This is a genomic window from Pseudoalteromonas rubra, from assembly GCF_000967655.1.
Lineage (GTDB): Bacteria > Pseudomonadota > Gammaproteobacteria > Enterobacterales > Alteromonadaceae > Pseudoalteromonas > Pseudoalteromonas rubra_A.
Genome location: NZ_JXYA01000004.1, coordinates 115,344 through 173,014, shown reverse-complemented (window position 1 = coordinate 173,014; position 57,671 = coordinate 115,344). Strand labels below are relative to the sequence as shown.

Annotated in this window: 42 protein-coding genes (2 of these 42 cut by a window edge); 11 read left to right on the top strand and 31 right to left on the bottom strand. The window is 48.6% G+C overall.

What is annotated here, in order from left to right:
- The 3 genes from TW77_RS02745 to TW77_RS02735 form a co-directional block, all read right to left on the bottom strand.
- A protein-coding gene (locus TW77_RS02745; RefSeq protein WP_052713006.1) for a substrate-binding periplasmic protein crosses the window boundary here: on the bottom strand, positions 1 to 658 show its 5' portion. The gene continues 41 nt to the left of window position 1, outside the view; the window shows 658 of its 699 coding nt (coding positions 1-658); the start codon lies at positions 656 to 658; its stop codon lies off the left edge, out of view.
- Between the two features lie 156 nt (positions 659 to 814).
- On the bottom strand, positions 815 to 1,927 hold the full coding sequence (locus TW77_RS02740; protein ID WP_046003440.1) for an arginase family protein: 1,113 nt from the start codon (positions 1,925 to 1,927) through the stop codon (positions 815 to 817).
- 283 nt (positions 1,928 to 2,210) lie between these two features.
- The gene (locus tag TW77_RS02735; RefSeq protein ID WP_046003439.1) at positions 2,211 to 2,990 is read right to left on the bottom strand and encodes a DUF2189 domain-containing protein; all 780 of its coding nucleotides are present in this window, start codon (positions 2,988 to 2,990) and stop codon (positions 2,211 to 2,213) included.
- 318 nt (positions 2,991 to 3,308) lie between these two features.
- Here TW77_RS02735 and udp point away from each other — a divergent pair, with 318 nt between their 5' ends.
- A complete protein-coding gene (udp, locus tag TW77_RS02730; protein WP_046003438.1) occupies positions 3,309 to 4,079 on the top strand; it encodes a uridine phosphorylase in 771 nt (256 codons plus the stop codon).
- On the opposite strand, the gene cdd is transcribed toward udp, so the two are convergent.
- From cdd to ppc, 3 genes are all read right to left on the bottom strand, one after another.
- On the bottom strand, positions 4,076 to 4,945 hold the full coding sequence (cdd, locus tag TW77_RS02725; RefSeq protein ID WP_046003437.1) for a cytidine deaminase: 870 nt from the start codon (positions 4,943 to 4,945) through the stop codon (positions 4,076 to 4,078). The two genes, udp and cdd, sit on opposite strands and share 4 nt — an antisense overlap.
- 81 nt (positions 4,946 to 5,026) lie before the next feature.
- Complete coding sequence (locus tag TW77_RS02720) at positions 5,027 to 5,395, bottom strand: hypothetical protein (RefSeq protein ID WP_046003436.1); 369 nt, start codon at positions 5,393 to 5,395, stop codon at positions 5,027 to 5,029.
- A gap of 182 nt (positions 5,396 to 5,577) precedes the next feature.
- The gene (gene ppc / locus TW77_RS02715) at positions 5,578 to 8,211 is read right to left on the bottom strand and encodes a phosphoenolpyruvate carboxylase (RefSeq protein WP_046003435.1); all 2,634 of its coding nucleotides are present in this window, start codon (positions 8,209 to 8,211) and stop codon (positions 5,578 to 5,580) included.
- Between the two features lie 463 nt (positions 8,212 to 8,674).
- On the opposite strand from ppc, the gene TW77_RS02710 reads away from it, so the two are divergent.
- Positions 8,675 to 9,406 (top strand): tetratricopeptide repeat protein, encoded by a 732-nt coding sequence (locus TW77_RS02710; RefSeq protein ID WP_046003434.1) that lies wholly within the window; start codon positions 8,675 to 8,677, stop codon positions 9,404 to 9,406.
- A gap of 343 nt (positions 9,407 to 9,749) precedes the next feature.
- On the top strand, positions 9,750 to 11,834 hold the full coding sequence (locus TW77_RS02705) for a hypothetical protein (protein WP_046003433.1): 2,085 nt from the start codon (positions 9,750 to 9,752) through the stop codon (positions 11,832 to 11,834).
- A gap of 60 nt (positions 11,835 to 11,894) precedes the next feature.
- Here TW77_RS02705 and TW77_RS02700 read toward each other — a convergent pair whose 3' ends face one another.
- The 11 genes from TW77_RS02700 to TW77_RS02650 form a co-directional block, all read right to left on the bottom strand.
- Positions 11,895 to 13,346 (bottom strand): SLC13 family permease, encoded by a 1,452-nt coding sequence (locus tag TW77_RS02700; protein ID WP_046003432.1) that lies wholly within the window; start codon positions 13,344 to 13,346, stop codon positions 11,895 to 11,897.
- Between the two features lie 76 nt (positions 13,347 to 13,422).
- On the bottom strand, positions 13,423 to 15,294 hold the full coding sequence (locus tag TW77_RS02695; protein ID WP_082078799.1) for a M28 family metallopeptidase: 1,872 nt from the start codon (positions 15,292 to 15,294) through the stop codon (positions 13,423 to 13,425).
- Between the two features lie 65 nt (positions 15,295 to 15,359).
- Positions 15,360 to 17,549, bottom strand: a complete 2,190-nt coding sequence (locus TW77_RS02690) for a M4 family metallopeptidase (RefSeq protein ID WP_046003431.1) — start codon at positions 17,547 to 17,549, stop codon at positions 15,360 to 15,362.
- Positions 17,550 to 17,961: 412 nt separating this feature from the next.
- The gene (locus tag TW77_RS02685) at positions 17,962 to 18,459 is read right to left on the bottom strand and encodes a hypothetical protein (RefSeq protein WP_046003430.1); all 498 of its coding nucleotides are present in this window, start codon (positions 18,457 to 18,459) and stop codon (positions 17,962 to 17,964) included.
- A 236-nt stretch (positions 18,460 to 18,695) separates the two neighbouring features.
- Positions 18,696 to 20,687, bottom strand: a complete 1,992-nt coding sequence (locus TW77_RS02680; RefSeq protein ID WP_046003429.1) for a TonB-dependent receptor plug domain-containing protein — start codon at positions 20,685 to 20,687, stop codon at positions 18,696 to 18,698.
- Positions 20,688 to 20,955: 268 nt separating this feature from the next.
- A complete protein-coding gene (locus TW77_RS02675; RefSeq protein ID WP_046003454.1) occupies positions 20,956 to 21,216 on the bottom strand; it encodes a CBU_0592 family membrane protein in 261 nt (86 codons plus the stop codon).
- A 202-nt stretch (positions 21,217 to 21,418) separates the two neighbouring features.
- The gene (locus TW77_RS02670) at positions 21,419 to 21,823 is read right to left on the bottom strand and encodes a DUF1761 domain-containing protein (RefSeq protein WP_046003428.1); all 405 of its coding nucleotides are present in this window, start codon (positions 21,821 to 21,823) and stop codon (positions 21,419 to 21,421) included.
- A 76-nt stretch (positions 21,824 to 21,899) separates the two neighbouring features.
- A complete protein-coding gene (locus tag TW77_RS02665) occupies positions 21,900 to 22,421 on the bottom strand; it encodes a response regulator transcription factor (protein ID WP_046003427.1) in 522 nt (173 codons plus the stop codon).
- A 3-nt stretch (positions 22,422 to 22,424) separates the two neighbouring features.
- Complete coding sequence (locus tag TW77_RS02660; RefSeq protein ID WP_046003426.1) at positions 22,425 to 23,666, bottom strand: sensor histidine kinase; 1,242 nt, start codon at positions 23,664 to 23,666, stop codon at positions 22,425 to 22,427.
- A gap of 63 nt (positions 23,667 to 23,729) precedes the next feature.
- Positions 23,730 to 24,608: a mechanosensitive ion channel domain-containing protein gene (locus TW77_RS02655; RefSeq protein ID WP_082078797.1), complete on the bottom strand. Its 879-nt coding sequence runs from the start codon at positions 24,606 to 24,608 to the stop codon at positions 23,730 to 23,732.
- 75 nt (positions 24,609 to 24,683) lie between these two features.
- Positions 24,684 to 25,079, bottom strand: coding sequence for a DUF4440 domain-containing protein (locus tag TW77_RS02650; RefSeq protein ID WP_046003452.1), 396 nt, complete (start codon positions 25,077 to 25,079; stop codon positions 24,684 to 24,686).
- 142 nt (positions 25,080 to 25,221) lie between these two features.
- Here TW77_RS02650 and TW77_RS02645 point away from each other — a divergent pair, with 142 nt between their 5' ends.
- Together TW77_RS02645 and TW77_RS02640 are read left to right on the top strand one after the other, a co-directional pair.
- Complete coding sequence (locus tag TW77_RS02645) at positions 25,222 to 26,289, top strand: ketoacyl-ACP synthase III (RefSeq protein WP_046003425.1); 1,068 nt, start codon at positions 25,222 to 25,224, stop codon at positions 26,287 to 26,289.
- A 173-nt stretch (positions 26,290 to 26,462) separates the two neighbouring features.
- Positions 26,463 to 27,935, top strand: coding sequence for an aminoacyl-histidine dipeptidase (locus TW77_RS02640; protein ID WP_046003424.1), 1,473 nt, complete (start codon positions 26,463 to 26,465; stop codon positions 27,933 to 27,935).
- Positions 27,936 to 28,002: 67 nt separating this feature from the next.
- Here TW77_RS02640 and TW77_RS02635 read toward each other — a convergent pair whose 3' ends face one another.
- The 8 genes from TW77_RS02635 to TW77_RS02600 all read right to left on the bottom strand — a co-directional run bounded on the left by TW77_RS02635 (position 28,003) and on the right by TW77_RS02600 (position 41,951).
- Positions 28,003 to 30,528, bottom strand: a complete 2,526-nt coding sequence (locus TW77_RS02635) for a glycoside hydrolase family 3 protein (protein ID WP_156158587.1) — start codon at positions 30,526 to 30,528, stop codon at positions 28,003 to 28,005.
- A 22-nt stretch (positions 30,529 to 30,550) separates the two neighbouring features.
- Complete coding sequence (locus TW77_RS02630; protein WP_046003422.1) at positions 30,551 to 31,798, bottom strand: sugar MFS transporter; 1,248 nt, start codon at positions 31,796 to 31,798, stop codon at positions 30,551 to 30,553.
- 74 nt (positions 31,799 to 31,872) lie between these two features.
- On the bottom strand, positions 31,873 to 34,830 hold the full coding sequence (locus tag TW77_RS02625) for a TonB-dependent receptor (protein ID WP_046003421.1): 2,958 nt from the start codon (positions 34,828 to 34,830) through the stop codon (positions 31,873 to 31,875).
- A gap of 62 nt (positions 34,831 to 34,892) precedes the next feature.
- Positions 34,893 to 37,553: a glycoside hydrolase family 16 protein gene (locus TW77_RS02620; protein ID WP_046003420.1), complete on the bottom strand. Its 2,661-nt coding sequence runs from the start codon at positions 37,551 to 37,553 to the stop codon at positions 34,893 to 34,895.
- A 442-nt stretch (positions 37,554 to 37,995) separates the two neighbouring features.
- Entirely contained in the window at positions 37,996 to 38,829 is an 834-nt protein-coding gene (locus TW77_RS02615) for a LytR/AlgR family response regulator transcription factor (RefSeq protein ID WP_046003419.1), read from the bottom strand.
- 2 nt (positions 38,830 to 38,831) lie between these two features.
- Positions 38,832 to 39,953, bottom strand: coding sequence for a sensor histidine kinase (locus TW77_RS02610; RefSeq protein WP_082078796.1), 1,122 nt, complete (start codon positions 39,951 to 39,953; stop codon positions 38,832 to 38,834).
- 135 nt (positions 39,954 to 40,088) lie between these two features.
- A complete protein-coding gene (locus TW77_RS02605) occupies positions 40,089 to 41,456 on the bottom strand; it encodes a leucyl aminopeptidase family protein (RefSeq protein WP_046003418.1) in 1,368 nt (455 codons plus the stop codon).
- Between the two features lie 114 nt (positions 41,457 to 41,570).
- On the bottom strand, positions 41,571 to 41,951 hold the full coding sequence (locus tag TW77_RS02600; RefSeq protein WP_046003417.1) for a hypothetical protein: 381 nt from the start codon (positions 41,949 to 41,951) through the stop codon (positions 41,571 to 41,573).
- A 445-nt stretch (positions 41,952 to 42,396) separates the two neighbouring features.
- On the opposite strand from TW77_RS02600, the gene TW77_RS02595 reads away from it, so the two are divergent.
- Together TW77_RS02595 and TW77_RS02590 are read left to right on the top strand one after the other, a co-directional pair.
- On the top strand, positions 42,397 to 45,057 hold the full coding sequence (locus TW77_RS02595; RefSeq protein WP_046003416.1) for a TonB-dependent receptor plug domain-containing protein: 2,661 nt from the start codon (positions 42,397 to 42,399) through the stop codon (positions 45,055 to 45,057).
- Between the two features lie 92 nt (positions 45,058 to 45,149).
- Positions 45,150 to 46,595 (top strand): tetratricopeptide repeat-containing sulfotransferase family protein, encoded by a 1,446-nt coding sequence (locus TW77_RS02590; RefSeq protein WP_046003415.1) that lies wholly within the window; start codon positions 45,150 to 45,152, stop codon positions 46,593 to 46,595.
- On the opposite strand, the gene TW77_RS02585 is transcribed toward TW77_RS02590, so the two are convergent.
- A complete protein-coding gene (locus TW77_RS02585; RefSeq protein ID WP_046003450.1) occupies positions 46,587 to 47,501 on the bottom strand; it encodes an alpha/beta fold hydrolase in 915 nt (304 codons plus the stop codon). The genes TW77_RS02590 and TW77_RS02585 overlap by 9 nt on opposite strands.
- 152 nt (positions 47,502 to 47,653) lie before the next feature.
- Between TW77_RS02585 and rlmF the strand changes: the two genes are divergently transcribed.
- Entirely contained in the window at positions 47,654 to 48,520 is an 867-nt protein-coding gene (gene rlmF, locus TW77_RS02580; protein WP_046003414.1) for a 23S rRNA (adenine(1618)-N(6))-methyltransferase RlmF, read from the top strand.
- Positions 48,521 to 48,549: 29 nt separating this feature from the next.
- Here the strand turns inward: rlmF and TW77_RS02575 are convergent, their stop codons facing one another.
- From TW77_RS02575 to TW77_RS02560, 4 genes are all read right to left on the bottom strand, one after another.
- Positions 48,550 to 49,131 (bottom strand): thymidine kinase, encoded by a 582-nt coding sequence (locus TW77_RS02575; protein WP_046003413.1) that lies wholly within the window; start codon positions 49,129 to 49,131, stop codon positions 48,550 to 48,552.
- A 62-nt stretch (positions 49,132 to 49,193) separates the two neighbouring features.
- Positions 49,194 to 50,024 carry a hypothetical protein gene (locus tag TW77_RS02570; RefSeq protein ID WP_156158586.1) on the bottom strand — a complete coding sequence of 277 codons (831 nt, stop codon included), beginning with the start codon at positions 50,022 to 50,024 and terminating at the stop codon, positions 49,194 to 49,196.
- 72 nt (positions 50,025 to 50,096) lie between these two features.
- Complete coding sequence (locus tag TW77_RS02565) at positions 50,097 to 50,561, bottom strand: methylated-DNA--[protein]-cysteine S-methyltransferase (protein ID WP_046003412.1); 465 nt, start codon at positions 50,559 to 50,561, stop codon at positions 50,097 to 50,099.
- A gap of 27 nt (positions 50,562 to 50,588) precedes the next feature.
- Positions 50,589 to 51,947 carry a DNA-3-methyladenine glycosylase 2 family protein gene (locus TW77_RS02560; protein ID WP_046003411.1) on the bottom strand — a complete coding sequence of 453 codons (1,359 nt, stop codon included), beginning with the start codon at positions 51,945 to 51,947 and terminating at the stop codon, positions 50,589 to 50,591.
- 339 nt (positions 51,948 to 52,286) lie between these two features.
- Here TW77_RS02560 and bfr (TW77_RS02555) point away from each other — a divergent pair, with 339 nt between their 5' ends.
- Positions 52,287 to 52,757, top strand: a complete 471-nt coding sequence (bfr, locus tag TW77_RS02555) for a bacterioferritin (protein WP_046003410.1) — start codon at positions 52,287 to 52,289, stop codon at positions 52,755 to 52,757.
- A gap of 9 nt (positions 52,758 to 52,766) precedes the next feature.
- On the top strand, positions 52,767 to 53,231 hold the full coding sequence (gene bfr / locus TW77_RS02550) for a bacterioferritin (protein ID WP_046003409.1): 465 nt from the start codon (positions 52,767 to 52,769) through the stop codon (positions 53,229 to 53,231).
- 60 nt (positions 53,232 to 53,291) lie between these two features.
- Here the strand turns inward: bfr (TW77_RS02550) and TW77_RS02545 are convergent, their stop codons facing one another.
- The gene (locus TW77_RS02545; RefSeq protein ID WP_010380974.1) at positions 53,292 to 53,486 is read right to left on the bottom strand and encodes a (2Fe-2S)-binding protein; all 195 of its coding nucleotides are present in this window, start codon (positions 53,484 to 53,486) and stop codon (positions 53,292 to 53,294) included.
- Between the two features lie 330 nt (positions 53,487 to 53,816).
- Here TW77_RS02545 and TW77_RS02540 point away from each other — a divergent pair, with 330 nt between their 5' ends.
- A protein-coding gene (locus TW77_RS02540) for an EAL domain-containing protein (protein WP_046003408.1) crosses the window boundary here: on the top strand, positions 53,817 to 57,671 show its 5' portion. Its footprint extends 642 nt past the window's final position; the window shows 3,855 of its 4,497 coding nt (coding positions 1-3,855); the start codon lies at positions 53,817 to 53,819; its stop codon lies off the right edge, out of view.

Here is a 57,671-nt window from a genome sequence, read left to right as displayed (position 1 = left end):
TCCGCGCAGGCACTTTTTTGTTGCAGGCAAAATAGAGCTGAGTACTCATAGTTTCAATCCTCATCACCGGCTCAAGCTCGTGGCTCAAGGGTTCACTTTTGCTCTTATGCTCGAACTGAGCATCGCTTAATATCACCAAGTCAACGATATTTCTGCGTGTAGCCAGTAGCTGAAATACCTTATCAAAAGACTGGATCAAAAGCAGTTGCTGACCTTCTACGAACCCCTGGCTCTTCAGGTATTGGTGGCTAAAGTTGTCACGGATCACTGCAATCTTATACTGCCTGGCTTGCTCAAGAGAGTCGATGCGAATGTTTGCCGTCTTGAGCGCATAAAATGAGGTTGTAAAAGCGCCGATGGGAAACACCCATGAGAATAACCCATTCCGTTGCTCGCTCTTAGCGATAGAAAATATACACGTATTTGGGTCTCGCTTAGCGCTGTTATAAGACGTGCTCCAATTATCAATACTCAACCGATAATCAACCTGTGCTTCTTTGAGCACAGCTGTCACCTTCTCTGCAGCATGACCGACCAGCTCCCCCTCTCCGTTCACATACTGAAAATGTGCGAAATTCTCGGTAACCAGGGTGAGTGTATAGGCATATGCACCTGCGTTACCCAGCATAAGCCACGCGTAAACAAACCAGCGTACCAAGCATCGCTCCTTATGAATTATTCAGACTGCAATTTTTAATATAGGAAAATATTCCAATACTGTGAATACAAAGGGTAGTTAAATTTTCGAGGAGTTAGGAAAAACAGATGACATAAAACAAGAAAGAAGGCCAACGCCTTCTTTCTGGTGATTGTTTTAGCCTTTGTTCATGGCATCAATCAGGAAGGCTGATAGTTTAGCCCCTTCACGCAGGGTTGTTTCAGAGCTAGACTGACCTGCCAAAGAGCTATCCGTGAATGGCGCAATCTCCATCATATCAGCACCGGTGATAGGGAACTCTTTACTTAGCGCAGTCAGAATTGTCATTGCCTCATCCGGTGTCATACCACCAGACTCAGGTGTGCCAGTTGCAGCTGCAAACTCTTCATCCAGCGCATCAATGTCGAAGCTCACATAAAGTTCATCAACTTTATCTTCTTTAAGCTGTTTGATTACCTGCTCAACGATGACGTCGGCACCTTGTTCACGAATTTCATTCGCCCAGTGTTGCTTAACACCAAACGTTGACTCCCAATGTTGCTTACTCTTGCCGCTTGAACGGATCCCGAACTGAATCAGGTGGTGGGGTGCTGGCAGAAACTCCAGAATATGCGTACACCAGGAACCAAAACACAGATCAATACCCAAGCGCTCAACCAGCAGATCGGTATGTGCATCGAAATGAATGATAGCCGTGCGCTTACCTTGTTCACGTTTAGCCTTCAGATAGGCTTTAGTAAGCGGGTAGCTGATTGAATGGTCGCCACCGATACCAAAGATACCTTTTTCAGGATAATGAGCATAAAAACCGTCACATACATCTTCAGTGATAGACAGTGGAGAAACGTGATACTCACTGTTTTCATCCTGGTAAAGTGCCTTCTGACAGTTGCTGATCGTTCCCTCGTTTAAATACTTATCGTGAAGTAAGTGAGGAATAACGCGCACATCACCTAAGTCAAACGCACTGACTTGTGGTTGCTCAGTCAACAAAGTCGAGCGAAGAAATAATGGCCCCCAGTTAGCACCTCTTAGGATCCCGCCACCACAATCAGAGCTGATCCCTAAAATAGCCGCCTTGTGTTCACTGTCACCTAATGTGTTTAATGATGCTTTCCAAAGAGGTTCAACGTTTTCTGTCTGTCCATACAGCTTTTCACGTAGCGCCGCTTTTCTTTCCTTTGCTGTGTTGACGGTAAATACACCATCGCCCGGCGGACACAGACAGTTTTCTATTTTCTGATGAAATTTTGCTTTGCTATCACTCATTGAGACCTCCTCAGTCAACTGCATAAACATGCCACACCGCTACTTATAGATTTATTGCCAGATCTGCGCTGCTATTTGGGTAAGCTAACCTCAAGCTTTGAGTACAACTCGCGAACAAATCAAACTAACCCTTTAATTTCAATTAGTTAAGAAGATAGTGTGGACTTTAAAATATTAAAATATACTTTTCTGAAGCTGGTATATCATGGCTGGGAGATAAGTCAACCGCCCTGCTACTGCCAAGCGCAGCAAGGGCGGTTGAATATGCAGGCTAAGTGTTTGCTTATTCGTATTTTCTCGGTTTCTTAGTCTTTATTGTCGCGATGTAACCATGCCAACTTGCATAGGCCAGTAATGGCATAATCACAATAAATCCGGCTGTACCAGTTAAGAAACCCACAATTACCAGCACACCTATGGTTGCGCCCCACACTATCATGGCAGCAACGTTAGATTTCACTGCATGGATAGAGGACACCACTGCAGTCATGATATCGACACGGCGTTCCATCATGATCTGAGGTGTAAACGCCGAAATGGCAAACACAGTGACAACCAATATGCCACCAACTAGCGTGCCCAGCCCTAAAAATGCCGACAGCTGTTCAAAATTAGGGTTAGGTACATTCGGATACAGTGCATGGATCAGAGCTGCTAACCTCATCCAGACAATCATAATCACCATCAGCAAAATGGCAAAACCCCACTCTCCCGCAGGGTTTCTGAACATAGATTTCAAACTATGGCTCAACGTCGGTTTATGACCCTTCTCAAGCTCCCAGGCGACATCATACAAGCCGGCAGCAAATGCGGGCCCTATTAACGCAAACGCAACAGCCGCGGGCAAAATGACCAAGTGAGTTTCCACCTCAAATGCGAGCCACATTATGGCTGCAGGGATCGTTGTAAAAACCAGTCCATATATCAGACTTAGTAAAGGTGCTCTGGCGATGTCTTTAAATGCGAGTGCGAGCCAATGAAACGCCACAAAGGGGCTTAACTTGTTGCTTTCAAAACAGCGGGCAAACTCGGTGTGCTTGTCTATCGATTGTGTTGCAGGCATAGTAGGTATTCCCCATTTGCTTCTCCTTATTAAGGTTTAGAAGACAGTCGACAATGTTGCAAGCAATCGGTTAATTTGAATGGCTTCAGGCGTTACATTTGGCCTCATTAATGACCCCTACCTTAGCGGTAATTAATTGACAACCCTTTGTTTCAGGGCCCATTACACTTAATACGACGGGTTTTTCTTTGATCTTGATATTATTCTCGATTGAAAAACATAATTGTAACGCTCAAAGGCCAGTATAAGGACATTCGTCCTGTACTTAAATGCAGGTAAAACTGACCATTGGGCTTTAGAACTATACAAGGTTTATTTATGGAAAAGGTATTTCACCTGGGTCTTTCGAAAGCAGATCTAAACGGTGCAACACTGGCTATCGTACCTGGCGACCCTAAACGTTCAGAGCGTATTGCTTCACAACTCGATAACCCTAAATGTTTAGCACAGACACGTGAATTTCACGTCTATCTTGGCGATATCAAAGGCCAATCCATTGTCATTTGCTCAACCGGTATTGGCGGCCCATCTACCTCTATTGCTGTAGAAGAGCTGGCTCAACTTGGTGTAAATACTTTCCTGCGCATCGGCACAACTGGTGCTATCCAGCCACATATTAACGAAGGTGATATTCTGGTCAGCACAGCGTCTGTGCGCCTTGACGGTGCCAGCCAGCATTTTGCGCCACTGGCCTACCCGGCGGTTTCAGATTTCCATTGCACCGCAGCTATGGTCGAGGCGTGTGATCAGTTGGGTGTTACCTATCATACCGGTATTACCGCTTCGAGCGACACCTTCTACCCGGGCCAGGAGCGCTACGACACTTTCTCCGGCTACGTGCCAAAAGCATTTCAGGGCTCTTGTGAAGAATGGCAAAAGCTCAATGTTATGAACTACGAGATGGAATCAGCAACGCTGTTCACTATGTGTGCGGCACTGGGTTTAAAAGCGGCGTGTGTTGCAGGCGTACTGGTAAACCGCACTCGTCAGGAAATTCCGAACGTCGATCATCAGCTGGTTGAAAAAAATGCAGTGTCTGTGGTTATCAAAGCCGCAGAGCTGGTACTGGAAAAAACAAAGCAGGCTTAAGCCTGCTTTGTGTCTATCTGATAATATTGCAGCTCTAGCGCCTCGTTAAAGCTGCTTATCACCGCCTCTGTGACCGCGCGCTGATTCTCTCTTCCTTTTGTTTCCACCAACGTGGCTCGCTCAATTTTCGCCTCAGCCAATATCTGGCAACTCATGGCTAGCTGACTGAGAGCACTTTGCATGGGCGATAAGCTTGGGCTATACGCCGCATTCTCAACGTAGCGGCCATAAAAGCGTGTGCCATCAGTCATTACCAGCTCAGCAGCGGCAATATTGTTTGTATAAGGCGCATAAACTTGGGTCAAGTGACTGATAAGCTCACTGGATAGCCCGTGCGCATTTGCAATATTGACCGGTGCACTGTTGAACAGTGACTCCTGATTGCCCAAATCTGTCGGGCCAAAGTCTCCCGGTAGCAGCTGAGATAATGAGGTTTCACCACTTGGCAGTGTGATCTTAAGTTGCTTGGCGTTACTCAGTTCATTCATAAACTGGCGGCAGTAGCCACAGGGTGCAGCGGTAATATCCAGGCTGGTAATTTCCTTAGCCCCATTTAACCAGGCATTGTTGATCGCGGCCTGTTCGGCGTGTACCACCAAAGACAGCGCCTGGTGTGAAAACTCCAGATTAGCGCCCAAAAAATACTGGTCGCTATGCTTATCATATGCCACAGCGCCGACCAGAAATGAGGAAATAGGTGCCTGAGCAAAGCTGGCAGCATATGGCAATAGCGCTTGCCCTAACTGTGCTTTACTACAACCGAGTATGGTTTGAATGTGATTTTGAAGATCGAGGTTTAATACGCCTTTGGCGGTTTTACATACTTCCAGTACGGAAGAGTTTAGCTTGTTGTCAGTATCTACCATATATCGTTATTATTCGCGCAGGTAAAGGCCTGCACAGCGCTGTTTTGCGCTTGTTTCATGGCAGACCAGTTTACGCCTGAATCAGCTTTTACTCAACCATTCCTTGGCACTTTTGAAGCACTCAAAGTTCTCGGCATGAATACCAAAACGCTGCACCTTTTGAAGGAACAAATCATGCATAAAGCCTTCAATCCCCACGACCCGAGCAATCTTCATGTTTTTAACATGGTGAGCAACTTTAGGCATGATATTAACCACGTCAATTGCTGCAAATCTGTGTTCCAGCTCAGACACATCTACCAGTAACTTACTACTTTGGTGTTTGCTGGCATAGTTGTTAGCCGCCTTATAGGCATTAACAACATCATCCACTCCTGCTTTGCCTCTGAGGGTCATCATGATCAGGGTGGTGGTTTCATCATAAGTGATACTGGTTGAAAGCGTTGACATTTCAGCCTCTGACTATTGCTTTAATTAACGTGAAGCGCATTTACAAGGTAGCAGGGGATTCTAGTTAATTAAGAATTGATGTCAACAAACCAACCATAAAAAACCAGATAAAATAAAAAAACCAACCCATAAGGATTGGTTTTTGTTATTGCAGAATAAACTCGCTATTGCAGCAAATAAAATTAACCCGTATTTCTTATCCCTGCTGCAATACCCATCATAGTGATCATCAATGCACTATCGAGTTCATGGTTGGCTTTCTCTCGGGTCCGTTTAAGCAACTCTACCTGTAGTACATTTAGTGGATCGGTATAAGGATTGCGCAGCTCGATTGATTCGCGGATCCAAGGCTGTGCAGACAGCAAAGATCCCTTTGGCGCATACTTTTTAATAAATTGGGTCGCTTCTTTTAATTCACTGCGCAGGGATTCACCCAGAGGTTGTAAGTCATCGGGCACCAAACGCGCATCATAGTATTCGCTCAACCACAAATCGGTTTTACAAAACACCATTTCCAGCATTTCCAGACGCGTTCTGAAAAACGGCCACTGTTCACTCATCTCGCCCAGCAATTCCTCACCATAGGTCTTCACGACACTCTGAATACCTGCTAGTGCACCCAGCCATGCCGGAAGCATCAGGCGATTCTGACTCCAGGCAAAGATCCAGGGGATCGCTCTGAGACTCTCAATGCCGCCCTGCGGCTTACGCTTAGCCGGACGAGAACCCAAAGGAAGCTTCGCCAGTTCAATTTCTGGCGTTGCGGCCCTAAAATAGGATACAAAGTCGGCATTGCCGCGAACAAAATCCCGGTACTGTTTGCACGAGTGCTCACTCAACAGCGCCATAGCTGCACGCCAGTCCGCTTTAGGTTGCGGAGGCGGATAAAGATTATTCTCGATAATTGCACTGGCATACAATGACAGGCTTTGGATAGCAACCGGTGTCAGGCCAAATTTAAAGCGGATCATCTCGCCTTGCTCTGTGACCCTTAACCCGTGACTCAAAGAACCGGGTGGCTGAGAACGCAGCGCCTGCGCCGCCGGTGCTCCACCCCGCCCTATGGTGCCACCACGGCCATGGAAAAGGTGCATCTCAACCTGATATTTATCTCCTACTTCAATGAGCTGCTCCATGGCGAGATACTGTGCCCAGCCCGCAGCCATCATGCCAGCATCTTTAGCGGAATCAGAATAGCCAATCATGACATACTGTTGCTGACCCACGTGTCCTTTATACCAACTGGAGTCAAATAGCTGCTGCATAACCTGTTGTGCGTGATTAAGGTCATCGAGTGTTTCAAACAGCGGTGCGACAGGCAGCTTGAACGGACAACCACTTTCTTGTAGCAACAGCTCTACCGCCAACACGTCCGATGCTTCTCTGGCCATTGAAATGATGTAAATCCCCAGCGCGGCTCTATCCTGTGCGGCAATAACAGAAAACGTATCCAGCACCTCCTGCACTTCTTCGCTGGGTTGCCAGTGTTTGGGCAGCAAGGGCCGTCGCGACGATAGCTCCGAGAGTAAAAACGCTTGTTTATCCTGTTCAGACCATTGGGCGTAATCTCCCAGTCCCAAATAGCGAGTCACTTCAGACAATACGTCGCTGTGGCGTCCTGAATCCTGACGAATATCCAGTTTACACAGCTGTACCCCAAAACACCTGAGCCTGTGTATCACATCCAGCAACATGCCATTGGCAACCACTTCCATGCCACACTCAGTGAGTGAACAATAGCACGCACTTAAGGGCTCCATCAGTTGTGAGGTTGAGCGGATCTTATCCTGGTATGAACTGGGCCGGGACTTAATCTTATGCTCCAAAAACAAGATTGTTTCATTGATGTCAGCTTTAAGCTGCTTGAGGAGTGCGCGATAAGGTTCGGGGTGATCCCCGGTCAGCGCTTTGAGCGCCTCATTCGCAGGCGCCATCGACAACTCGGAGCTAAGCACATCTAAGTCACGATAATACAAGTCCAGCGCCATCCAGCGACCATGGTCTAACACGCTCTGGGTTACCTCAGCAGTCACATTAGGATTACCGTCCCTATCTCCCCCCATCCAGGAAGCCAGGCTAACAGGGGCATAGTCTTCAGGGAGCGTGATGCCAAGCTGCCCTTGCGCAAGCTGAGTGAGTGTTCGGGTAAATTTAGGCACCGCATCCCACAGGCTATTCTCTATGACCGCAAATCCCCACTTCGCTTCTTCAAGCGGCGTGGGTCGCTTATTTCTGATTTCGTTGGTGTGCCAAGCCTGGCAGATCAACTGCTCAATTCGTGCAATGACCTCATTGCGACACAGGTTATTATCCAGACATGCCCCAAGCTCAGATAAACAATCGCTCAACTCAACATGCTTGCTGATTAGTGTACGACGAGTCACTTCGGTGGGATGCGCCGTGAGTACCAACTCGATAGACAGGTTTTCGATAACCTGGGCGACCTTGTGTTGATCTGTGTCGCCCAGACTCACTTTCTTGGTGATCTCAGACAAAGTAGTTTGCAGAGTATCGAACGGGCCTTGCGGACAGCCTGAATCAGAAATTGTATGCTGCTGCTCAGCGACGTTGGCAAGATTAAGAAAATGACTGAATGCACGGCACACCGGCAGCAGCTCTTCATCTGGTAAAGATTGCAGTGTTTCAATTAACGTCTCTCTGGCCTGTGCGTCGCCACCACGGGATGATTTAGCCAAATGACGGATCAACTCCACTTTTTCGAGTACTTCTGGCCCCTGTGAGTGGGCTATCGTGGTGCCCAACAACTCACCTAACAGACTCACGTTTCGTTTCAATTCTGTATATTGCTGTTGCATAAAATGCTCCCTGAACAATTTTCACTCATCCCAATATACTGACTCTACAGAAAAAAAGAAAAGATACTTTGATGACAAGCAAAAGCTAAAAGTTATAAAGCCCTCAAACGCAATTAATTATCATTTACTGTTGACATTACACATATCGTTAGTGATAATCATTCTCAATGAAGTCAAAAACACCTCGTTGCTCTATTCTCCGTTTCCGGCTTCATTAACGTTGATATGCCAGCTACTTTTCACAGGAGGAGTTGGCAAACGTACTCATTTACTTGCTACATTGCTCATATCAGTGACGGTTGATATGTATCAGAAAAGCCCGAAAGGGCTTTTTTTATTTCTCTTCAATCGCTTATACTACTCATTTGGCATAGTTACATACCAAAACCAGAATAGCGTCGCAGTGCTATACTCAGCACTTAGATCTGGTGATACACAACGTCGGTTTTGAAGGAGAACGCACATGTGGCAAAAACTAACTTACGCACTGGCCTTTGCGGGTCTGCTTGCCAACACACCCGCAGCGCAAGCCGGGCTCGAAGAAGGTATTGAAGCAGCAAATGCCGGACAATTTGATGTCGCCCTGAAAGAATTCAGATATCTGGCTGATATGGGGTATGCACCGGGCATCTACGAGCTGGCCAAAATGTATGAGGGTGGATATGGCGTACCCAGAAACCCATATAAAGCGGCTGAGCTGATGCAGCAGGCTGTCAAGCTGGGCAGTGCCGACGCGATGTTTTCACTGGCCGTTATGTACGATCAAGGCCAGGGCGTAAAAATCGATAAACAAAAAGCGGTTGATCTGTTTATGTCGGCAGCGAAAAAGAACTTACCTGCCGCGCAGTTTAACCTGGGCGTGATGCATGCCAATGGCGATGGAGTTACACAAGACTATAATCAGGCCAGATTCTGGTACGAGCGTGCCGCTGCCAATAATTATACACTGGCGATGTTCAATCTTGCGTTGCTTTATTATCAGGGTCTCGGTGGAGAGAAAAACGTTCAACGCTCATACATCTGGAATACGCTGGCCGAATATAACGGCTATCGCCCGGCAACAACCAGTCGTAGATTGGATGAGAAGAGCATGTCACGGTCTCAACGTGAAGATGCGCAGGAGATTGCTGATACCATCTATCATAAGATCCAGGCTGGTACTTATATTGCGGGTTCTCAGATTACAGAGGGCTAGCCGCAAAACAGAGCAATCCGCATGAGTGCGGAGTCAATTCAGCGGATTGCCATTACACCAACGCAAAATCTCTTCCCGAATTTATACCAAGGGCACGCCGTAGTTTCTTTCCTCACAAGTCCGCCTATAAATTAAGCAGCAATACTATATTCTGAACAATCAAATGAATATAAACATAAAATGCGTGCAGAATTTAAATATCATGATAACAAAATGAAAACACTTAATGATATTGTCATTTAATGTTACCGAATGAAGATTTCTCCGCTCGAATATGATTTAATCACGCCAACCCGAGATCGGGACATATTAGTAATCAAAATAGTATAAATAGGACATATGGATGTTTAAATATTCAAAAATTGCAATTGGTTTAGCGACGTGTTTTGCTCTAAGCGGATGTCTTGAAGTAGAAGATAACAATAACAATGATGAACTGGTCAATAAACTTGAGCAGCAAAATCAAATCTTACAAAGCCAGCTTGATGAAAACAAAAAACAAAGTGAAGCTCAGGCCGCAAAAGACAAAGCGCTTGAAACACCATTTATTCTGAAGGGCGGTATTGTCGCCGCTGTTGACGGTGTTGACTTATCTGATGTGCAAGTGACCGCATACTATGACGGCACATGGCACGAGCCTGTCGACGTTGCCGAAGATGGCAGCTACTCAATTCCTAAAGTCCCTCAGTACAGCAATATTTTGCTCAAAGTAAGCAGCCCGAGCAACGCGATTGTTACTCAGCTGTTCGACCATACAACACGCAGTGCCGGTGACCGTACTGAAGTAGTCAGCGCAGTGCAAACACTGACGGTATCCAAACCGCATACCGTTACTTTTAGCATTCTCAATCGGAGCACTTTTGAAGCCATTTCCGATTTGCAAATTACGGCTGAGCCGGAACTTAACACTTATAGCAGTGCGCGATATGAATTGGCACATATGCTGGAGCAAAACAAGGTTGGTGCAACCTATAACACTGAAACAAACCAGTATGAGCTTATCGTGCCTCAAGGCATTGATTTCAAACTGGCGATTGATGTAGACGTCGACAACGATGGCAATGACGAATACACCATCTATGAATCTGACTACGTAATTCACTCAAGTAATGGCATAGCGAACCTGCACAACTTTGATGCTGAACAACAAGCAACGCTATATGCGACTGTTGAAAGCATCAATGAGTACGATTTAATGGTTAACTTTATCAGCGATTCAGGTGAGCAGCTTTATCCTGATACTGTATTTGCAATCAACAATGATGAAGGTGACAGCAACTTTACATTTAATGAAGCACAAGGCCATTATAACTTATCAGCTAAATACTACGGCGAGCTGCAATTCCTCACCCATGAGTTCACAGCAAACGGCCGTACGTATAAGGCCGACAACATCGGCATTTATCGTGATCAAAATGATACCTTTCAAATAAGTCGACGTTACCATCAGCACCACCAGGAAGGCCTGTATAGTTCAGAACTCAGCAACAACACGTTAGCTATCACCATACCACTTGTAGAGCAGGTGTCAGCACCTTACCTGGGACTCCAGATCATTGAGTCTACTGAGGACAAAGTTGAAGACACACACGGCTTAACTTACTACTTTAATGCCCCTGTTTCACTAAAGCAAGACTCTGCCCGGTTATACAAACATGATGTAATCACCGTTGTAAAAGGCAATGACTCTGACAGTGACGATGTCGCTGCGGGAACCACCTCTATACAGAGTGCTAACCAATCTGTTGAGCTAAACAGCGCGCTGTCATTCAACGATACCAAGCTCTCTATTGCCCCGGCCGCACCACTTGAAGCGGGTTATACGTACCATTATGAGCTGGATAACATCACTCGAAAAGAAGCGAACTCTCACAGTTACGTCAACCGTTCAGTTCAATTTTCAATCGATACCCCATTTGAGTTCGATGAGTCTCAGTTCAAAGCAGACAACATGAACTATCGCAGCGGTGGTGCACTTATCACACCAAAGAACACAGCTGGTGAGCAAAGTGGCAACTACAGTAGTGCATCCTCTTACGAACTTTGCATTGTGGCACCAAAAGACGTGACACTGGTTGACGCGCAGCTCAGTGCAGTTACAACCAATGGTGTAAAATACACAACCAACCATAACTATTATGGCTACTCTGATGTTTATTTATACGCACTTGCTGACAATGAGCAACTAGAAACCAACATATATAATTACACTCTAGATAAACGCTCAGCTCAACCAAATGGTTACTACCGTTCTATATGTTTTAGCTACGTAGACCAGTATGAACAAGATGGAAGCTGGGCAGGAAATGCGGATTTCATGGACCATACCGATAGCGCGACAAATAGCGTAGATGTCAACATCACTTATCGTTTACCGGGTTCTGATACTGAAATCTCAACCGGGGTAAAAACACTCTATATCGATTAACACGATATATGGCCCTGCCTGAGTTTCTCAGTGCAGGGCCTTTCTGCATATTTAGCCACACTAATAACCAAACATGTAACTACCGACTGTCATAGTCAGCGTCGTTATCACCACAATCGCAAACAGGTTCATCACGAACCCTGCCTTGATCATATCGCGGATTTTTATCTCACCAGAACCAAATACAATCGCATTGGGCGGTGTCGCCACCGGCATCATAAAGGCACAGCTTGCCGCCATCGCCGCAGGTATAACCCAGATAAGTGGCGTACCAGCAATTTGTTCAGCAACCGGACCAAGCAAAGGTAAAAACCCCGCAGCCGTCGCCGTATTGCTGGTCAGCTCAGTTAAAAAAGTGATGAGTGCCGCAACAGCCAACACACCCAACACCAAAGGTATCGCGCTGGCACCGGCCAGCATGTTGGCAATGTACTCAGCCAGGCCAGAGCCTTTGATTTGTGACGCCAATGTTAGCCCACCACCAAACAGTAATAAGATCCCCCAAGGTACCTGCTGCGCCGCCTGCCAATCCATTAATCGCGTATCACTCCCCCGCTTTGCCGGAAGCACAAATAGTAATAATGCAGCGGCCATCGCGATCCCTGTGTCTGTGATGTCCAGACCGCTCCAGCTAGCTAGATAGGGACGGCTGATCCAGCTTACGGCAGCGAAAACAAACACCAGCAGGACATTTTTTTCGGCCAGGTTCATGCGACCCAGTTCACCCAGTTGCTGGTTAAAAATCCGAGTTAGGTTGGTATCTCTGTTGGTCGTTTGTACTTTAAACGCAAAGCGTGTCAGCCACACCCAACACAGTAGGATCATGCCAAATGTGAAAGGGACCGCCATCACCATCCACTGTGCAAAGCCTATTTTAATCTGATAATTTTCCCACAGATAGGCAACCATAAGCGCGTTCGGTGCAGTGCCTATGATAGTGCCGACGCCGCCCAGGCTCGCGCTGTAGGCTATCGCCAGCAACAGAGCAATACCATAATTATTATCCTGGGATTGATTGTCTTTAAGCACATGGATCACCGACAAGGCAATCGGCAGCATCATTAATGTCGTTGCGGTATTGTTAATCCACATAGATAAAAAGCCACTTACCAGCATCATTGCGAGAATTTGGACTCTGGGGTTATTGCCACTGCGTAACATGGTATGTAAAGCAATACGTTTGTGTAGCTGCCATCTTTCCATGGCGATGGAGATCAAAAAGCCGCCCAGGAACAAAAAGATCAGCGGGTGCGCATACAAACTTGACGCGGACTTAATGTCATTGATCCCGGCCAGAGGGACCACCAGCAGAGGAACCAAAGAAGTAGCTGGTATGGGCACAACTTCGCTCACCCACCAAATTCCCAGCCAAAGAGCAAGTCCGGCTGTACGCCAGGCTTCTACACTCATCCCTTCGGGCGCGGTTGTTACGCACGTTAGTAACATAAAAGCAGGACCGAGCAGCAAACACAATCTGTCGGTCCAGAGTTTTGATTTGTTCAAATTATCCATTACTTATTTTTTACCTGGATCTAACACTCGGTGCGTATTATGCCAGTAAAATAAGTACAGAGTATGGAAAATCTGACTACTGTGCCGTTATTGACAACGTCATGCCACTGGCACTTTGATAGCCTTTGATGCCTATATACCAGTTGCCCGCACTTGGCGTACTAAAGGTACAGGTTTCTGAGTTACCACTTTTATAGGGGCGGCAATCAAAACTGTTGTCTCCCACCTCAGCACCGTGTTTAACATAAAGGTCTCCATCCCCTACACCACCTGACAAAGTGACCGTTAACGACTGATAATCACCTTCCAACTGTTGCGAGAAGTTGACCCAACCCCCTTGTGCCACGGATAGGTCAGATTCAGTCCGGTTAATTGGCGTTGGCGTTGTTCCGCCTTGCTGATACTCGCCCACGAGGGTGACATTCTGAATCTCGTTCCAGGCTTCAACCATGACATAGTAAGTGCCCTCATTAACCGTAGTAATGGTGCAGGTTTCAGCACTGCTGGAGTTTGTACTCTTGCAGTCATAGGTTTGCAGCGTTGGTTTCGAGCCGTATCTGACATACAGATCGGCATCACCTGAGCCGCCTGATGTTGTGAAAACCAAATTGTTACTTCCGGCAGGTACATCGAGTGAGAAGTCATGCTGCGACTTGGCTACCCCGCTGATCCCCGTTCTTGGCACGCCATTTTGAAGCTTACCGGGGTCCGGCGGAGGCAGATCTCCCGCATTTTTGCCCATTTCAGCCAAATAAGTGACCGCTAGTTTGGCAAACTTACTGGCATGTGTGGCATCAAAAGACGTATCGTTGCTGGTATGTATCTTGCGGTTTATCTCAGACATGCGAGATTCAAATGGCATAGACGCCGCAAACCCTTGCTGATACCAGGAAGCATGATCCGAACAGCCATAGCCACATTGATCATAACCGTAACTTAAATTAGGTAAGTAAGCGTCAAGGAGCTGCGACAAAAATTGATTCTGACCACTGTTGGTGTAGTCAGTCATCATAGTGATGTCCTGGGTGCTTCCGTTATTGCCAGTCATATCAAACTGCACCATACCTACCACATTTTTACCCTGAGACTTATAGTCCTGAGCAATGGCTTTTGACCCTCTGAGGCCGACTTCTTCTGCCGCAAAGCCCATGATCTGAATGGTTCGTTGCGGTTTGTAATCTGCCGCAACTAAGGCCTTTAGTGCCTCAGTCAGCACAGCAATACCCGACGCATTATCGTCCGCGCCCGGTGCTCTGCCAGCGCTTGGGCTTGACTGATTGATAGAGTCCAGATGCCCACCAATGACTACGATTTCATCGGCATTTTCGGCCCCGTTAATGGTCACAACAACCGAAGATTGAGACCAGCTGTGGGTGTAATAATCAACGCTGATGTCACTGCGGGACTGTGCGATGCTCTGCCAGTTTTGTTTGATCCACTGAGCCGCGTCGACGCCACTTTGCTGGGTATAGTAGCGATTATGAAATGCAGTCAGGTTAGCCACTGTGCTATCCAGGCTGGTTGTACTGATTTCGTTGACCATGGCATTGGCCATAGCCGGGTTGTCTATAGTGTAGGTTTGTAGTGGCTGGTTATTTATTGCCAGGTTTAGCTGGGACAGATAGAGCTCAGCCTCACTTTTAGATGCATGCGCAACAAATCCACCGCAGCGGTGATACTGATCATGCATAAAATGACTTAACTCGCCATGCTCTGATTCATCTATCTGCGCTATGCTAATACCCGGTATTGCGCTCACCTGCGCATTAATATGCTTACCTGTTAATAAATTTTGTAACTGATAATGTTGCCCTGCCATCGTATCTATCGTGATCCAGGGTTTATCTGATTGCGCTGAAGCATTAGCAAATGCCACACCATGAGATAAAAAGATTAAGTTCGCAGCCACTAATAAGCCCGGCACACGAACGGGTCGTTGAGCTGTCATCGCAACACCCCTCTGTAAAGTGAATGAGAAAGAAAAAGGGAGCAGTTTGCTCCCTTATTCAAATGTTAATTGGCCTGGATATTTACAGTGACATCGCTTGCCGCAGTGTAACCACGTAAGTCGATGTGCCAGGTGCCCGCTTGTGGATTATCAAAGGTACAACTCTCCGAATTGCCATTACGATATGGACGACAATCGTATGTTGAGAGCGTCGATTCGCTGCCATATCTCACGTACAAATCAGCATCACCACTACCACCATTGATGGTAACGGTCAGGTTGGAGTAGCCAGCGGTCAGATCCTGGGTGAAGCGTGTCCATTGTCCGGAGCCAATCGAGACATTACTCTCTGTACGGTCAATCGGGGGCGTGCCGGTGCCACCTGAGCTGTAAGAGCCGGTTAGTGACACACCTGAAATGGCATTCCATGCTTCAACCATCACGTAATAAGTGCCTGCCTGAACGTTCGCAATGTTACAAGTTTCATTGCTGCTTGATGACGTACTCTTACAGTCAAAAGTTTGCAAAGACGGACGACTGCCGAATTTCACATACAGATCTGCATCGCCACTGCCACCTGTAGTCACAAATGACAAGTCTGAGGCATCTGCCGGCACTTCCAGGCGGAAGAAACTTTGCGCCTTTGATGCGCCGCTGATCCCGGTGCGAGCAACACCATTAGTGAGCAACTCATCCTGTGGTGGCTCAGTCGTGCCACACGAGCTGCCCGGGCTTAACTGCGAAGTTACGCCCACTACAGCCAAAGCGGCCTGCACATCTTCATGGTTGTAGCCTAAGTCACACGCAGCATCCATCACGCCGTTACCTGCTGTATCCCAGTCAGTATTTGCCGTCCAGTACAGCTGGTTTGCTTTCGCCATGACGATAAACGCTTTTTTAGTATCCCAGCCGGTTTTATTTGCCAGGGTATAAAAGGCTTTATTGAATACCCCCGAGCTATGATGCACATCCATGCTGGAAGTGTAATCCGACTGATGCCCAATTGAATTACCGTCTTTGGTGGGGTCGTCCATGTAGCGCAGCGCGCCTGTCGCTTTGAAGATCTCCTCTCCCACCATCCAGTCGTTACTGCCTTTCATGTAAAACTCAGCCGCTTCACCTGCCATATCAGAAAATGCTTCATTCAGGCCGCCAGATTTATAGCGATAAACCAGCCCGGAATTCTGCTCGGTAAAACCATGGCTGACTTCGTGTGCCGATACATCCAGGCTAACCAGAGGATAAAAACGCGTTCCCCCGTCACCAAACGTCATCGCACTACCATCCCAAAACGCATTTTCATAGCTATTGCCATAGTGAACGCGCATTTTCAGCTGAAAGCTCAGTGGCGCAGTGCCCAGCCAGTCGTTGTACATATTGAACACCACATTACCAAAGTAATGTGCGTCGTTAAGCGGCGAAAAGGCACCGTTAATTTCCTTGTGGGTATTTTCCGGGCAAGTGAAGCTGTACGCGGCGGTACCGCTGCTACCATGATTCAGATTGATAGTTCTGACATTGGAATTGTTCATGGTGCAGGTATTGCCAGACTGAGCAACATCCAGATAGCCATAATCAGTACCATACTCATAACGCCCTGTTTTCTGGTTGCCGCCGGGGCCGGTCGCATTCGCATGCTGGATATTATCGAATTCCAGCAACAGCTCACCGCTGTTCGCATCGATAATTTTGTACGGGCGTGCTGGCGATTTACCATAGGTGACATAAGTCACTTCATAGACCAATCTGGCAGTCGATTGCTCGTCAAGCCAAACCCCCAGGCGGCTAGTTTCGTTATGCCTGGCCAGTGCGACTTCTTCATCACCATGTTGCGTAGCAAATTGCGCTTCCAGTTTACTTTGCATTGCCTGCATAGACAGTTTTGGTGTAACTGAAGCCAGATCTGCCGCAATTTCATACACAGCAGCACCATGCGCGCGCTTTAACGCTCCTGCGTTGTCATATGTCAGGCTGACGGTGTCACCAATCACAGGCAGACCTTTGTACATTTGCTGATAACGCTTGGTGACCGCACCACTGGCATGCGGGTAGGACTTAATCTCGACCAGTGCGTTGTCGGCTCCCAGTCCAATTAACTGCTCCGGCTGCGCCGACAACACAGCCGGTGCGGCTGATTCAAGCATTGTTGAAAGGGTATTGTGGGTATTTAAGAAGCGCTTTTGAGCGGCATTCGCGGTGCCCGACGCCAGTACCAATCCGGCAACAGTTGCCAAAGCTATTTTTGATAGTTTCACTTGATTTGCTCCATGATTACTTGTTGTTTTAGGTGCGAGTGAGAGATGAAGCCCACCCGCAATGCGCTCAATTCATGAACACGCAACATAGAGACTAGTGACAATGTTAAAAAAATAAACTTTCGTTAACTTTTTATTGTTTTTGAGTTTACATGTGAGGGAAATTTAAAATTAGCTTTATTTACATTTAGTTGAATGTAAGATCCAGACGATCGAGCGTGGTTCTCACACTCCCAATGTAAGGGTTTTGTTACACTTAGAGTAATCTTAACGTTTTGTGATTATCCTTATGAGTTGCCAACCCGCAATTGATATACTATAACAAAACACTCCCTAAAGGTTATTCACAGCGCCAGCTTTCGTCACCACTCACACCTGCCATACAATAATTAGATACGATTACCGCCTGCAGTTATTGCGTGCAAAAATCGCGTGCAATAATGGCTTTAGTGATCAATTGCCAACCGAGCGATGTCTCTTTCAGCTCAGACAAATTGCCGGGTTCAGTCTTGAAGCACAGCGATTTTTCTTCCTTCGCAGACTCAAGATTCAGTTCAACCCTTGCAAAAGCCAGATCATCATCACCGCGTTGTGCCTTAAAAGCCACCTTTTGTATGGCTACCGTAACCACATCGGGATGCTGCTGAGCAACCGCATTGGCCATTGCCCACATACCCTGCTCCTTTGATTTGTCCATTGCCAGGCCAATGTCTTTACCGATCCCCTCGTCAATAGCAAACCCGACCGCAATACCGACAGGGCCCAGCGCTCCTGCCAGCATGGGACCTGCAGCACTGCCCCTGCCCTCATAGGTCACTTTTGGCATAGCCTGATTTACAACAGGGGTACGAGATACAGATGAGCAGGCGCTCAGCAAAGTCAGTAAGATTGCATAGATAAGTTTTTTCATTTCAAATAGTAAGGATAAAATACATTAGGTGCCGCACATTATAAGAGGGTTGGGAATTGCTGCATAGCCAAACTTGCCCCTAATTTAAAGACGTCAGTTGAAAACGTTTTGCTCTTTTAAGAGTGAGGACAGTGAACACCATGGGTTGCTTATATTCACTTTTAAATCGAAGTGCTTTTATGAAAGCACGCTACCCTGCGCTAATAGAAAAGCGACATCGATATCCAGTCAACAAGTTAAAATGACTGAGAATACTGTAACAAAAGCTGCAGACCTTGTTGTGGTACGCGACCATCATATACCCTAGGATCAAAGGCATATGTTTGCTTATCAAACAGGTTTTGTGCCTTTATTCTGAGCTGTTTGTTTGGTGCGAGGTGCCAGGTTAGCGTACCTCCGATCAGCCAGTGTGGCGCCTGTTCATAATGTTGGAAGTCTGGGTCGTCAGGAATGAGTGCGGGCAACACTTTGACCTGGGCGCGCCATACGCCATTGAGGCCCACCTGCCAGTGGCCAAACTGGTGATTCAGCTGCCATGAGCCAAAGCGTTTATAGCTGGCGCTGAATGGTTCATCAAAGTGCAGAGTATAATTAAACTTAAACCAGGTCGCGTCGCTTAGCTCAAAGGACGCACTGACTTCAAGCCCCTGCATGGTCGTGGCATAAACGTTGTTAAAGGTAAAGCGACTTTGCGCCATATCGACCGGCTCAAGCGTAATGAAATCATCAAGCTGGTTTTCAAACAACACCAGGTCCAGCTGCCAGCGGGCGTAGGCCATATTCCAGACCAGCTCGGTGGTTTTAATATTCTCGGATTTGAGCTGTGGATTCCCTCGCGTGATGTCATCATTAGAATTGAGCTCATTGCTGACCGGAATACGAAAAGACTCGCCATATTGCAGCTTAAATGCATGGTGTGGATCAAGTTGATAAATGGTGGCTACCCGGGGCGATAACTTGCTGTCTATATCGATAAATTCATCAAAACGTAGCCCGGTAAAAACCGTCAATTTTTCGTTCAGCGCGTATTTTAGCTGCACATATGTCGCATAGGAGTCAAAGTCTTGTTTCAGGCTATCGAACGCCGCGAATTCATCCAGGCCCCTGATGTCGCCAAGATAATACTGATCTTGTAAAATAATCTCCCCGCTGACAGGGTCAAAGTGTGATGTATAAGTCCCAGCTTTCGATTGCTCTTCCAGCGAATATTCGACGCCCCAGTGCAGGGTCAGATCTGCATTATACTGATAAGCCAGATCCCAGTTGAGGGTAAGATCTTCTGATTGCCACTTTGGTCCGTTAAAAAAGTCGTTCTGTAGTCCCAGCTCCTCAGCGGTGGCTATTAACCCGGCACTGTCAATCTCATGGCGAATAAAACTCAATGTTAAATCGCTGTCCAGTTTATCTGATAAGCTTGTTTGATGATTGAACCTTGCCCCAATATTGCGGCTGGTATGAAAGTTGTTCTCACTGTAACTGGATAAGTTCATAAACTCATCCAAAGTGGACCTGGTAAAATGGACTGAGCCACTGAATTCACCCCACCGGCCACCCAGCTCCACAAACAGGTTCGACTGCGGATCGCGTGAGCGCTGTTCAGTGTAGGATTCCCCATTCGTTTTGTAGCCACTGATATTAGCGTGAAAACTGCTCTCTGCGTCTGGGCTATAACTATAGTTGAGAGACGCCTGACGACTCTGATGTAATCCAATTCCAACTTGTACCTGGCGTGCGGACTGGCGCGTGACAATATTCATAACGCCAAGAAAAGCGTTACTGCCATACAAGGCAGAGCCCGGACCACGAATAAATTCGACTTTTTCAACCACATCAACCGGAATAAAAGGCGCATATACCGATGCTTTACCAAAAGACGCATCGTTCAGCCTTTGTCCGTTTAGCAACACCAGAATATTACCATTATCCAGATACACCCCACGGGCGTGCTCTTTGGGTACACTGCCAACCCAATCTCCCCGGGTAGACTGAAAACCGGGCACAAAGTTCATCAACTCGTAGACATTGCGAATGCCGAGCAAAGTAATCTGCTGTTGAGAAAACGATGTCACGCTGGATGGGACAGACTGAGCCGTCTCTGAAGTTTTACTGGCAAGCTCTACCGTCACATCCATCAGCTGTTCAAACGTCAGTTCGAACAGCGCTTCCTGATGGGCACACAGTGGCAGGCTGAGCAAAGTGATGCTCAAAGGTAGCAGGCTTTTCATCATATTCTTTCGCTCAACGACGCAACGACAGCTAAACAGTTATGTTATTAAACAAGACTCACATAGCGATTTTATATTTCAATTTAATATTACGCAGGCAGGGACAGTTCGCAAGTTTTTTGTGGCTTTTTAGTAAGTTAATGAGGAAAGCTAGTAAAAAAGCGCGAGAAAAGGTAATTAAATATGACTATTTACTGCATAAATAGCTGATGATAGCGTGGTGCTTTCATGTCGGGCAGTACATCAGCCGATGTACTGCCCGGTGCCAGTATCAGGCAGTCGCAAGTTTGCGTTTTTTGAAGTACTTGTACAGACCAATCAAAGAAGCCGCTATCCAGAACAGTTCAATGACAAAGCTTGCGAGGTTAAAGTTATAGCAAAGGCTGATAAGTAGTAAAATGGCACCACTGAGGTTCATTATATTGTACTTAATACCGTCGGGACTGACTTTCTCCAGCTGCAGTAAAAAGAACGCACCAACCACCAGGAAAGTACCCGTCATACCAATGATATCAAACACTATGTCTATCATGTTTTTGTCCATATAAAGTAGGCTCACCCAAACACGCTGGCCCGGATCCATGGGTAGGGTGATTTTCAGTCTTTGAAACAGCACAAACCTTTCTATGATAGGACTTGAGGCTGGGGATAGACAGGATATTTGTCCGCTTGCTTAGCGCAAAGTAGTTGCTAAACCTATCAACTGGCTACAGCAACACGCTGAAACTTATGGCCTAACTTAGTATTGCAAGCACAAAGCCGATTAAACAAAACTGTACGGTATGATAGCCCGCATTAATAAGAAACAATTTGAGCGGCCGTTGTTCAAACAAGTAACTGGTACCCAGAGTGCTGGCAACAAAACAGACCCCAACAGCCAGACCCAGCAGCACACCATCCACTATGGCCGGACTTTTTCCCAATAGCGCAGCCATGAGCAGCGCAGCCAGCACAGACAAAAACATGGCACCAGAGAAGATCAGTTTATGATCGGCGTTTTGGATATCCAGCTCCGTCAGCCCGGCTTCTTCAAGCCAGGATTTATGGAACAATAAAGGCGAGTACCATATTCCTCCCAAAGCAAAGGAGGAGATCGCCGCAATGACAACGGCGACCACATCTACATCAAACACAGTCACAGCACTTACCTCAATTATTTCACTAATCTCAATTTAGTTAATAACCTTTGGAAGAGCAAACCAGGCCTTGCATGGATTATTTAAGTACCGGGCGTTTCTGAAGTTTTCTTTGCAAGGTTCGCCGGTGCATGTTCAATTGTCTGGCGGTTTCAGAAATATTGCCTGCATTAGATTTCAGGGTTTGCTGGATATGCTCCCACTCCAGCCGCTCGGGAGACATGGTGTTATCAGCAGCAATATCCAACGGCGTGTTAGTGCCCAGCAAGGTTTTGGCTATTAGCTGGGTGTCCGCAGGCTTAGTCAGGTATTCATCAGCGCCCAGTTTTATTGCCTCCACAGCCGTTGCAATGCTGGCAAACCCGGTCAGTAGCACAATTTTACTATCCGGGACAATCTGGCGGATCAAGGCAATATGCTGCAACCCGGAGCTGGCCGTTAGCTTCATATCCAGTAACACATAATCCGGCAAAAATGCCTGACACTGAGGCCCGATGTTCAGTTCATCATGGACACACAGACAATCAAAGCCCAGCTTACTCATTCTACGCGACAGCGTAGTGGCGAATGGCACATCATCCTCAATAATTAATAACTTCATAATTTATACAATCGGTAACGTCACCACAGATACAGCACCCTGGCTCTGATGATTAGATAAGTGTAAGGTGCCTTCGAGTCGCTCGATTGTAGCATGAGACAACAACAGTGCCATGCCCAGACCGGACGAGCTGTCGACCACCGACTTACCTATCAGTGCCAGCTTGTCCATATCAATGCCAGGCCCCAGGTCGCGGATCGACAAGGACCAGGTTTTACGACCTCCCGCTGCCCCCTCCTCAGACACTGTCACACTGACTTCCAGGCGCGATGCCGAGCACTTTTCATTGGCCTTGGCCGCATTCACAAACAGGTTAAATAGCGCCGGGATCAGCATAGGATCACCACTGACCGAAAATGACTGCGCCGGTAACTGGCAGGCAATTGTTTGTTCAGGGAACTGCAAAGTCATAAGCTCATGGAGCTGCTGCCAGAGCGTATCAAACGATTGCTTATTGACCTGAGCATGAGGTTTAAGTAACTCAGTCTGTGCCCTGAAACCATCCAGCTGGGTTTTGCACTGAATAAGCGGTGCGTGCATCTCCTGCACGGCGGGGTGTTCAGGAAAGTCCTCATTTAACTCTTCTAACAGCAGGTTCAGGTGCGCGATAGGAGTTGCCAGTTGGTGAGTCACTTGAGCGGCGGCACTCCCCAGCGCCAGTACCTGCTCCTGTTGCAGCTGCTTTTCACGGCTCTTGGCCAGCGCCAGTTCACGTTGCTGAATACGGCTTGCCAGATAGGTAACAATCGTTACCGTCACAATCACCATAAAAATAAAATTCACCAGCATGCCAAGCAGGTGCTGACCCATGTGCATACCATGATGATGCATCGGCACAACCGTATACAAATAGCCATAGGCGGCCAGCGCTGCGCCAGAGATAAACACCACAAACCTTGGTGGCACAGTGACCGCAGCAATAATGCAAGGCAAGAGCAGTAAAGAGACAAATGCGTTGCTGGCGCCGCCAAGAAAAGACAGTAACACAGTCAAAAACAGAATATCTGCCACCAGCTGCATCACCATAGCCCCCGGTGACACATCGCTGACTTTGCGATAGGCATAAATGCTTGCCAACTGGAACAAGGACTCCAGTGCAATCACCGTAAAGATAGGCTGCTCAGGCAGATTTTTGTCCAGAAACCACAAGGAAATAAGCACCAGTACCAGTTGCAGCACAATGGCGATGGAGCGCAGCAACAATAACTGGCCAAGGGCAGAATTGGGAGAGAAGTTAATCAACATGTTTTTACGTTTTACACTTTAAAAATGTCGGCATAGTAAGCATGCCGACCTGGAGTTAGGCCATCAGCCAGCGCGCCTGGATTGCCTGACAATGGCAAGTTGGCCATCAATGTGGACATCACGCTGCGGAAAAGCCACCACAATGTCATGTTCGGCAAAAAGCTCATCAAGGCGAAAACGCACTTTGCTGCGGGCCTGCCTGAGACCGCCCTCAACCGTCGAATTAAGCCAAAAATTGACCTCAAAGATCAGCGCATTGTCGCCAAAGTCTTCAAATGTGACCTGGGGTTTGGGATCGTTTAAAACCTCTGGCTGCTCCTCCGTTGCTTGCAAAATCAACGCGGCAACCTGTTTTGCTGGCGAGCCATACGCTACACCAACCCGTACCGAGGTGCGCATGAGTTTATCGACCAGCGTCCAGTTGGTCACTGTGTTTTCCAGCAGTTTACTGTTGGGGATCAACATATGCACCCCGTCCACTCGGCGCAGGCGGGTTGAACGCGTATTGATTTTTTCAACTATACCTTTGGTTCCTTCCACTTCGAGGAAATCACCAATGCGAATGGGCTTCTCCCACATCAAAATCCAGCCGCTGATAAAGTTGTTGATAATATTCTGGGCACCAAAACCAAAGCCAATGGCGATTGCACCAGACAGAAATGCGAAGGCCGTGATGGGCACATTAATCACGTCTAATATGGTGATCACAGTGATGGCGATGGCAAGCACATAGCACAGCCTTTGGATCAGGTGCACCATGTTGGGATCGGTATTGCTCGCCCTGAGCCGATTGGTCAACTTACCAACCAGATACCGGGTTAGCCAAATACCGAGTAATAAGAGCAACGGCACGAGCAGTAATTTACCTAAGGTAAATGTGCGCTCTGCATAGATAAATAGCGGAAAATTCAATAATGCGATCAGTTTATCCAGGTAAATCAATACACACCTCTTAAGACTCTTGGGACTATGTCATGCTTGCGTCCAATGAACACTTTTTCTGATTGGCTATTGCTATTATTCGTACTTGAGCTTAAATTCCGGACAAGGCGTTCCCTGATGGAACAGCAGCTGCCAACCCGACGCTCTGTGGCGCCAGATAGACATTCTGACTGAATAATTTAAATTAGAATAGGCATTTCGGCGATAAGCGGCATGATAGGTGATCTGTGCCAGGTTTTCAGCCAACATTTGACCCTGAAAGTCCTGATTATAAAACTGCGGGACTTTTTCACGGGGTAATCTGGCCAGCACATGAGACTTATTAAACATCAGCCCGTTAGCAGAAATCTCATAAAAGTCCTCATCCAACAGCTGAGCCAACCGTTGCGGGCTTTCACGCACCGCAGGGTCCAGTAGCTCACGCTCCAGGCTTATGAGTGTATCCAGCGTATCAAATTTAATTTTTTGCATTATAAACCAAACAATTAACGCCATCTATTCCCTTTAGTCTAGTCAATAAGCCAATTTCAACAAGGGATAATTGAGTGAATCACAACGCAGTTTGCGATATACTGTGCCTTAGCCTACTGGTCGGATTTGAATAAGAGATAAAATGAAGTACGCAAAAATAACCGGATGGGGAAAAGCCATTCCCCCCGCCTCTATCAGTAATGACGAACTAAGTAACATTGTAGATACCAATGACGAGTGGATCAGCACCCGCACCGGCATTAAGTCTCGCCGTGTTAGCCACGTCAGTACCGCAGAACTGGCTACTTATGCCAGTAAACAGGCGCTTGCCTGTGCCGGTCTGAAAGGCACCGACATTGATTTGGTCTTGCTGGCCACCTGTACGCCTTCCACTATGGTTGCCAACACCGCATCTCTGGTACAAAAAAACATCGGTGCCATTGGCGCCGCGGCCTGTGATACGAACGCCGCTTGTTCAGGCTTCTTATACGCGCTGCAAAATGCCACTGCCCAGATCCAGGCGGGTATGATCAAGCGCGCCGTGGTCGTTGCGGCCGAACGTATGACCTGGTACGTCAACTGGGCCAAGCGCGACAGCGCGGTGCTTTTTGGTGATGGTGCTGGTGCTGTCATTTTGGAAGCAAGTGACGAGCCTTGTGGCTTGCTTGGTACCAAAACCGGGTGTGACAGTGAAGATCGGGGTATTTTACATATCTCAAATTACGGCACAGATCTGAGCCGTTATGAGCCAGCAGGCCCATCGGATCTTGCATTTGAAGGGCGTGAAATTTTTAAACGCGCCGTCACCGGAATGAGCGTTGCCTGTGATGATGTATTGGCGCAGGCGAATTTATCGCTGTCCGACATCGACGTACTGGTGCCCCACCAGGCAAACCTGCGGATCATTCAGGCAATCCAGAAAAAGCTTGATATTGCAGATGACAAAGTCATGGTTAATATCGACAAGTACGGCAATACGTCAGCAGCCACCATTGCGATCGCCCTGTGCGAAGCGGTTGAGCAAGGGTTAATTAAACCTCACGCTAACATTATGTCTGCTGCGTTTGGTGCCGGCCTGACCTGGGCGGCCAGCTACATTAAATGGGGTGAGCGAGTTACGCCTGTGGCCCAGTGCGAAGAGACACTGCCTGCGTGTGAACAAACAGGTATGGAATTGATTGCCAGTGCCGTCAAGGCATGCCAACAGTAAAGGCCTCACTCCTTTACAAGGCCAGTTTAGCATTCGCGCTGAATTGGCCGCATCCACTCGACCCTTAATCCCCGCTAATGGTAAACTCTCGCTACTTTTTACCCGCTTACCAGCCCCTATCTGAACGATAAACATGCAGGCTGGAAGACAATAGCTCAAATAAGGGGAACCCGGTGTTTAAACCATATTCCGACATTGCCACTTTGGCACCACAGATCGTATGGCAATTCTTTGACCAAATCTGTGCCATTCCACACCCGTCAAAACACGAAGAAGCATTAGCCACCTTCATTGTTGACTGGGCAAAGTCTCAAAATCTGGCCGTACGCCGCGATGAAACAGGCAATGTCTTCATCAAAAAGCCCGCCACACCAGGCATGGAAAACCGCAAGCCCGTGGTGCTTCAGGCGCACATTGACATGGTGCCGCAGAAGAACGACGACACAGATCATGACTTTACCAAAGATCCGATTCGCCCTTATATCGACGGTGAATGGGTGACGGCACAGGGCACCACATTGGGTGCCGACAATGGTATGGGTATGGCCTCTTGCCTCGCGGTGCTGGCGTCCTCGGATCTCCCTCATGGCCCGCTGGAAGTGCTACTCACCGTCGATGAAGAAGCTGGTATGTCTGGCGCATTTGGCCTGCAAGCCGGCTGGCTGGAAGGTGACATTTTGCTTAATACCGACTCCGAGCAGGAAGGTGAAATCTACATGGGCTGCGCTGGTGGCGTAGATGCCAGCATGACACTCAAATTGGAACGTCAGCGCATTGCCGAGGGTCATCAGCTGGTCGAAGTAAGTTTGAAAGGCCTCAAAGGCGGCCATTCGGGCGTTGATATCCATACCGGTCGCGGTAACGCCAATAAATTACTGGCACGCGCGTTGAAATATCACCTCGCGGACGTGGATTTTAACCTAGTGGCCTTTAAAGGCGGCTCTCTGCGTAACGCCATTCCGCGTGAAGCTTACGCCACAGTTGCCATTGCGCCTGCTCAGCGTGCCCAGCTTGAGCAACGTTTGAGTGATTTCCAGGCCGTGTTGAGTAATGAGCTGGGTGCCATTGAAACCAACCTCGCGTTTGCTGTCACTGATACTGACAGTGCTTTTGATGCTATGTCGGCACGGGCTCAGGCCACTTTACTGGCTCTGCTTAATGCCTGCCCGAATGGCGTTGTGCGTATGAGTGATGATATTCAGGGTGTGGTAGAGACGTCTCTGAATCTGGGTGTGATCACCACTGAAGCCGATAAAGTAGAAGTACTTTGCCTGATCCGCTCTTTGATTGATTCGGGTCGGACCGATGTAGAGGGCACGCTGAGTTCACTGGCTGCGCTGGCAGGCGCCGAAATCGAGTTTTCTGGTGCCTACCCTGGCTGGAAACCGGATCCTGACTCGGCGTTGGTGCATATTTTCCGCGATATGTACGAGGGCATTTATGGTAACAAACCAGACATCATGGTGATCCACGCTGGACTGGAATGTGGCCTGTTTAAAGAGCCCTACCCTGACATGGACATGATCTCGTTCGGCCCAACGATCAAGTTCCCGCACTCACCGGATGAGAAAGTGCACATTGAGTCAGTCGGTCTGTACTGGCAACAAATGCAGGCCTTACTGCAAAATATTCCTGAGCGTGATTAATATCATACTCAGAGTCAATCAGGCACCTCAGGGTGCCTGATGTTTATTGTGCCTGGATGCGAAAAGCTTACTCCTGACAAGATATAGAAGCCTGTGTATCAGCAGCTGGCTGGATACTTATGTCACTGAAAGACAGGCTCATATTACCAGAGGCAGAAAGTTCAAATGGCATCACCATTTGGTCAAACGCCACCCCTTGTCTGGCAAAACATTGCAAATCAATCGTCAGCGTTTGCCACTGCTGTGCAGCCAAACCTTGCAGTTCAGCCGTGATATCGACATCAGAGCGGCAACTTCCCGGCTTATCCCCTTCGCTTTGGCAGTGCATGCCAACAAACGCTTTGTCTGCAACCGCATTGCCGCGCTTTATCGTCATACTGAGCACGCCCGCAGATGCCTGATAACGGGCTAAATCCTCTCTGAAGCCGTTGCCACTGACAAACTGCACACCCGCTGTCGGGCCTTGCCAGTCGACTCTGAAAGCATCTTCCTGGATAGCCTTATCTATGGTTCGAAAACTCAGGCCGCCCAGTGCCATACTACTGGCGCTGACAGCAAGGTTTTGCTGACCCGAGAACAGTCGCATCTGCCACGGCTGCTGTGTTTTGCCATTGAATATCTCATACACGTCTGAGGTGCTGAGCGCAGTATCAACTTGCTCCGGCAAAGTGTTGCTCAGCACTGAAGGCTCGCCATAACTCAAACCAAACCCATAGGGCAGTAAAGGCGCATAATCTTTATCACCACGGTTAACCGGTTTGCTGGGATGTGCAGGCCAGGAAAATGACAAGCGACCGCTAAAGTCGTGCTGTATTTCACCCTTGCCGTTTCTCAGTAACACATCGGCAACGGCCTCACCCTGAGAACCCGGCAGCCAGGCTGCCACAAAGGCATCACTGGCATTGAGCTCTGGGTTCACCCACATAGGTCTGCCACTGATAAACACCGACACCACAGGAATGCCTTGGGCCCTGAGTGACTTTAACAAGGCCAGGTCGCGTTTGTTGCCATGCTGATAAATCAGGGTTTCGCGGTCGCCATGCCCTTCGGCATAGGGCTCCTCACCAAATACCACAATGGCTACATCCGGTTTGGTGTCAAACTGGCCGTTTTCGCTTAGTTCAACCTCCCCTCCCGTCTGTTTTATCTGGCGTGCCAGCCCATCGTAAATTGACTGGCCACCTGGAAAATCGCTATTCTGATTATTGGTGCCCTGCCAGGTAATAGTCCAGCCCCCCGATTGCTTACCAATGTTGTTCGCCGCATCACCGGCAATCAAAATGCGCTGATTGGGGGCCAGCGGCAACAGCTGCTGATTATTTTTAAGCAGAACCAGGGACTCCCGCACAGCCTGACGGGCAATGTCGCGATGTGCCTCGTGGCCAATTAACTGTGTATTGTTAGCATGCGGGCGATTTGCCGGGCTGGGTTTATCGAACAATCCTGCGCGGAATTTTACCCGCAGAATACGACTTACCGCATCGTCGATACGGGCCATGGGAATAACCCCCGCTTTGACCTGAGCAATGGTGTTTTCCAGCAAAGGTTTCCAGGCATCGGTCGGGACCATATACACATCCAGACCAGCATTGACGGCCTGCGGACAATTGTCATTCTGGCACCCGGGGATCTGACCATGGCCATTCCAGTCACCAACCACAAAACCATCAAACCCCATTTTGTTTTTCAGCACGTCGCTCAGCAGGTAGCGATGGCCGTGGATCTTCTCACCCTGCCAGCTGTTGAATGATGCCATCACGGATTGTGCGCCCGCCGTCAGACCGCCCACATAACCCTGAGCATGAATATCAAACAACGCTTGTTCAGCGTCGATATTATTGCCCTGATCGTCGCCTTTGACCGTGCCGCCATCACCAAGGAAATGCTTCACGGTGCTTATCACCCGATCGTTACCCAGGAAGTCCTCATCAGCATGACCCTGCAAGCCATGTACTATGGCTGCGGCATAGGCTTTTACGATTTCGGGGTCTTCCGAATACCCTTCATAGGTGCGTCCCCAGCGGTCATCACGTACCGTGGCAACCGTCGGCGCAAAGACCCAGTCAATGCCCGTAGCCATCACTTCTTTCGCCGTTGCCTGGGCAATTTGTTCAATCAGCTCCGGATTATTCGCAGCCCCCAGGCCGATATTATGAGGAAATAAGGTGGCACCAATCACATTGTTGTGACCATGCACCGCATCGGTGCCCCACATAGTCGGAATGTTGATGCCATCCAGCGAGTCATCCACAGAGGCCTGATACATGGCCTCAGCGAGATCAACCCATTCTTTAACACTGGCATGTTTGTTATTGCCCGGAAATGCCCCGCCACCATTGAGGTAAGAGCCGAATCCGTAACGGCGCATATCGTCCACTGTGATATCACGAATTTCGGGCTGGATCATCTGAGCCACTTTCTGCTCTAACGTCATCTTGCTGAGCAAAGCGGCTACCTGACGCTCAATGTCGGGATCTTTGGCCACCTCAGACTGGATTGTGGGCCAGATATCAATCCCTTTTACCGTTGCCCCAGGTTCAGACTGGCTGCTACATGCGCTAAGCACAGCGACGGCCAACACACTCAGTGACATTTTAATTGTTTTTTTCTTCACTTTACTTCTCCGTGGATAGAAAAACAGGTCGGTGTCCCTTGAGACCAAAGTAACCGATAAACACGTAACACACTGCCGGAAGCAGGAAAGACAGTTGCACACCAGAGATATCCGCCACCATCCCCTGAAGCAGCGGCACTATGGCGCCACCCACAATGGCCAGGCACAATACACCTGCACCGTGGCTGGCGCTGTCGCCCAGCTTCTCAATCGCAAGGCTAAAAATGGTGGGGAACATAATTGAATTAAACAAACCCACAGCAAGCACAGACCACATTGCCACTGGGCCTTCGGTTACAACGGCCAGACACAACAACACAATCACCATCACTGCGTTGAATGCCAGCACTTTGCCCGCCGCAATTTTTTGCATCACCAGTGCACCGACAAAACGCCCAACCATGGCGCCGCCCCAGTAATAGGCAATGAGTTGCGCGGCCTGCGCTTCGTTTAATCCGGCAATGCGCGGATCATGTAAAAAGTTCACCAGGAAGCTACCAATGGCAACCTCAGCACCGACGTATAAGAAAATCGCCACAGCCCCCAGTTTGAGATGTCTGTATTGCAGGGCTTTTTTCAACGAAGGCGCGCCCTGAGGCTCTGCCCCCAGTGACGGCAGCCTGATAAAGGCAAAGACGATGGCCAACACGGCCAGTGCGCCTGCAATCATCAGATAAGGAAATTGCACCGCTGAGGCATCGGCATGTGCCGGTTCGCTAGTACCGGAGAAAATAAGCCAGGCACCAAAAAAGGGCGCAACAGTTGTCCCCAGAGAATTAAATGCCTGCGTCATTGTCAGCCGTGACGAGGCGGTTTTGGCCGGGCCCAGCGCACTGACAAACGGATTAGCAGAAACCTGTAACACGGTAATGCCCGAGGCCAATACAAATAAGGCACCCAGAAACAAGCCATATGCCCCAAGCTCTGCAGCCGGATAAAACAACAGGCAACCTACACTGGCCACACTCAGACCTGTGATAATGCCCTTTTTAAATCCAATCCTGCCCACCAATATGCCAGCCGGGATGGAGACGATAAAATAGGCGCCAAAGAAGCAAAACTGCACCAGCATGGCCTGAGTATAAGTTAAGGAAAAAGCCCCTTTCAGATAAGGAATTAGGATGTCGTTTAAGCAGGTAATAAAACCCCACATAAAAAACAACGTGGTCAGCGTGAATAAGGCAAATCTATGCCCGTTACCCGGCTGCGCCTCATGCTGGGTATCCAGCATCACAGATGAACTAGCCATAATGAATTTCCAATAAAAAATAGGACAAGCGGGCTCTGGCACCGCAATCGGCGGCGACCAGAGCTTACTCAGAATTAGTTAAACGTGTAGCGAAAGCCCAGCGCATAACGCGGCCCGTATTGGCGGGCAAACAGGAATTGACGTTCATAACGGCCAAAACCCTGCTCGGTTTCATCATTGAGGTTGACGCCTTCGAAGAATACAGTCAGCTGCTCGGTCATGTCGTAGTTAACGCTCATGTCCCACTGGCCAAAGGCCTTGGCAAACTGTGGCGGGTTATCCGAGGACCCCTGATCCTGCCCAACCCCTATCAAATACTCATCGCGCCAGGCGTAAGTCAGTTTTACCGACAGGCCATCGAGCTCATAAAACACCTGGAAGTTGGCTGAGTCGCTCAGTCCGGTCAGCGGAGTTTGCTGCTTAAGGCTGGCCACATCAAACTCCACATCCCCATTCACAAAGGTGGCGTTGACACCCACACCGAAGCCGGTCTCACCAATCAAGTGCTGCACAGCAACCTCAATACCATCTACCGACTTGGTGTCCGGGGCATTAAACGGTCGGGTAAAGTCCCACACAATTAGCGGGTCTTCGGCGTTTGGTGTGATATACCCCTGCTCATTGAGTGTTGCGCCATTGGCCTGCATTTGTGCAAAAATGGCGTCATTGGTGGCCTGCTCGCCACGGCTTTCGATATCAGCAACCGCTTGTAACCATCTTGGCCCCTGATATATATCGTGAAAACCGTCTACGGTGGTCGAATTCACCTGACTGCCGATGAAGTTTTTCACCGACTTATCAAAGTATCCAATAGCTGCATAGCTGCCCTCGCTGTAGTAGTACTCCAGGCTGAGGTCAAAGTTGGTCGACTCGAACGGTTGCAAGTTGGTATTACCTTCGCTGGCATTGCGCGAACCGATTTTAGGGCTATTGGTAAGACTTCGGCCACCGACCAGGTCGCCAAGCGGCGCTCGGGAAATGGTTTTACCCCAGGACAGTCGGGCAACCAGCTCATCGGTAACATCCACGCGTAAATCCACCATAGGTAACACCACGTCGTGCTCACCTTCAAGGGTAAAAAAGGCATCTCCGTCAGGTACGTACTGGGTATGCCATTCACTGCCGCCTTTCCACCATACGGCCGTTGGCGTTGGCTGGAAAGTACTGCTGGTCACATCCGTTTGTTCGTAGCGGACACCGGCGTTTATCTGTACCGGATAGCTCGCAACCTCGAACTCCCAGAAGCTCGACAGATAGATACTGCTGGTTTCTTCTGTCACGCTGTCGCGCGACAGAGTGCCCATGTCGTGATATGCCGTAGTCGCAAAATAATCTTTGCCGCCAAGTAATTCATTGGTCAAAAAGGCTTCAGAACGAGCGGCAACCTCATCAAAGTCAAAGGTGTAGTAATAATGTGGCTGCAGGGCACTGCCACCGCCATCAAATGCATTTAAAAAATCACTGGTGTCATGTTGAGTAAACATGCCGTCGGGGAACAACTCCGGCCAGGCAGGATTAAACAAGAAACCACCAATCAAGCCACTCCAGGCGTTAGAGCCACTCATTTCTTGCTCTGTACGTGCCACACCAAACTTGATATTCACCAGTCCCCAACGGTCACTGAGGTTTTCCCATACGCCATCAAGCTGTAACTGCTCAACGGTCGCTTTACCGGGTGAATGTACAAACTGGCTAAAATGAGAGTCAATTTCACTGGCTGCCAGCTCGTTGGTGCCGTTTTTCCACAAAATCTCAGCATGGGGGATTTCGCCGCTGCGATAGTCATAGCGTTTGGTTGTTAACTGATCCGACCCAAGCACCAAAGTGCCTTCACTGCCAAGGCCAACGTCTGCGCCATTATCGGTTTCGCTTTGCGAATCATGATAATCCAAAGTGAGGCTCAGCGTATCGCTGGCCTGCCACTGAACATTAAAGCCAATGGAGCGCTCTTTGACTTCGGTCGTCGAACGTGAGGCACTGAAAGAGCCATCGTTACCGCTGATATCGGCATAAACCACTGTGCCGTTTTCATCCAGCTCATAGCCATTGATGTTGCCGCCGTAGTCATTCCACATCCCCCATGAAATGCCATTTTTACCGGTTATGGATTTGGTCCCGGTATAGTCCAGGGTCATCACCAGATCGTCACCGGGCGCATACTGAAAGACCACCTGACCATTGGTTCTTTCACGCTGCAAATCGCTTATTTGATAATTCATATCCCTAGGGAAGAAGTAATCCCCAGCTGGCACCCCTTGCTCATTCAGCGGGCGATTGTCGATAACGTTACCGGCCTCCAGGTTGGTGGGTAAATCCACATTTGCCTGCCAGCCCTGAATGTTGGCACTTTGCTGCTGAAAATCACGGCGATGGTGATTGATGTTAAAACCAAACCCGACGGTTTCATCCAAGAATGCATTGGAGTATAAAGCAGAGACCTCTGGTGTGATGTCATCACCCGCCACATTGGAGGAGTCGTGAATGGCCTTGGCAGAAAAGGACATTTTCTCTGCGCCACTGTCGAGCGGGCGGGCTGTGACGATGTTGACCGTGGCACCCAATCCACCGGTTGGGTTATCTGCGCGGGCAGTTTTGTACACTTCCAGCGCCGTTACCCCGTCGGATGACAAGTTTTCAAAATTATAGGAACGACTGTTTCCCGTTCCTGGCATTTGTCTGCCATTGAGCGTGACCAGGTTAAAGTCGGGGCCGAAGCCACGCACGGTTATCTGACTGCCTTCACCGTTACTGCGACTCACTGCCACACCGGTAATACGCTGCAAAGACTCCGCCAGGTTGGTGTCGGGAAACTTACCCATTTCTTCTGCTGAAATCGCATCCACCACGCCAGACATATCCCGTTTGACGTTCATAGAGCGGATCAAACTGCCCTTGATCCCACGTACCTCGATAACCTCGGGCGTTTCTTCAGCAACCTGCGACACGGCTTCCTCAGCTTGTACCATAGAAGTACCAAGTACCGCACCGATCAGAATCGCGACATGTGAGAGTTTATAATTTACTGTATTCATAATGACCTGCTTGAATAATTTTCGCTGTCTGGGCGAGGCAACGCCACGCCATCGGTTTGGTTTTATTGCGCTGTAACCATCACATTATCGAGCCGATATACAGCTCCTTCACCCTGCCCCCAGGCTGGGTAAATCATGATGATGTCAATACCGCTGATGTTCACCCCACCATCTTGCAGTGTCTGAAGTGGGAAAGTATAGGTCTGCCACTGGCCAACCTGAGGCGCCACCGCCTCCAAGCTGTCGGTCAGATTAAGTTCCAGCGCAAAACTGGCATCCAGTGCTTCTATCTTAAACTTCCAAGGCGCACTGCTATCATTGGGCGCTGTCACTACTTTGAGATCAAACTGCACTGCGCCTTTTTCAAGATAAGCAGACGCATCCAGATAGTGGCCATCTTCAGCAAACAAGCCCATTACCGTAGGCTCGCTGCCTACTTGAAATTCAGCCACCATGCCCTGAGTCATATCATCGTTTTCAAGTGTTGGCACAGAGCCGCCACAACAGTCCCACAGCGTCCATTTGGCTGCCACATCATCGGCAAATAACACTTCCCCGGCAAAATTATCGGCCTGATTCGGGTCGTAAATTTTCACGTTATCTATGCGATATACTGCACCTGCGCCCTGGCCCCAGCTGGGAAAAACCATTAAGACGTCAATCGCACTGATGTCCAGACCAGCTGCAACCAACTCGGTTAGCTTAAACGTGTATGTTTGCCACTTGCCAACCTCAGGTACGGCTTGCTGGATACTGGTATCTAAAGTCAGCTCGGCTGCACTTTGCGCGCCCACCGATTCCGCTTTAAAAAACCAGGCTGCGCTGGCATCTTGTGGTGCACTGACCACCTTCATGTCAAACTCAATCACGCCGTTAGAGAGGATAGAAGACGCATCGAATGGCGCAGCTGTGACGCCTTCAGCCGTAATAAACTCTTGTCTGGAAATAAAGCCCATCACAGTTGCCACGTCACCGATTTTAAATTCTGCTACATTGCCATGGGCATCATCGTCTAGCTCAACCGTGGGGACGGTTCCACCACAGCAATCCCACATTGGCCAGGCTGGGTTTTCGCTCTCCTCAAACACTGTCAATGCGGTGGTTTTACCTGGTGTCACAATCGCAACATCTGCGACGCGATAAATTGCGCCTTCACCACTGCCCCACGCCGGGAAAATAAGCAATGCATCAATACTGCTGATGTCCAGCCCCTGCTCAGCCAGCATCTGAAGCGAGAACGTAAAGGGTTGCCATTGCCCAACCTCAGGGATGGCCCCTTCTGAGCTTTCAGACAAGGTCAGTTCAACCGCTTTTTCTCCGTTAGCGCTTTCTATTTTTAACATCCAGGGCGCGTCTGTATTTGCAGGCGCAGAAGTCACTTTCAAATCAAAACGTACAACACCGGATTCAATCAACGAAGAGGCATCGAACGGGCTGGGGCTGCCTCCCGCGTCCGACGCCATTGGATCACGAGAGATAAACCCGTTGACCGTGGGCTCACTGCCCACGCTGAACTCGATGACAGTGCCAGCTACGTCGTCTTCCACCAGCGCAGGTACGCTGCCACCACAACAGTCCCACGCTGGCCAGTCTTTATTGAGCTCACCGTCAAAGATTTGCAGGCTATCGCCTGAGGTTGCAGGCGGCGGGGGGCTGGGCGCTTTACCTTCAACCAGCGCATCTTCTAAAGAATCCCACCCACTGCGAATAGTGTCGCAGCCTTTACCTGTTTGCGGGTTTTGCTGACACTGGTAGACCCGCACATAATCCACCTCAAACGTCTGTCCATTAGCAAAAGCGTCTGCATTTACACCCGTCTCATTGACGGCTTCCGGCCAGTTTCCACCTACCGCAAGATTCAGGATCAGATAGAAATTTTGATCAAACGGCGCGCTGTCCCAGTGCGTTACCAACTCACCGCTGCCCTGATCATGATACTCGGCAAACCAGCCCCGATGTTTAAGGCTGAAGACATTGCCTTCACTGTCGTATAGAGGTTCGGACTGGCGTTGTGTCGCGTACAGATAATCATCCACGTACCAGCGTATTTCTCCCTCTTGCCATTCCACCGCGTAGGTATGAAAGTCATCGGCCGGGTTAACACCATCCGGTAAGCTATGCGATTTACCAGAGTGAACGTTGTCAGGCCAATCCTTACCATAATGTAAGGTCCCGTAGACATGGGCCTCAGGCATACCATCCGCATCTTGTGCTTTGAGGTTTACCGCCTCAACGATGTCAATCTCGCCAGACTTAGGCCAGCCGCCATAGACTTCGTCCGTTGGCAGCATCCAAAATGCCGGCCAGCTGCCCTGCCCACTTGGCAGTTTCGCCCGCATTTCAAATCGACCATATTTGAAATCCGCTTTGTGCTTTGTAATAAGGCGCGCAGATGTATAGGGCTTTTCAGCATCTTCCGCAGCGCGAAGCGCAACTATTTTCAGTGTGCCATCGCTGACATACGAATTGACTGCATCATCGGTATAGCATTGACGCTCTTCATTGCCACCACCCTGGCAGTTCACTTCGTGCGTCCAGTTTTGGGGATTAATTTGTGACTCGTCAAACTCGTCCTGCCAGACAAGCTGCCAGTCACTGACCGGCGCCGCGGGATCTGTTTTGCTCAGATCGGTGCGTGTTTTAGCATCGCCGCCACAGCCGGTTAAACCAGCCAATGTAAGCAGGACACTCACTGCGGTGAGGGATTTTGCAACTTTTATCATAATGTGTGTTCCAACTAATCGTTCCGATTGTTGCGCAGCACGGACGTGTTCTTTTCACAGTCTGGCACAAGGCCGCTGTTGTTGTTATGTGCGCGCTGCCATATAGGAATGCTGGCAAAGCGCACTGTCCGTACTACCGGGAATGAGCAGCGAACCAGATGACCGGTTCGGACTGCGCCTGAGGGTATCCTGTAAAATTAACTGAAATGTTACAATGGAAACGCGCCATCACGGGCAACTGCTGCGACACAAGAACGTGGGCCACAATAGTGCACGACAAGACGATACAAAAATAGGACGAAAGGTTAGCCTTTTGTTTTACTTAGCTTTTGGAGGGTATCGGGTACATACATATTGCACCAAAACTTGCAGTCGTTGCACCAGAAGAGGTAATACTTCTGGCTGCCGACTGATATTTCTTGTTTGTAGTAACGCGAACCAGCTAGCTCAATGTTTTCTTTTTGGCAACAAATTGCTGTAATGCCTGACTATAATTACGACTGACTTTGAGCTCCACTTGTCCTTTAAGTGTCACCAGGCTCTCGTTATTTCGCATAGGTTTAATCGCAGTGACATAACTTAAGTTAACTATGGTCGACTTATGGATCCGGGCAAACAGGCTGCCATCCAGCAACGTCTGTAGTTTTTTCATGGTAATGCGCAGGACATGGGTTTCTGACTCAGTGTGCACGCACATGTAATCGCCGGCAGCGTCAATCCAGCGGATTGTGCCCATCGGAACAAAGACCTGCTCATTATCACTGTTTTTAATGATCAACTCTCTGTCCTGCTTAGCAGGCAATGGGCGGTCTGTTTCCAGCCAGGATTCTAGCTCAGTTACCGCAAGGCCGGAGGTTTGCGTGAGTGCCTGAAGTAATCGGTATTTTTCCTGCTCTGCCTGACGAGGCTGGCGGCGCTCCAGGATCCGGGTCACCGTTTTTTGTAACCGGCCAAGGTTTGCGGGTTTCAGGACATAATCAATCGCATTGAGCTCAAAGGCGTCTAATGCATAATCGCTGTAGGCACTAACAAATACCACCATGGGCAGTACATCCGCCTGTATAGCCTGCACCACTTCAATGCCATTAAGCCCGGGCAGTTGCAGGTCCAGAAATAACACGTCGGGGCACAACTCATGACATAAGCGGATCGCGTCATCGCCGTTTTCGGCCTGACCAATGACCTCGACTTCCGGGATCTTGGCCAGTCTCAGACTCAATCCCTCAAGCGCGAGAGGCTCATCATCAACGATGATGGCTGTCAGTGGCTTTGTCATAATTAGTCAACCTCGTAGGGCAGCACTAAGGTCACCGTGTTTCCCCCGGCTGCGTTTTTATTCAAAGATATGGTGAAATTCCCGCTGTACGTAACGTCCAGCCTGGATTTGGCATTGTTCAGCCCGATGCCAAACCCTTTTACTGCCATGCTATCATTGCCAGTCCCGCTGTCTGAAATTTCGATAACAAGTTGCTGTGCTCGCCGCTTTGCCGAGATGCTTATTTCTCCGCCCTGTTTACTGGGCTCAATGGCATACTTGATGGCATTTTCAACCACAGGCTGACACAACATATTCGGTACCAATGCCTTCAATGCATCGGGGTCGAGTGCATAGCGCACCGACAGGCGCGCACCAAAGCGCACTTTTTCGATAGCCAGATACAACTCAATCAGCCGCACTTCTTCTTGCAAAGAGATCCTGCTACCTTCGGTGGCCTCGAGCGAGTGGCGAAAAAAGTCACAGAGCTTGTCGAGCATTTCTGACGCCGCGTCATTGTCTTCTTTGAGGATCAAAGTTGAAATGGCATTCATGGTATTAAACATGAAATGCGGATTGAGCTGATAGCGCAGCATTTGTAACTGCGCGTCTTTTGCCTGTGTTTGGGCTCGCAGTAAACGCTCATGCTCTTTTTGCAATCGGCTGTTGTAAAGCATGATAAAAAATATCGATGTCCAGACAAACATGGTGGTCAGTGAAAACAACAACCAGCCGCCAAACTCCAGCATATTCCAGGCCTGATCCCAGCGCTGGTCATGTACTATGACCTTGTAGCTGGCGAGCTTGATAATGTTATAAATCAGGCCCAGTAAAGCCGCAGAAAGAAAGCTAATAAAGAGTGTGCGCTGCAATGGCTGATGAATGATCCTGCGGATAAACAACCACTGTATAAGAGACAATGCAAAGCCACTGAGACTTTCGACGCCCAGATTGACTATCTGTCCGGTGAGATTAAAACCGGGCGAATCAAACTGAGGCTGAATGATTGCCAGAAACACCACAGCCGCATAACCAAGCCAACCGGCAATTTGTAAGCTCCAGAACTGCTTAGATAAATGAGGTAGTGCGGAAGACTCTGGCTCAAGCGGTGCCAGTTCAGCTTGTTGCGGTGTAAATACAGACAAAACAGTACTCAGAATAAGGCTCTATCCTGCGACACTCTAAAACTTTTTAAAAATTTAGCAAGCCAGCCAGTACGCTTTTCCCCGTTTAGAGACATTAAAAAAGGGCCATCACGGCCCTTTTATCAATTTAACAGCTTATGACGCATAGCGCTGTTCAAGGTAAGCAAAGGTGGCTCTTAAGCCAAGTCCTTCGCCACCAATCGGTCTGCCGGGTAAGGCACGTATGTTCCACGCCATCACATCAAAGTGCACCCAGGGCGTCTGCTCTGGCTCAACAAACTCTTTAAGATACAATGCGGCGGTGATTGAACCACCAAACGGGGTTGACCCACAGTTTGCCATATCGGCTACATCGCTCTTAAACAATGCCTTGTATTGATCGAACAAAGGCAATTGCCAGATGGGATCCTGAAGCGCATTACCTTGAGCAATCATCGCATTGGCGACTTCCTGATCGGTACTGTAGAAGCCTGGTAATTCTGTACCCAGCGCGATACGACACGCACCGGTCAATGTGGCGAAGTCAATCAGCAGATCAGGCTGCTCTGATTGTGCCTCTGCCAGCGCATCACACAGTACCAGTCGACCCTCAGCGTCTGTGTTGTCGATTTCAACAGTTAAACCTTTACGCGTTTGGATCACATCGCCCGGACGAAAAGCGTTACGCGAAACCGCATTCTCTACCGCAGGGATCAGGACTCGCAAGCGTACTGGTAACTGAGCGGCCATGATCATCTGTGCCAGACCCAGAACATGCGCGGCCCCGCCCATGTCTTTTTTCATGTTACGCATGCCAGAAGCCGGCTTGAGATCCAAGCCACCTGAGTCGAAACACACGCCTTTACCAACCAAAGTCAGTTTAGGTGCATTTTCATCTCCCCAGCTGATATCCAGCAGGCGTGGCTTGTTTTCACTGGCTCTGCCCACCATATGGATGGTTGGATAGTTATGCTCCAGCAATTCGTCACCGACGATTTGTGTAAACCGTGCCCCAAACTTGGCTGCCATTTCAGTGCAGATCTCTGCCATATGTTGCGGCATCATATCGGCGGCAGGCGTGTTGACTAAATCTCTGACCAGGTAAATGGCATCCGCCTGGTCCTGCAGTTTTTTCAACATAACTTCGGACTCTATCGCCAGTTTTGCACTGGGCGCAGATACCTTCTTGTAAGCATCGAACGTATAGGCACCAAGTAAGTAACCAAGCGCCGCCTGTTCTACAAAGGCGTCATCACCTTGAAAAGAATAAATGCCTTGTGGCAGCTGGGCGGGCAGATCACCTGCCAGCCACATATCGTCCAGCGACTCAGCCAGACATAGCACGGCGCTAAGTTCGCCGCTCTGGATATCTGGGATCAACAGGGTTTTTTGTGCTTTATGCCTGGTAGCCAGCGTGATGTTTTTAGCTTGTGGCGCATTTTCCTCTAACCATTCGCTTAGCTGGCTTTCCTTTATAAAATGTACCGGTATTCCTTGTGATGAGTGAACAAGTAAATGACTCATACGTGCCTCTTGAATTACATAAACCTGACAAGAGAATACCAAGGTGGGAAGAATATTTCACTCACTGGATGAACAAAGCGGACTAATAAACGGGAATAAGCCCCAAGTTTCGCTTTAGTCGGTTGATTTATCTTTACTTTTTGGCTTTTTGCCAATCGAGAACGAACTAGGTAATACGTCGACTCCTAACCACTGACCCAGCTTAACAATGAGCGGAATGGTAATCGGCGCAAAAGGCAGTAAGGCAAAAACCCCCAGGCCAAGCCCCTTTAAAATATCAACAAATTGCTGATTCGCCGTCGCCAATTCTTGTTTAGACACGCCACCTTGCGGATAACGTTTGTAAATATCTAACATTGCGCGAGTTTCTTGCTTTTCCTGAGCCAGCGCAATTTTTAAACCAACCAAAGCGCGTCTTAATCTTAATTGTTGGCGCTTTTTGCTGATCCTTGCGACTCGAATGGGCGCTTTATGTACTACTTTAATTAATCGCATTCGCATACTTGAGGAATAACACTATTTCCAATACTAGCAGAAATAAAAACTGGACGTTAGCTTAGCGTATTCGCATCAGTCGGCTCTCATTAATTAGTCTAATACCAAGCTGTTTAGACTATCTCAACTACTAAACCGAGGCTTACAACAGTTCACATTTTAAACACCTCAGCAAAAAAATACGCCAAAGTACGCAATAATGATATTTTAGTGCACAATTCCCGCCCTACTTTGTACCTATTTAAAACCCGAAACAGTCCATTTTTTGTACCACAAACAAAAAGTTATTGAAAAATTTGACCTTGTTAAATTCACTGCTACCTTTAATGATGCAGTGAACATATTTGCAATTATCATCAATAAAGGGTACACAGATAGTTAACCAAAGATGTGCAGCGTATGTAAATTGTGAAATAAGACAACATATAATAACTGGGGAAACAGGATGAAACTACAAACAAACGCGCTAAGCCGTGCGATTAAATTTGCTTTAGCGTCAACGGCAACAATGGGGTTAACGGTCGCCAGCGTACAGGCAGAAGAAGCTGATGCAGGTGCCGAAAACAAGAAAATTGAAAAAATTGCGGTGGTTGGTTCCCGTGCCGCGCCACGCTCTGTCGGCGACTCTCCCGTACCAATCGATATCATCGGCGGTGATGACCTGAGCAAGGCCGGTGGCGACGACATGCTGGAACTGCTTAAAGGTTCAGTGCCCTCGCTGAACGTTCACGCTAACCCTATCAGTGACGCTGCCTCTTTGGTACGCCCCGCTAACCTGCGTGGCCTGCCAGCAGACTCAACCTTAATCTTACTGAACGGTAAACGCCGTCATCGCTCCTCCGTAATCGCCTTCTTAGGCGGCGGTATTAACGACGGTGCTCAGGGCCCGGACATTTCTGTGATCCCCAGTGTTGCACTAAAGCAAGTAGAAGTGCTGCGTGATGGTGCAGCGGCACAATATGGCTCCGATGCCATCGCCGGGGTATTGAACTTTGTACTGAAAGATGCGTCTGAAGGCGGCAGTATTTCAGTCAAACAAGGCCAATATTATGAAGGCGACGGCGACACAACCACAGTAGAAGGCAACATCGGCCTGCCATTTACTGATCAAGGTTTTGCCAACCTGAGCTTCCAGTATAAAGAAGCGGATCCAACCAGCCGCAGTGTTCAGCGTCCAGATGCGCAAGCGTTTATGGATGCGGGCTTGGAAGGTGTGCGCGATCCGGCTCAAGTCTGGGGTGCACCAGAGATAAACGACGACATCACGCTATTTGGTAACGTTGGCCTTGAGCTGACAAACGACTCCCAGTTCTACATGTTCGGTAACTATTCTGAGCGTGATGTAAAAGGCGGCTTTTATTATCGTAACCCAACTACGCGTCCTCAGGTCTATGGTGGTGTGATCCGTAACGTCAATGGTGAACCGACCAGACGTCACCCAACTGATGAAGCACAACAAGCAGCGTGGGATGCGGCAACGCCAACGGTATTGGTGGGCTCATTAGACGGCTACGATCAGCAAATCAACTGTCCTGTTGTTGAGCTTCAGTCAAATGGTCTGCCAGATCAAGCGGCACTGGACTCGCTTGCAGCAGCAAACTGCTTTGCCTTCAACAATATTTTACCAGCCGGTTTCACGCCTTTCTTTGGTGGTAACATCACAGATACGTCACTCACCATTGGCACCAAAGGCGAGTTTACAGATGGCTTTATGAAAGGCGCGTATTATGACTTCAGTGGCTCAGTGGGCCGCAACGAGTCCCGCTACTTCATTACCAATACAGTTAATGCCTCAATGGGTCCTGATACCCCAATGGAGTTCAGCCCGGGTAAATACATCCAGCTTGAAAAGAACTTTAATGCTGACTTCTCGAAAGGCTATGACTTTGACCTGGCCTACGATGTCAACGTAGCGGGTGGTCTTGAGTGGAAAGAAGAAACATTCGAAGTTATTCCTGGTGACGAAGCGTCCTTTATCGCAGGCCCGCTTACACAGCAAGGCTTTGGTATCGGCTCAAACGGTTTCCCAGGTTTTAAACCATCACAGGGGGGCGAGTTTTCACGCCGCAGCTACGCAGCCTACATTGATATTGAAACACCATTTACCGAAGAGTTTCTGATGGGCTGGGCGCTGCGTTACGAAGACTATGACACCTTTGGCTCAACAACTAACTACAAAGTAACCTGGCAATATCATGCGACAGAAGATCTGGCGCTACGTGGTTCACTCAGTACTGGTTTCCGTGCTCCTACGGTAGGTCAGGCGAATGTAAGTAACGTTCAGACTAACCTGAGCAGCGGTGTACTGGTTGACTCAGCACTGTTACCGCCCACTAACCCTGTTTCACAGCTACTGGGTGGTAGCGAGTTGCAGCCGGAAGAGTCGCAAAGTTATACCTTTGGTGCTGTCTATCAGTCGGGCGACTTATTCCTGACTATCGACTACTACAATATTGAAGTAGAAGACCGCCTGAGCCAGTCGAACAAAATTGATTTAACACTGGAACAAAAGGCAGCGTTAAAAGCCGATGGTGTGCCAAATGTAGACAGCCTGGCGCAGGTATCTTTCTTTACCAACGACTTTGATACAACAACTCAGGGTGTCGACATCGTCGCTAACTACTCGATGGACCTGTTAGGCGGCTTTGCCACCTTCAGTGCGGCCTATAACTGGAATGAGACAGAGGTTGATAAGTTCTCTGCTATTACCGGTGACTTTAAAGTAGCGCGTCTTGAAAAAGACTTACCACAGCACCGCGCAACTTACACCTGGACGCAGCAGTGGGAAGACTTCTCAGGCTTCCTGCGTTACAACTACTACGGCGAATATCAGGGCGTACACGTAGATTATGACGCAACAGCGATTATGGCCGATCCGTCATTCACGTTTGACGCTGAGCTGACTTACTTTGCAACTGAAAACATCAGCCTGACTGTTGGTGCGAATAACATCTTCGACCAGGATGCAGAGAAAGTCGTCGACTTCCTGGAAGACGGCGCTACAGAGCTTACTCCCTCAAATACCTGGGGTGGCATCTACTACGAGACGTCTCCATATGGGATCAACGGTGGCTTCTACTATGTAAAAGCAACTTATACGTTCTAAAGATTTACTGTAACCCAGAAACAAAGGGGGAAGTAGCTATAGCTATTTCCCCTTTTTATTTTTATCATGTATCAAAACTGCTTTAAAACCATATGTTACTGCTAGAAAGAGCCTCAGAGTTACTCCAAGAAAACCGGCTACGCGAAGCCGAGTTTATGTTCAAGCAAGTCCTTAAACAGAACCCAAAAAACGGCAAAGCCCTGTTTGGCCTTGGCAGGATCTGTATGCGCCTTGAACAGTATGACAACGCCATTTATTATCTCAAACGCGCCTGTGAGCATCTTCCTAAAATGCTCGATCCCCTCTATGCGCTGGCCGATGCGTTTGTCGCCGTTGGCTCTCCCGTTGATGCCAAAACCGTACTTGAATACACCCTCAGTGTTGCCCGGCATAATGCTCAGGCCCACTATCATTTAGGTCAGTTTTACCTCGACTACGGCTTTATTGATAACGCACGCAATGTGTTTGAAGCTGGCCTTGCCTGCCCACATTCTGGTATCACTGTGTTTATGATCCATGAATTGATCAAGCTTACCGAAGGCGACAAACTTAATGAGTATCTGGCGTTACTCGATACACTTGATGCCGACCTGGAAAACCCCAGGCTGCACATTGTTACTCATTATGCCAAAGCAAACGCCCACGAGAAGCTGGCAAATATAGATGCCGCTTTTAGTCATTATCAGCAGGCAAATTCTGCTCAGCATGCGCTTTGTGATTTCCACACCTCAGCCATGCAACCTTTCTTCGACTATTTAAAAAGCAGCTTTAACGAAGCGTACTTTGCCAAGCCCGCAGACAAGGTCAAAGCCACCTTTACACCCGTGTTTATCGTTGGCCTGCCCCGCACAGGTTCGACCTTGCTGGAACAAATGCTGATCCAACATTCTCAGGTCGGCTCTATGGGCGAAAGCACAGTGATCAGCGACGATATTGTGCCCTACCTGAGTATGCGCAACGAAGCACCATTCCCGGATTGTACCAAAACACTCAGTACCTCTATGCTGGATCATTGCCGTAACTTATACGTCGATGAAATAAAACGGCATCGCGTTGCAGAAGAAGCTGTGATCAACAAGCTGCCGGCTAATTTCCAAAATATTGGCCTTATCTACAAACTGTTCCCCGATGCGCGCTTTATCCATATGACCCGGGAGTTTATGCCCAATGCCTGGTCAGTATATAGCAACCATTTTGCCGAAGATGAGCCCTATTTTTGCTCTTTGCAGGAATACCAGCTCTACAGCGACATGACAGACGATGTAATGGCACACTTTAAAGCCATGTTGCCACGTAATATCCATACAATGAGCTACGAAAAGCTCCTTGAGGAGCCCGAGCGGGAGATCCGCAAGGCACTCAACTTTATGTACCAAAAATACGAGCCGGAGTGTATGGAGTTTTATAAGAGCCACAAAGTGGTATCTACCCTGAGCAAAGCACAGGTGCGTAAACCACTTAACACAGCCCCGCTGGTAAACTGGAAAAAATTTGAGGCGCAGATCACCAAAGAGCTGGCTTCGCCCGACTCACACTGACGGGACCTGCCCGAACCGCTCGAACCAGGCCAGTATGTCAGAAAACTGGTCGTGCCTTGCCGCGCTGTGAGTTAACATATTGATGTGGTCATAATCATGCTGATGTCCATAGCGCCTGCCATAGACGACAATTTCCTGAATGCCGGTACCCGACTCAGCCATAAACTTTTTGATATCAATTGGCTGCGCCAGCGCTTTGTCTTTGACTCCGGCGATATGTAAGGTGGGTGGCAAAGCTCGGTCTTTGAGCGCGGCGGCGTAATCGAAACCATCATCGCTGTCTACCCACGGCAGGCGCTTTGCCCATTGAACACTCTGCGCATGAGACTTACGCGTTTCATTGTCTGAGCCCCACTTTAGCCGCTTGGCAGGCAGGTAACCATGCTTATTAACCTGCCAGAACGCCAGGGTATACCAGATGAGGTTGGCTTTAAGCAGCTTCTCCGGATGACGATTATAGAGGCTGCGTTTTGTACCAAAGTATACACAGGCACTGACATGCTCTATTTCGTTGGGAAACCTGGCAAAGACACTGTTTAGCAGCACCCCGCCCCATGAATGCGCAACCCAAAACTGAGGACGATTACCCGTTTTAGCCGTTATAAACTGCAAAATAGCGGGAATGTCCTCAACAATCGACTCAGTTTGACCATGTGTATCCCCTTTACTGATGGCAGGTTTGCTGTCCCCTCTGCCACGTAAATCGGCCACAAAACATTGATAGCCCTGACTGGCTAAAAAAGGCGCTAACCCTTTATTGCTCTGGGTATAAAATATCTTGCCGTTTTCAACAGCCCCATGTATGAACAGCACAGCCGGACCTGAATGTTGCCCATGGTAAATATGACGCAGGTGAAGCTGGTGGCCTTCACCAACCGGCACATAGAGAGAGTTTTGCTTGATCATGTCAAAGTATAGAGTCATTTTTTAAACTCATCGTACCAGCCAGTAATGGCCATCGCAAGTTTGCCCACCCCGTCAATACCGATAAAGGCACAGCGCAAAGCGAATAATTTAGATATAATGGCGTATCAATGAAGTAAGTAAATAGTCATCCGATGCATCCCAGAAACAAACACCTACAAGGCTATGACTTTGCCCGGCTTTGCCAGGCAAACCCGGCCTTAAAGCAGCACTTACATAAGAACCCTCATGGTCATGACACCATAGACTTTAGCGACCGAAATGCGGTCGTGGCACTGAATCAGGCACTTCTTGCCAGCGACTATGGCGTGCAGTTCTGGCAACTGCCTGAGCCATTTTTGTGCCCGCCAGTACCCGGGCGCGCCGACTATATTCACGCCCTGGCGGACTTACTTGCCGAGGACAATCAGGGCGAAATCCCCACCGGCAAGCAGATCCGCTGTCTCGACATAGGAACCGGCGCCAACCTGATCTACCCGCTGATAGGTCAGGCTGAATATGGCTGGCAGTTTACCGGCTCAGATATTAATCCTATGGCTGTGTCTGTGGCGCAAACGCTGGCTAAAGCCAATGGGCTGGGGATCAAAATCAGGCAACAAAAGGATCAGCACGCCATTTTCAGTGGCATCATAGGGGCAAAAGACAGTTATCACCTGACTATGTGTAACCCACCTTTCCACGAAAGTGCAGAGGCAGCGCAAGCCGGTACAGCGCGAAAGTGGCGTAACCTGGGCAAGTCACAACGACCCGAGAAGTTGAATTTTGGTGGTCATGCCCCGGAACTCTGGTGCCCGGGTGGTGAGCTGGCCTTCATTAAATCTATGATTGACGAAAGCCAGGACTTTGCAGAGCAGGTTGGCTGGTTTACCTCGCTGGTCTCTAAAAAAGATAACCTGCCCGCGTTGCAACAAGCCATGCAAAAGACCAAAGCGCGTGATATCAAAGTGATTGATATGCAACAGGGCCAAAAGACCAGCCGTTTTATCGCCTGGCGCTTTTAGCTAATTTAAAGGGTGCTCACAGGCAGAGTTCAGAGTTTATTGAGCTCTGCTTTATAGTGTTTTCTGCATACCGAAACATAGCGGTCGTTACCCCCAATTTCGACCTGCGCACCGTCTGCAATCGCTCGCCCTGTTACGTCCAGCCTTAATACGTGGTTGGCCTTGCGACCACAGTGACAAACCGTTTTCAGCTCAATCAGCTTGTCTGCCCAGGCCAGCAGATACTGTGCGCCTTCGAACAGTTCGCCGCGAAAATCGGTTCTGAGCCCGTAACACAGTACCGGGATCCCCAACAAATCGACCACATCGGTTAACTGTGAAACCTGCTGCTTGTTCAGAAACTGGCTCTCATCGACCAGAATACAATCCAGAGATTGCTTGTCATGACACTGATTAATCAGACTTAACAAGTCTGTTGTGCTCTCATACGTATGCGCATCGGCTTCAAGCCCGATCCGCGATGCTACTTTGCCAACTCCGGCGCGATCATCCAACGCAGCAGTGAGAATAAACGGGTTCATGCCCCGTTCGCGATAATTAAATGCAGATTGCAACAAAGTGGTAGATTTACCCGCATTCATTGCTGAATAATAAAAATATAATTGCGCCATGTGCTGATCAGCCGCTAAAAAAATTCGCGATAGTCTACCCAAACTAAGTCGAATAAGCCAGCCTAGTCAAATACCTGCCAGGGTGCCTGCGCGGGAAGTCTGCTACTATCCTGAGCATCTCCCGGATAGCTTTGCCGGTTAATGTAAGCGATATAAATATGGTGCAGCTCAGTGGTACTTAAAGAAGACCACAAGGCCTGTGCGGTGGGAGCATGCAATGCTCTGAATTGTTTAGAAAATGTCAGATAACCAAAGCTGATGTCGAGCGGCGGATATACCGCTTTAAGCTGCCTGCGATAGGGAAACGCAGCAACCGCTTTACCATCTACCTGGCATAGCCCAAAGGTGCCGTGGACTTTGCCCTTAAGGACCAGCTCAAAGGCATCGCTCTGAGAGTCGGTATTCAGGATAGTGTATTTGTCGCTGCCTACCGATTCGGCCACCGAATAGCCTCTTGGCACTGCCAAATTGATAGGGTAAACCTGCTCGGCAATGGCGTTTTGTAACTGACTCATCCCCACCAGGCACGTACCCAGTCGACTAATAGAGCTCAGTGTATCGGGTGAGCCATCGTCATTCAAAGGATAAGCAAGAAAATCCTGGCGCGACGGTCGATAGCTGGCGATAACCGCATCCACTCGATTGCGTTTAATTTCATACAGGCAGCGCTGCCAGGGTTTGCGCACAAACTGAAACTGTACGTCGTCGACCTGAGTTTCGAGCTGCCTTAAAATTTCGATGGTTGCCCCGGGATTTTCCTGTGGCACATCCAGTCCGTTACCCAGGAAAAAAGGGGGGATATGTTTGTCTTCGTAACACAGTCTGACAGACACTTTTGCGGCCACCTGGCAGCAGGCCAGCAAAAACATCAAAGAGATAAGAGTAAATCGCATTAAAACAGACTTTTAGTCGGGCTTTATCTTATTATATAACCCACCCGGAGGCTTGGCTATGATGAGCCAACATTAGTGGGTAATTTTTATCCCTTCATGGGCTAACAGCCAGGACTTTCTCGCCAACCCGCCTGCATAGCCTGTCAGCTTGCCGTTTGCACCAATTATACGATGACAAGGGACGATAATGCTGATTGGGTTTTGACCATTGGCAGAGCCAACCGCCCTTACGGCCTTCGGATTATTGAGCATATTTGCCATCCAGCCGTAGGTGTTCGTCTCACCAAACGGGATCTGGCACAATAACTGCCAAACCGATTGCTGAAAAGGTGTCCCCTGCGTGTCCAGTGCCACATCAAAACTCGTCCGTTGTCCGTCAAAGTACTCCGTCAATTGCGCGCAGGCACGTTGCAGGTGTGTATTGCTCCCCTCTGGGTACTGAGATTTCGGCGCAAAACCCACATAACTTAGCCCTTTATCGCTTGCCTGTATGGTTATATCGCCAACGGGACTTGCCAAAACAGTTTGAATTTTCATAATTTACTCCTTTGCATGAATACGTGTCTATGCCAGTTGTTGCCATAAATGAAAAGTCAGATAACTTCTGAATGGGGCACAGCCGGGTTCATCTATCTGTCCGACCTTATCAATCGCTTTTTGCACGCCCAAATCACCACCCAGATAAATATCCGGCGCGCTCAGGCCGCGCATTTTGGCGTAATCGACAGTCCAGGGGCCTATGCCTTTGATTGCCAGCCAGGACTCAGGGGCGCAATCCGGCGCATTCACATAATGCTGTGCCAGCGCGATGATAGCCTGTTTACGACGCTCAGGCATTTTAAAAAAAGCCAGCTCAGATGCCGCTATCGCAGCAGGACCGGGAAACTGATAGGTGCCATCTTGCAGTGGCTCACCCAGTGCTTCAACCAGCTGGATCATCAGGTTCTTAGCCGCCACCACGCTGATTTGCTGCCCGAGTATGGCACGTATGCCGGCCTCAAACGGTGTCCAGATCCCAGGTAACCTGAGCCCCTCTTGCAGCACTATCCCATCGCAATGCTGCTGCAAATGTGCATTGATAAACACGGCGTCTGCATCCAGGTCTAAAATGCGGCGAATATTACTCACCACCAGAGGCAAACCTTTCAGGTCATTCATTTCAATCAATACTCTGAAACGATTCTGCTCGCCTTCAAAGTACGCGCTAAAACGCCCCTGATACTCGCCCAGCGTAAAGTTACGACCGTAGCTGGTGTCGTCTAACCATTCCAGTCCCCTAACCAGTCGGTGTGCTAAAAATTCCCTAAGCAAATGCCAGTTGTAAGGCGGGCGAAACGCCATCATCAACTCAATCTGGCGATTAGCCTCTGCCCCGCGACGTAAACTGGATGGTGTTATCTGATATAGCCGGCTGAATGCGTCGTTAAAACGGCGCTGAGAGTTAAACCCACAGGCATAGGCAACCTGAGTTACCGGCAAGGCCGTTTGCTGCAACAATTGCTTGGCCAGATCGCACTGTTTGAACAAAGCATATTGTTTAGGCGCTATGCCATAATACTGCTGAAATAGTTTTCCCAGATAACGTGCCGTGATCCCCAGTTTGTCGGCCAGCTGCTCAACACAGGCACTGCTTAGAAAGCCATTGTCTATCATGCGCTTTGCCCGAACCGCCGTGGTTTGCGTGCCCAGCCAGGCATAACTGCCTGGTGCACTATCTGGCCGGCAACGAATACAAGGCCTGAAGCCAGCCTGGGCAGCCGAATGCCCGTGCTGATAATACACTACGTTGTGTTCTTTTGCCGCCGGTGCAGGGCAAATTGGGCGACAGTAAATGCCGGTGCTTTTCACCGCCACATAAAATAACCCATCAAACCGCGCATCTCTGCTTTTTCGTGCCTTTTCGCAAACTTCTGAGGTAAACATACTTTACTCTTGTGTGTGACCCGAACCCAGTATAAACCAAATAGGCCCAGATACTGGCCATATTCGGAACCCAATATACAGGGTTCAGCTGATGTCGTAGCGATTATGCGCGATTTATAATGATGACCGGGCGCACTATAATACCGTCCCCTCTCCCAGCAGGCAGGATCAGCTCTGCCGCTCGCCTATTGCATCTGATTGCTATTTAAAGTCCAAAAACTGAACTGAAATGAGAATAATAATCACTTGTTAATATGTTGATTTATATAGATTTTTTGTTGACACGTGAAATTAAATACGTACACTGGCGTCAATTTAGAAAGAATTGAGGTGACACTTATGCAAGGCAAGCAACAGGTAATTGATGCATTCAACGCACTACTGGCCAATGAGCTGGCAGCAATTGATCAGTACTTTATTCACTCCCGCATGTATGACGACTGGGGACTGAACAAACTTTATGAGCGTCTTAACCACGAAATGGAAGAAGAAACCACACACGCAGACTGGCTCATCAAGCGTATCTTGTTCCTTGAAGGTGTCCCTAACATGACCAAACGCCGCGACCTGCTTATCGGCAGCGACGTTAAGTCAATGATGGAAAACGACCTTAAGCTAGAGCTGGAAGTGGTTGAAAGCGTTAAGCACGCGATCAAGATCTGCGAACAAGAACAAGATTACCAGTCACGCGCGGTACTTGAAAAACTGCTGTTTGATACCGAAGAAGACCATGTTTACTGGTTGGAGCAGCAAATCGGCTTGATTGACAAAATCGGCATCCAGAACTATCTGCAATCTCAGTTGGCATAAGGGGTCATTATGAAAGGCGATAAAGCTGTTATTAGTGCACTGAACACCGTATTGGCAAACGAGTTGGTGGGTATTAACCAATACTTCCTGCACGCCCGTATGTTTAAGGATTTTGGTTTTGCAAAGCTTGACAAAGCAGACTATAAAACGTCTATCCAGAAAATGAAAAATGCTGACCGCCTGATTGAGCGCATTCTGTTTCTGGAAGGCCTGCCTAACTTGCAGGACCTGGGCAGACTCAAGATTGGCGAAAACAGCGAGGAAATGATTGCTGCCAATATGGCATTCGAACAGGCATCTTTGGGTGACCTGGTAGACGCCATTGCTTTGTGTGAAGAAAAGCAGGACTACATCAGTCGCGAAGCGCTGGACAATATCCTCAACGAGCAGGAAGAACAAATTGACTGGCTGGAAACTCAGCAACACCTTATCAAGGTGACTGGCATCGAAAACTATTTGCAGACTCAGATGTGATACTAAAAAAGGGCTGAAAAGCCCTTTTTTTTGAGAATGTGTATTTAATACAGTGAGGGGTTAAGCAACCTGCTCTGTAACATCAACGATGTCGATAAGCTTTTCATTCAGTATTTTCTTCGCACAGTTACAGCACTTACCGCACTGAGAACCTACACCCAGCTCTTTGCTCAAATCACGCATAGACCTTGCGCCATCATCAATAGACTCGGCGATTTTTTTATCCGTCACACCGTGGCAAATGCAGATATACATAACTGAAAACCATTCTCAATAACCTTAACTGCAGATAAGTTTAATCTAAACAAAAATGGTTATCAACAACAAAAACAGAAATAATGAGAATAATTCGTAGTTGCATTGCTTGGGCTTTTCTAACACCTTCTAGTTCAAAGGCTTAGGCTTTTGCCCCGGTTAGCTATTTTTACCTAAAAATTAGTCATTGGGTACATTTTTTCCAAATCTAGTTCAGAGCGGCTTATAAATTGATATAATTAGTTTAATCTGAGCAATGCATGCCTCAGCGACTATGACTGCACAAAGCGTCAAAGGACTGTTCTCTGTTGTGCGCCTGGGAACGTGAGAATGAACTACTGGCTACAAGCAGCATTATTGTCTTTATTATTAATGTGCCATCATCTGGTGGTTGCAGATCCCTATTATGCAAATCAGATCAGCCGTCTCTCAACACAGGAAGGGCTTTCTCAGTCAAGCGTAACTGGCCTGGTGCAAGATAAGCAAGGGTATATCTGGATAGCCACCCATCAGGGCCTAAACCGGTACGACGGCAATCAGTTCAGCCCCTTTGCGGGCCAGTCACTGCTTTTAGGCAGCGACATCTTGCTGATCAAGCTGTTAGAAGACAACCAGCTCTTTATCTCAACCGCACAGTCAGGTGCCTTTTTACTCAACACCCACACTTTTGCGCTGGAGAAGTTATTTGACCAGGGTGGGCGCCAGGGCATAGCCCCCGACGCCGCAGTCAATGCAGTCGCTCAGTTCAAGAACAATTACGTGATTGCGATTGAGAATGTGTTATACACCGTCAATGCAAAAACGCTCGCTTCTAAACGCCTTGCCACCCTCCCCCACAAGGCTTATATCCGAACCTTGCTGGTATGGCACAATACGTTGCTCATAGGCTCTGAGTCTGGGCTGTTTCAGCTTGAAAACGACCAGGTTTTCCCACTTAACCATTTGGGCTCTACAAGTCGCTCTGTGCTCAACAATAATGTGAAGATGCTAAAGCAAGACTCAGCTCTGGGGCTGCTTGTCGGGACAGTTGAAGGACTGTTTGTTATCCCAAATGATGACATTGAGCTAAACAGCGAGCAAGCCTACTTACTGGTTCCAAAACTCAATATTTGGGCACATGAACGCGGCCCTTATGGAGAATACCTGGCCACAGATACTGGCTTGTACCTGCTTGATCGCCGTGACCACAGTGCTACCGCACTTATCTCGTTCACCGAAAGTCGTTACTTAACGCCGCAAAATACCATTCCCGTTATGTTGTTAGATAAACATGCAAATCTGTGGCTTGGGTCAAATAATAATGGCGTATTTATCTGGCCAACGTCTGCGTATCGGTTCAAGCTGCTCGCTTCTCAGGATAATAACTTCAACAATAATATCTGGGCAGTACATCAAAGCGACGACGGTACTCTCTGGCTTGGCAGCGATGACGGCCTTCACCGCTTTTCTGCAGGCCACCAACCGGCACTGCAACAAAGTTACTTTCGTGACCCAAATCATAAACCGGCTTACGGCAGTCATGCCGTCTATCGCATCTATAGCTCGCCTTACCTGGCCGACAATATCCTGCTGCTCGATACCAGAGCCGGGTTGCGGCAATTTGATACCTCGACCGGGCAAACTTCACCTATTAAAGCCTCTAACACAGAGGTGGCCATGACGGGTGACGACCATCTGGTCGGGTCGTTAATGTTGGATCAGCGCACCCTGTTGTTTCACACCCATCATCATATTTTCCTGTACGACCTTGCTTTACAAACAATGACCAGACTGACTGAACTGGAAGCGCAGCTTGATGATTTGCAAAGCCTGTTATTTTTGCCTTCCAGACCAGAAAAACCTGATGAGCTGCTACTGAGCACCGCCACAGCCCTGCTCAGTTACGACCGGCGCAACCACCAGCTCACACCCGTGTGGCAAGCCGAGCAAGCGCCTGACAGTGCCTACCCACTCGTTAATGACTGGATGCAGGACTCACAGGGAAGGCTCTGGCTGGCAACCAACACCATAGGATTGATTGCGCTTGAAACAAGTAACCTGCAACGCATCATACACATCACCGAAAACCAGGGGCTGGCGACCAACACTTTGTACCAACTGGAGCGCGATCTGCACAATAAGCTTTGGATCAGCAGCCAAAATGGGCTCTATGCGCTAGATTTGGACACATTGCACCTCGATCATTTTGACCATCGCAATGGTCTGATCACCAACGAGTTTAACCTGGGGGCAAGTCAGGTATTGCATTCGGGCGACATACTGTTTGGCACGCCCAATGGCGCAGTGAAGTTTAACCCCAGCGCCTTTACCCTGCCGCCCGAGCGCAACCCGCTCGCGTTTTCTAATCTACAACTGATGTCAAGGCCTGTGCTGACATCCCCGGCGCAATTACGCGAAGGAACCTTGCAGTTCGAATATGACGATATGGGATTTCGCTTTGAGTTCAGCCAGTTCAATATTTTCAATGAACGGCGTAACTTTGTTCATGCACGCCTGTCTGGACCAAGTTCCGTTGAAATCGAGCATGTCCGTAATAACTATCTGTTTTTTAATACGTTAAAACCCGGAAACTATACCCTGACATTGTCAGAGCTCATACCCGGCAGTCATGAAAAGCGCGCCCAGAGCCAGCTGCACTTTGAAGTTAAACATGCCTGGTGGAATACCCCACTTGCCATGCTCAGTTATGCATTGTTTGCCTGCGCTGTGCTGCTCTTTATTTATCGTAAGCACCAGAGTAAACAACTCGCGCTACGCCAGACCTACGAGCAGCTGGCGCATGCCAAAGCCCAAACCGATCTGGCACTGAAAAAAACACAAAGTGGGTTGTGGAGTATGGAGATCCCGACTCAGCAAATCACCCTGCTGGGCAATGCCCAGGATGTTGGCCATAGTAAGCAGCTCAGCCTTGCCGCTTTTTTTAATAAAGTGCATCTGCAAGATCAGGAAATGGTCAGGCATCAGTGGGCACGCTTTTTGGCTGCGCCCGACAGTCAGCTTTCTATTACTTACCGTATTCATTCCAAGCAACGTGGCTGGCTCTGGTATCATGATATTGCCAAAGTTAGCGAGTGGGATGCTCAAGGTGAGCCGCTCAGAGCATCCGGTATCTACAGCAATGTAACAGAGCAAAAAGCCAATCAGCTAAATGCTGCCATGTTTTCTCAGGCCTTATCTCAAATTCAGGACTGGTTACTCATTTTAGACAGCAACCTGCAACTGTTGTCTGTCAATCAAAGTCTTGCAGCCGCTTTAGGGCTGGGCAGTAAAGCCCCTCAACAGCAGCTGACTCTGTCTAAACTGAAAAAACACCTGGGGCGACAACAGCTGACTCAGTTGCTTGGTGCACTAAGACAGATCCAGCCTAAAGAGAATATTAAACAGGAAATTGATATCACTTTTGATGCACAGCGACAGAGCACGGTCCAGCTGAGCATCAATGCCGTTGCGGATGAACAAGGCGACATCGAGTTTCTGGTGATTGTCGGCTCGGATCTGTCGCAACAAAAACAGGCACAAAGTGAGCTGCGTTACCTCGCCAACTTCGATGCTCTGACCGACTTACCCAACCGCAACCTGATGCTTCAGCACATTGAATTCGCAATTTATAACGCATCAAAGCATAACGCAGGGTGCGCATTGTTGTTTATCGATCTCGATAAATTTAAACCCATTAATGATGCTTACGGCCACTATGCAGGCGACCAGCTGCTGATCGCCGTGACCCAGCGGATCAGCAGTGTGCTCAGTGAGCACTGCATTTTGGGCCGACAAAGTGGTGATGAATTTATTGTGCTGGTAAAAACCTTTGAAGACATCGCCCAAGTCACCGAGCTGGTTCAGCACATGATCGATACTCTGTGCGCCAAATACGAAGTGGATGGTATTTCGATGAGTATTTCGGCGAGCGTTGGGGTGGCCATTTATCCTTTTGACGCACAAACGGCCGAAGCACTCTTACGCAACGCCGATATCGCTATGCTAAGCGCAAAGCAAAGCGGCAGAAACAGCTTCAAGTTCTTTACCAGTGAGATGAACGCACACCTGAGCAGAAAACTCAGTCTCGAAGCGGCACTCAAAGAAGCGGTTGCAGATAATCAGTTCTACAATCACTATCAACCGATTGTGAATACCACAAATCATACGCTCACTGGCGTTGAGCTGCTGATGCGCTGGCAACTGGGG

Excerpts from the sequence above, each read along its gene's own strand:
- TW77_RS02740 (WP_046003440.1), bottom strand. The coding sequence starts at position 1,927 with ATGAGTGATAGCAAAGCAAAATTTCATCAGAAAATAGAAAACTGTCTG.
- TW77_RS02735 (WP_046003439.1), bottom strand. The coding sequence starts at position 2,990 with ATGCCTGCAACACAATCGATAGACAAGCACACCGAGTTTGCCCGCTGT.
- udp (WP_046003438.1), top strand. The coding sequence starts at position 3,309 with ATGGAAAAGGTATTTCACCTGGGTCTTTCGAAAGCAGATCTAAACGGT.
- cdd (WP_046003437.1), bottom strand. The coding sequence starts at position 4,945 with ATGGTAGATACTGACAACAAGCTAAACTCTTCCGTACTGGAAGTATGT.
- TW77_RS02720 (WP_046003436.1), bottom strand. The coding sequence starts at position 5,395 with ATGTCAACGCTTTCAACCAGTATCACTTATGATGAAACCACCACCCTG.
- ppc (WP_046003435.1), bottom strand. The coding sequence starts at position 8,211 with ATGCAACAGCAATATACAGAATTGAAACGAAACGTGAGTCTGTTAGGT.
- TW77_RS02710 (WP_046003434.1), top strand. The coding sequence starts at position 8,675 with ATGTGGCAAAAACTAACTTACGCACTGGCCTTTGCGGGTCTGCTTGCC.
- TW77_RS02705 (WP_046003433.1), top strand. The coding sequence starts at position 9,750 with ATGTTTAAATATTCAAAAATTGCAATTGGTTTAGCGACGTGTTTTGCT.
- TW77_RS02700 (WP_046003432.1), bottom strand. The coding sequence starts at position 13,346 with ATGGATAATTTGAACAAATCAAAACTCTGGACCGACAGATTGTGTTTG.
- TW77_RS02695 (WP_082078799.1), bottom strand. The coding sequence starts at position 15,294 with ATGACAGCTCAACGACCCGTTCGTGTGCCGGGCTTATTAGTGGCTGCG.
- TW77_RS02685 (WP_046003430.1), bottom strand. The coding sequence starts at position 18,459 with ATGAAAAAACTTATCTATGCAATCTTACTGACTTTGCTGAGCGCCTGC.
- TW77_RS02680 (WP_046003429.1), bottom strand. The coding sequence starts at position 20,687 with ATGATGAAAAGCCTGCTACCTTTGAGCATCACTTTGCTCAGCCTGCCA.
- TW77_RS02675 (WP_046003454.1), bottom strand. The coding sequence starts at position 21,216 with ATGATAGACATAGTGTTTGATATCATTGGTATGACGGGTACTTTCCTG.
- TW77_RS02665 (WP_046003427.1), bottom strand. The coding sequence starts at position 22,421 with ATGAAGTTATTAATTATTGAGGATGATGTGCCATTCGCCACTACGCTG.
- TW77_RS02660 (WP_046003426.1), bottom strand. The coding sequence starts at position 23,666 with ATGTTGATTAACTTCTCTCCCAATTCTGCCCTTGGCCAGTTATTGTTG.
- TW77_RS02650 (WP_046003452.1), bottom strand. The coding sequence starts at position 25,079 with ATGCAAAAAATTAAATTTGATACGCTGGATACACTCATAAGCCTGGAG.
- TW77_RS02645 (WP_046003425.1), top strand. The coding sequence starts at position 25,222 with ATGAAGTACGCAAAAATAACCGGATGGGGAAAAGCCATTCCCCCCGCC.
- TW77_RS02635 (WP_156158587.1), bottom strand. The coding sequence starts at position 30,528 with ATGTCACTGAGTGTGTTGGCCGTCGCTGTGCTTAGCGCATGTAGCAGC.
- TW77_RS02630 (WP_046003422.1), bottom strand. The coding sequence starts at position 31,798 with ATGGCTAGTTCATCTGTGATGCTGGATACCCAGCATGAGGCGCAGCCG.
- TW77_RS02625 (WP_046003421.1), bottom strand. The coding sequence starts at position 34,830 with ATGAATACAGTAAATTATAAACTCTCACATGTCGCGATTCTGATCGGT.
- TW77_RS02620 (WP_046003420.1), bottom strand. The coding sequence starts at position 37,553 with ATGATAAAAGTTGCAAAATCCCTCACCGCAGTGAGTGTCCTGCTTACA.
- TW77_RS02615 (WP_046003419.1), bottom strand. The coding sequence starts at position 38,829 with ATGACAAAGCCACTGACAGCCATCATCGTTGATGATGAGCCTCTCGCG.
- TW77_RS02605 (WP_046003418.1), bottom strand. The coding sequence starts at position 41,456 with ATGAGTCATTTACTTGTTCACTCATCACAAGGAATACCGGTACATTTT.
- TW77_RS02600 (WP_046003417.1), bottom strand. The coding sequence starts at position 41,951 with ATGCGATTAATTAAAGTAGTACATAAAGCGCCCATTCGAGTCGCAAGG.
- TW77_RS02595 (WP_046003416.1), top strand. The coding sequence starts at position 42,397 with ATGAAACTACAAACAAACGCGCTAAGCCGTGCGATTAAATTTGCTTTA.
- TW77_RS02590 (WP_046003415.1), top strand. The coding sequence starts at position 45,150 with ATGTTACTGCTAGAAAGAGCCTCAGAGTTACTCCAAGAAAACCGGCTA.
- TW77_RS02585 (WP_046003450.1), bottom strand. The coding sequence starts at position 47,501 with ATGATCAAGCAAAACTCTCTCTATGTGCCGGTTGGTGAAGGCCACCAG.
- rlmF (WP_046003414.1), top strand. The coding sequence starts at position 47,654 with ATGCATCCCAGAAACAAACACCTACAAGGCTATGACTTTGCCCGGCTT.
- TW77_RS02575 (WP_046003413.1), bottom strand. The coding sequence starts at position 49,131 with ATGGCGCAATTATATTTTTATTATTCAGCAATGAATGCGGGTAAATCT.
- TW77_RS02570 (WP_156158586.1), bottom strand. The coding sequence starts at position 50,024 with ATGCGATTTACTCTTATCTCTTTGATGTTTTTGCTGGCCTGCTGCCAG.
- TW77_RS02565 (WP_046003412.1), bottom strand. The coding sequence starts at position 50,561 with ATGAAAATTCAAACTGTTTTGGCAAGTCCCGTTGGCGATATAACCATA.
- TW77_RS02560 (WP_046003411.1), bottom strand. The coding sequence starts at position 51,947 with ATGTTTACCTCAGAAGTTTGCGAAAAGGCACGAAAAAGCAGAGATGCG.
- bfr (WP_046003410.1), top strand. The coding sequence starts at position 52,287 with ATGCAAGGCAAGCAACAGGTAATTGATGCATTCAACGCACTACTGGCC.
- bfr (WP_046003409.1), top strand. The coding sequence starts at position 52,767 with ATGAAAGGCGATAAAGCTGTTATTAGTGCACTGAACACCGTATTGGCA.
- TW77_RS02545 (WP_010380974.1), bottom strand. The coding sequence starts at position 53,486 with ATGTATATCTGCATTTGCCACGGTGTGACGGATAAAAAAATCGCCGAG.